Here is a 54,196-nt window from a genome sequence, read left to right as displayed (position 1 = left end):
TTCGCGCGCGGCGGCGAAGCCGGGCAGGAAGGTCAGGCCCATGCCGGAAAGGACGAAGCGGCGCAGCGTCTCGACCGAGCCGGTCTCCAGCCGCGGCGCCAGGCGGAAGCCGCCATCGGCCTCGACGCGAGCGAGCAGATGGCGGATGCCATGGCCGGGGAAGAGCAGCGCGCAGGGCTGTTCCGCCAGGGCCGAAAGCGGCACGGGCGCCGCCGGCGCCGCCATGCCGGCCGGCAGCAGCGCCAGCAGCGGCTGGCGGGCGCGCGCGGCGCTGACGAGGGCCGGATGCGCCGGCGGGTTGTAGGCCAGGCCCAGCTCCGCCTCGCCCTCGGCCACCGCCTCCAGCACCCGGTCGGTGCCGCCATGCAGCAGCACGAAGCGCAGCCCGGGATGGGCGGCGGCGAAACCGGCCAGCCCCTCCTCCAGCAGGCCGGGCAGGAAGCCGTCGCCGCAGCAGAGCCGCACCGTGCCCTCGGCGCCGCCGCGCAGCCGGTGCAGCCGCTCACGCAGCGCCGCCGTCGCCTCCTCCTGCGCGCGGGCATGCTCGGCGACCGCACGGCCGGCCTCGGTCGGCTGCACGCCGCGCGGCAGGCGCTCCAGCAGCGGCTGGCCGAGCAGCGCCTCCAGCTCCGCCACCTGGCGGCTGATCGCCGAGGCGGCGACGCCCAGCGCCGCCGCCGCGCCGCGGATCGAGCCGCTGCGCGTCACCGCCAGGAAATAGCGCAGCGCGCGCTCATCGGGGGGCGGCGCCGCCAAGGGCTCAGCCCGGCGCCGCCTCGGCCGCCAGCAGCGAGCCGATGGCCGAGGCCAGCGCCTCCGGCACCGCCGGCTTCCGCAGCACGGCGAAGGGCCCGCCGGCCGAGATCGGCGCCAGGGCGGCGGCGCTGGCCTCGTCCAGATTGCCGGTCAGCAGGATGCAGGGCAGGCCGGGATGGCGCCGCCGCGCCTCGCGCAGCAGGTCCAGCCCGCTGAGGCCGGGCATGGCGAGGTCGGTCAGCAGCAGGTCGAAGGCCGGGCCCTCCTGCAGCCGGCGCAGCGCCGCGGCGCCATCCTCCAGCAGCTCGACCTGGTGGCCGAGGCCGCGGAAGACAGTGTCCAGCACGCTGCGCACCAGCGGGTCGTCATCGACCACCAACAGCCGCGCCGGCGGCAGCTCGCGCCCGGCGGCGGCGGCGGGCGCGGGCGCCGGGGCCGGCGTGGCGCGCTCGGCCGGGCCGAGGGGGAGGGTCAGCGTCACCCGCGTGCCCTGCCCCGGCGCGCTGTCGATCGCCAGGCTGCCGCCCGACTGGTCGGCGAAGCTCTGCGCCAAAGCGAGGCCGAGCCCGGTGCCCTTGCCGCGCGGCTTGGTGGTGAAGAAGGGCTCGCGGGCGCGGGCCAGCACCGCCGGCTCCATGCCGCTGCCATGGTCGGCGACGCGCAGCGCGACGGCCTCGCCGCCCTCGGGCGCCGTCACGCGGCGGGCGGAGAGCGTCACCTCGCCGCCCTGCGGCATGGCGTCGCGGGCATTGACGACGAGGTTCAGCAGCACCGTCTCCAGCTGCTGGCGGTCGACAAAGACGCTGACCTCGCCGGGCTCCGGCGTGGCGTCGACCCGCACCTGGATGCGGCTGCCCAGCGTGTAGCTGAGCATCTCGCGCAGATCCTCGATCACGGCCGCGATGTCGGCGCGGCTGGCGCGCAGCTCGCCGGGGCGGGCGAAGCTCAGCAGGCGGCGGCCGATCGCCATGCCGCGCTCCCCGGCCTCGGCCATCAGCCCGGCCAGGCGGCGCACCATCTCCGGATCCTCGGCCTGCAGGCCGAGCACGCGGGTGCCGCTGACCACGGTCTGCAGCACGTTGTTCATGTCATGCGCGATGCCGCCGGCGAGCTGGCCGAACACCTCCATCTTCTGCGCCGCGCGCAGCCCGTCCTCGGCGCGCTTGCGGGCGCTGATATCGACCAGCGCGGCGATCGAGCGCATGAAGCGCCCGGCCTGGTCGAGCTCCGGCCGGGCGATGACCAGCAGGTCCATCACCCGGCCCGAGCGGTGCAGCATGCCGACCTCGCACTGGATGTCCTCGCCCTGGCGCACCTTGGGCCAAAGGGCGCGGAACTGCTCGATGCCGTCGGCGGCGAGGAATTCGGTGATCGGCCGGCCGATCACCTCGCGCCGCGTCTCATAGCCGAAGATCTCCAGCCAGCGGTCGCTGACGGTCAGCAGCCGGCCGGCCGGGTCCAGCCCGTGCAGCGGCAGCGGGATGCGGCGATACAGCCCATCGGCCACCGCCTCGGCGCGGCGGCGCTCGGCGATCTCGGCGGCCAGCAGCTGCGGCAGGGTGCCGAGCCGGGCGCGGCGCAGCGCCAGCAGGGTGGCGCGCAGCTCGGCGGGCGGGGTGTCGGGCGGCAGGGCGGCATCCGCGCCGCCCTCCAGCGCCGCCAGCCGCTCCGCCGCGCCGCCCACCGCCAGCAGCACCAGGCCCGGCTGGCTCTGGCGCAGGGCGGCGCAGAGCGCGCCGGCGCGCTCGGCGCCCGGCCCGGCCTCCAGCAGCAGCGCCGCCGCCTCCAGCCGCGAGACGAGGGAGGGCAGATCCTCCTCCGGCGCGGCCTCGGCCTGGCGCAGGCCGCTCTCCTGGAACAGGCGGACCCATTCGGCGCGCCGTGCCGGGTCCGGGCTGACGGCGAGCAGCAGCGGCGCGGGCATGCTCAGACCCGCTTGGCGCGGCGGGCGGCGGAGCGGTCTCGGCGGGCGGGGAGCAGGGGCATGCGGGCAAGTCCGTGGCGAAGGTCGGTTGGCGCGGGCTTTGTCAGCCAGTGGTAATGGAAGCGGCCGCCGCCGTCGATCACCCAGCGGCGCGGAGCAGCCGCGCAGGGTGCCGCACGGGGCGGCGGCAACCGCGGACGGCCTCGGGCGTTGCCGGGGCATGGAGCAGCATATCACCATCGCCCGGCCCGCCGCCGCCGTGCTGGCCTGGCTGGCCGATCCCGAGCATCTCGAGGCCTGGCTGCCGCAGCTGCGGCGCGAGGAAGGCCCGCTGCCGCGCGAGGGGCTGCAGGCCGACCGCGCGACGGGGCGCATCCGCTGGGCCTTCGACCCGGCCGGCGAGTGGCAGGCGGAGGAGGTCTCGGGCGTCACGCGGCTGACCCTGCGGGTGCAGCGCGACGCCATGCGCCCGGCCGACCCGACCGAGCCCGAGACGCCCGCCGAGGCGGTGCGGCACGGCATGGAGGCGGCGCTGCACAGCGTGAAGTCGCATGTCGAGCAGGCCGGCGGCGGCGACCCCGACCTGCCGATGCCGGGCACGCCGAACCGCGCCTATGGCCATGGGCGCGAGGCGGAGCGGGACCGCAACTGAGGGTCTTGCGCCGGGCGCCATGACGTCCCGGGCGCAGCGCGGCTCACCTCTCCCCGGCCCCGGCGGGCCGGGGCATGATCAATCGGCCAGGCTGTCCGCGCGCAGCCTTTGTGTCAGGCAGCCCCAATACTGGGGGCGCACCCAGCGCCCGCCGCTGTCCCGAAGGAGGCCGCTGGCCGGGGCCGTGGTGAGCTGCACGCGGCGGTTCTGCCGACGCGCCTCCTCATCCTCCGCGGGTACCAGCTTCCTGGTATCGCCAAGGATCTCCAGGGCGATGGAGCTGGCCGGGATGCCGAGCGCGATCAGCCGCTCCCGCACCGCCAGGGCGCGGGCCAGGCTGAGCGCGCATTGGTCGGGCGTCTCCGGATCATGCGCATGTGCCATGAGGATCACGCTGCGGTCGCTGGGCGGCACTCGATTGCCGCAGCCGGCGGGGAAGACCTCGAAAAAGCTCGGTGGCCCGTTGATGTGATCGACGAACGCCCCAAGCACCTGCTCCCCCCGTTCCGAGACAATGCTGGAATCCGGGTTGAAAAAGACGAGGTATGTGGAAGAACACGCCGCCGCCCGACCAGCCGGCAGCAGCGACAGGCTGAGCAGCCCGAAAAACAGCAGCGGGACGGAGCGGAGCCTGAGCCTCATGCGGGTCCTTCGCCATGCCGGCCGGGCGGCACGCGCGGCCCCGGCGCCGCGCCACGGGACCGCCCCGTGACACCGCAACGATCCCGCATCGCGGGCCATCCCGCCAGACCCTTCCCACGCCCGCGCGCCACGGCGCATCGCCGCGGGCCACACCGACCGGCCTGACCACCCTCCCCGCCCCGCTTTTATGCCGCCTTTACGCGGCGGGGCCGGAACTCGCATGGCGCCTTTCGGCGGCACGGCGCGACAAGCCCAGGGATGTTGATTCCTGAGCGGAGCCTCTCCTCGCCATGCTCGACCTGCTGCTGACGGGTCTCGGCCTCGGCCTCTTCCTGGTGCTCGCCGCCTATGCGGCCGCCTGTGAGCGGGTGTGACGCCATGACCGCGCTGATCCTGGGCGGCGTCACCGCCGCCCTGCTTCTCGTTTACCTGCTCTGGGCCCTGCTGCGGCCGGAGAGCCTGTAGCCATGACCGCCAATGGATGGGCGCAGATCGCCCTGGTGCTGGCCGTCACCCTGCTGACGGCGGTGCCGCTGGCCCGCTACATCGCCGCCATCGCGGCCGGGCGGGTCACCTTCCTCGCGCCGCTGGAGCGGCTGTTCTACCGCGCCGGCGGCATCGACCCGGCGCAGGGCCAGGGCTGGCGCGGCTACACCCTGGCCATGCTGGCGGTCAATGCGCTGGGCTTCCTGCTGCTCTACGCGCTGCTGCGGCTGCAGGGCGCGCTGCCGCTGAACCCGCAGGGCCTGCCCGGGCTCTCGCCCTGGCTCGCCTTCAACACCGCCGTCAGCTTCGTCACCAACACCAACTGGCAGGCCTATAGCGGCGAGGTGGCGATGAGCCATCTGAGCCAGATGGCCGGCCTCGCCGTGCAGAATTTCCTCTCGGCGAGCACCGGCATCGCCCTGGCGCTGGCGATCAGCCGCGCCTTCGCCGCCGGCAACCTGCGCGAGCTCGGGAATTTCTGGGCCGATTTCACCCGCATCACCCTCTATCTGCTGCTGCCGCTGAGCCTGGCGCTTGGCCTCGGCTTCGTGGCGCTGGGCCTGCCGCAGACCTTCTCCGCCCTGGCCCAGGCGACGACGCTGGAGGGCGCGCAGCAGGGCATCCCGCTCGGCCCCGTGGCGCTGCAGATCGCCATCAAGCATCTCGGCACCAATGGCGGCGGCTTCTACGGCGTCAATTCGGCGCATCCGCTGGAAGGCCCCTCGGCGCTGGTCACCGCGCTGCAGATCTGGGGGCAGCAGGTGATCCCCTTCGCGCTCGCCCTCGCCTTCGGCCGCATCGTGGGCGATGCCCGGCAGGGCCGCGCCCTGCTGGCGGTGATGCTGATCTATATCGTCGGCGCCACGGCGGCGATCTACGCGGCCGAGGCCGCGGGCAACCCGCTGCACCTGGCCGCCGGCCTCGACCCCGCGCTCGGCAACATGGAAGGCAAGGAGGTGCGCTTCGGCCTGGCGCTGACCGCGCTCTTCACCGCCACCACCACCGGCGCCTCCTGCGGCGCGGTGAACGCCATGCTGGACAGCTTCACCCCGCTCGGCGGGCTGATGCCGCTGTTCCTGATCCAGCTCGGCGAGGTGCTGCCCGGCGGCGTCGGCTCCGGCCTCTACGGCATGCTGGTCTTCGCCCTGCTCTCGGTCTTCGTCGCCGGGCTGATGGTCGGCCGCACGCCGGAATATCTCGGCAAGAAGGTGCAGGCGCGCGAGGTCAAGCTCGCCATGCTGGCGGTGCTGGTGCTGCCCGCCACCATCCTGGGCTTCGCCGCCATCTCCATGGTGCTGCCGGCGGCCATCAGCTCGATCCAGGATGCCGGGCCGCATGGCCTGTCCGAGATGCTCTACGCCTACAGCTCGGCCGCCGGCAACAATGGCTCGGCCTTTGGCGGGCTGACCGCCGACACGCCCTGGCTGAACACCACGCTGGGCCTGGCCATGCTGCTCGGCCGCTTCGCCTATGTGGTGCCGGTGATGGCGCTGGCCGGCGCCATCGCCGCCAAGCCGCGCGCGCCGGAGGGCGCGGGCAGCCTGCCCACGCATGGGCCGCTCTTCGCCGGGCTGCTGGCGGGGGTGATCCTGATCCTGGGCGGGCTGCAATTCATGCCCGCCCTCGCCCTCGGCCCCCTGGCCGAACACTTTCTTCTGCTTGCCGGCACGACCTTCTGAGGGTTCGGAACATGGCTGACCTCTCCCCTGCCCTGCCCCCGGCGCGCACGCAGCGCCGCGCGGGCGGCGCCGCCGCGCTGCTGGCCGACCCGGCGCTGCTCGGCCGCGCCGCGCTCGACGCGCTGCGCAAGCTCAACCCGGCGCAGCTGGTCCGCAACCCGGTGATCTTCACCACCGAGGCGGTCTCCATCCTGGTCACCCTGCTCTCGGCGCTGGCCGCCTGGCGCGGCGAGCCCTGGGGCTTCTCCGCCGGCATCGCCGCCTGGCTGTGGCTGACGGTGATCTTCGCCACCTTCGCCGAGGCCGTGGCCGAGGGGCGCGGCCGCGCCCAGGCCGAGAGCCTGCGCCGCAGCCGCGGCGAGACCACGGCGAAGCTGCTGCTGCGCGCCGATGACCGGACGCTGTGGCAGCCCCGCCCCGCCGCCGATCTGCGCGTCGGCGACCTGGTGCTGGTCGAGGCCGGCGACCTCATCCCCGCCGATGGCGAGGCGGTGCAGGGCATCGCCGCCGTCAACGAGGCGGCGGTGACCGGCGAGAGCGCGCCGGTGATCCGCGAATCCGGCGGCGACCGCTCGGCCGTCACCGGCGGCACGATGCTGGTCTCGGACTGGCTGGTGGTGCGCGTCACCGCCGCCCCGGGCTCCAGCTTCCTCGACCGCATGATCGCCCTTGTCGAAGGGGCGGCGCGGCAGAAGACGCCGAACGAGATCGCCCTCGACATCCTGCTGGCCGGCATGACGATCATCTTCCTGATCGCGGTGGCCAGCCTGGTGGGGCTCGCCGCCTGGAACGGCCAGCCGCCCTCGGTCGCGGTGCTGGCGGCGCTGCTGGTGACGCTGATCCCGACCACCATTGGCGGGCTGCTCTCGGCGATCGGCATCGCCGGGATGGACCGGCTGCTGCGCTTCAACGTGCTGGCCACCTCGGGCCGCGCGGTGGAGGCGGCGGGCGATGTCGATGTGCTGCTGCTCGACAAGACCGGCACCATCACCCATGGCAACCGCCAGGCGGCCGCGCTCGTCCCCGCCCCCGGCATCGAGGAACGCGCTTTGGCCGAGGCCGCCATCCTCGCCTCGCTGGGCGACGAGACGCCGGAGGGCCGCTCGATCCTCTCCTATGCGCAGGCCCGGCACGGGCTGGCGGCCCCCGCCCTGCCGGAGGGGGCGCAGATCGTGCCCTTCACCGCGCAGACCCGGCTCTCCGGCCTCGACCTGCCGGATGGCACGCGCTACCGCAAGGGCGCGGTGGACAGCCTGGCGAAGAGTCTCGGCCTGCCGGTGCCGCCGGCGCTGGCCGAGACGGTGGAGCGCATCGCCCGCCAGGGTGCCACGCCGCTGGCCGTGGCGCGCGACGGCGTGCTGCTCGGCGCCATCGAGCTGAAGGACATCGTCAAGCCCGGCATCCGCGAGCGCTTCGCGGCGCTGCGGCGGATGGGCATCCGCACCGTCATGGTCACCGGCGACAACCGGCTGACGGCCGCCGCCATCGCCGCCGAGGCGGGGGTGGACGACGTGCTGGCCGAGGCGACGCCGGAGGACAAGCTCGGCTATATCCGCCGCATGCAGGCCGAAGGGCGGCTGGTCGCCATGGCCGGCGACGGCACCAATGACGCGCCGGCTTTGGCCCAGGCCGATGTCGGGCTGGCCATGCAGACCGGCACCCAGGCGGCGCGCGAGGCCGGCAACATGGTCGATCTGGACAGCGATCCGACCAAGCTGATCGAGGTGGTGGAGATCGGCAAGCAGCTGCTGATCACCCGCGGCGCGCTGACCACCTTCTCCATCGCCAATGACGTGGCGAAGTACTTCGCCATCCTGCCGGCGATCTTCGTCGCCTCCTATCCGCAGCTCGGCGCGCTGAACGTCATGCAGCTCGCCTCGCCGCAGAGCGCCATCCTCTCGGCGGTGATCTTCAATGCGCTGATCATCGTGGCGCTGGTGCCGCTGGCGCTGCGCGGCGTCGCCTATCGCCCGGTGGGCGCCGCCTCGCTGCTGCGGCGCAACCTGCTGGTCTATGGGCTGGGCGGCATCGTGGCCCCCTTCCTCGGCATCAAGCTGATCGACCTGTTCCTCACCCTGATCGGGATCGCCTGAGCATGTCCGACCTCCTCCGCCCGGCCTTCGCCATGGTCGGGCTGTTCACCCTGCTGCTCGGCCTGGCCGTGCCGGCGGGCTTCACCGGGCTGGCGCAGCTGGCCTTCCCCTGGCAGGCCAATGGCAGCCTGGTCGAACGCGAGGGCCGCGTGGTCGGCTCCGCCCTGCTCGGCCAGGATTTTTCCAGCGGCCGCTATTTCCATCCGCGCCCCTCGGCCACCACCGAGGCCGATCCGGAGCAGCCGGGCCAGACCCGCGCCGCGCCCTACAATGCCGGCGCCTCGGCCGCCTCGCAGCTCGGCCCGACCAGCGCGGCGCTGCTCGAGGCGGTGCGGGAGCGCGTCGCCACGCTGGGCCCGGCCCCGGTGCCGGCGGATGCGGCGACCGCCTCCGGCTCCGGCCTCGACCCGCATATCAGCCCGGAGAATGCGGCGCGGCAGCTGGCGCGGGTGGCCGCCGCGCGCGGCCTGCCGGAAGAGCGCCTGCGCGCCCTGCTGGCGGCCGAGACCGAGAGCCTGGAGCTCGGCCTGCTCGGCGCGCCGCGGGTCAATGTGCTGCGGCTGAACCTGGCGCTGGATTCGCTGCAGGCCGCCCCGCCGCGCTAGTCTGGCGGCGATGAGCGACCCCGCCCCGCGCCCCGATCCCGACGCCCTTCTCGCCCTCGCCCGGCGGGAGGGGCGCGGCCGGCTGAAGGTCTTCCTGGGCGCCGCCCCCGGCGTCGGCAAGACCTGGGAGATGCTGGCCGAGGCAAGGCGCCGCCAGGCCGGCGGCGCCGAGCTGCTGGTCGGGCTGGTGGAGACGCATGGAAGGGCGGAGACGGCGGCGCAGCTTTCCGGCCTGCCGCTGCTGCCCCGCGCGCGCCTGGCCCATCGCGGCCAGGTGCTGGAGGAATTCGACCTCGACGCGGCGCTGGCCGCCCGGCCGCAGATCCTGCTGCTGGACGAGCTGGCGCACAGCAACGCGCCCGGCAGCCGCCACCCCAAGCGCTGGCAGGATGTCGAGGAGCTGCGCGAGGCCGGCATCGAGGTCTGGACGACGATGAATGTCCAGCACCTGGAAAGCCTCTCCGACGCGGTCGCCCGCATCACCGGGGTGCGGGTGGCCGAGACGGTGCCGGATGCGGTGCTGGCCGGCGCGGACGCCGTCGAGCTGATCGACATCCCCCCCGGCGAGCTGCTGGAGCGGCTGCGCCAGGGAAAAATCTACCGCGCCGAGCAGGTGCCGCGGGCGCTGCGCGGCTTCTTCCGCGAGGGCAATCTGGCGGCGTTGCGCGAGCTGGCGCTGCGCCGCACCGCCGAGCGCGTCGATGCCGACGTCACCTCCTATATGCGCGCCAATGCCATCGCGGGACCCTGGCCCTCGGGCGAGCGGGTGCTGGCGCTGGTCGGCGCCGACCCGGCCGCCGAGAGCGTGGTGCGCCATGCCAGCCGCATCGCCGAGGCGCTGCGCGCGCCCCTGCTGGCGCTGCATGTCGAGCGCCCGACCGCCCCCGGCGATCCCGGCCGCGTCGCCGCCGCCCTGCGCCTGGCCGAGAGCCTGGGGGCGGAGGTGGAGACCATCGTCGCCACCAACCTGCCCGCCGCCATCCTGGCCGCGGCGCGGGCCCGCAATGCCGGGCATCTGGTGATCGGCCGCGGCCGGCCGCCGGCCTGGCGGCGGCTCTCCGGCCGCACCCTCTCGGCCGCGCTGCTGCGGCGCGGCGGCGATTTCGCCCTGCATCTGGTGCCCGACCCGGCCCTGCCGCGCCCGGCGCCCCCCGCCCCCTCCCCTGCCCTGCCGCGCTGGCTGGGCTGGGCGGCGGCGCCGCTGCTGGTGGCCGGCGCCTCGCTGGTGGCCAGCCTGCTGGATGGCGATGTGCCGGAGGGTGTGCTCGGCATGATCTACCTGCCGGCGCTGATCGGCACGGCGGTGATCGGCGGCGCGCTGCCCGGGCTGCTGGCGGCGGCGCTGTCCTTCCTGTCCTGGAACTATTTGTTCCTGCCGCCGCGCTACACCCTGGCCATCGCCGGGCCGCAGGATGTGGTGGGCGCCGTGGTCTTCGCGCTGGTGGCGCTGCTGCTGGCCGGCACCACCGGCGGGCTCGGCCGCTCGGTGCGCGCCGCCCAGGCGCGGCTGCTGGGGCTGCGGCGGCTGGTGGAGTTCAGCCGCCGCCTCGGCGCCACCAGCGAGCGCGGCGATCTGCTGGAGGCCGTGGCGCGCGAGGCGGAGCGGCTGACGCATGGCCCGGTCTGCGTGCTGATGCCCCTCCCCCCCGCCCCGGGCGAGACCATGCCGGAACCCGTCCCCCGCGCCGCCGTGCCGCTGCAGGCGGTGCCGGACGAGGCCGGCATGGCGGCGGCGCGCTGGGCGCTGGCGCATGGCCGGCCGACCGGGCGCGGCACCGACACCCTGCCGGCCGGCACCGATTGGCAGTTCCGCCCGATGCGCACGGCGCGCGCGACCGCCGGCCTGCTCGGCCTGAAGCCCGAGCACGGCCTGCCCGATGCCGAGACCGACCGCGCGCTCGACGCGCTGCTCGACCAGGCCGCCGTGGCGCTGGAGCGGCTGGAGCTGATGGAGGAGCGCGCCCGCGCCGCCGCCCGCGCCGAGAGCGAGAGCCTGCGCAGCGCGCTGCTGACCTCGCTCGGCCACGATCTGAAGACGCCGCTGACCTCGGTGCGGGGGGCGATCGGCACGCTGCGGGTCGCCGGCGCCGCGCTCAGCCCGGAGCAGCGCGACGATCTGCTGGCCACCGCCGAGGAGGAGGCGGAGCGGCTGTCGCGCTGGATCGCCAACATCCTCGACATCGTGCGCATCGAGAATGGCGAGGTGCGGGTGCGCGCCGAGCCGGTCGACCTGGCCGAGGCGGCGGAGGCCGCGGCGCGCCGCATCACCCGCGCCAGCGGCCGCGCCATCGCGGTCGAGGCGGGCGAGCGGCTGCGCCTGGCGCGGCTGGACCCGCTGCTGCTCGACCAGGTGCTGGGCAATCTGCTGGACAATGCGGTGAAATTCTCCGGGCCCGGGGGCCGCGTCGTGCTGCGCCTGTGGCGCGACGGGGCCGAGATGGCGATCGCCGTCGAGGATGACGGGCCGGGCATCCCGCCCGCCGATCTCAACCGCATCTTCGACCCCTTCTTCCGCGCCAGCCGCACCGACCGGGTGGCCGCCGGCAGCGGGCTGGGCCTTGCCATCAGCCGCGGCCTGGTCCAGGCCATGGGCGGGCGCATCGCCGCGGAAAGCCCGCTGGCGGCGGGGCGCGGCACCCGCATCACCGCAAGGTTCCCGGCATGACCGACCCCCCTGGCCCCGCCGTGCTGGTGGTGGATGACGAGACGCAGATCCACCGCTTCCTGGGGCCGGCTCTGACCGCCGCCGGCTATGCCCCGCTGCGCGCCGAGACGGGGGCGGAGGCGCTGCGCCTGGCGGCCACCGCCGCGCCCGCCGCCGTGCTGCTCGATCTCGGCCTGCCGGATCTCGACGGCAAGACGGTGCTGGAGCGGCTGCGCGGCTTCAGCGACGCGCCGGTGCTGGTGGTCTCGGCGCGCGAGCGGGAGGCGGAGAAGGTCGCGGCCCTCGATGCCGGCGCCGATGACTATGTCGAAAAGCCCTTCGCCCTGGCGGAGCTGCTGGCGCGGCTGCGCGCCGCCCTGCGCCGCGCCGGCCAGGCCCGCGCCGCCGAGACGCTTCTTTCCGTTGGCCCGCTGCGCATCGACCTGGCGCAGCGCGTGGCGCGGCTGGAGGATGGCGAGCGGCTGAAGCTGACGCCACGCGAATGGTCGCTGCTGGTGGCGCTGGCGCGCGGCGGCGCCGGGCGCGTCACCACCCACCGGCAATTGCTGGAGGCGGTCTGGGGCCCGGCCCATGCCGAGGATGCGCAATATCTGCGGGTCTATATCGGCCATCTGCGCCAGAAGCTCGGCCCGGCCGGGGCGCTGATCCGCACCGAGCCCGGCATCGGCTACCGGCTGGGCGAGCCGGACTGAGCGCCGCAGGGTATCAGTGCCGCCGCCCTGGACCGGGGCGGCGGGCCGGGCTTCGCCCGCCACAGGGTATTTTTTCCTAGAACCCTGCCTTTCCCCGCCACGGTCGCCTGGCCCCCTTCCCGCCTTCGCCCGGCTTAGCGCCTCATTATCATTTTTCGCATAGGCTGCCTTCACTCCGCATCAGCAGAAGGCTGAGCCGCGCATGACCCTTTCCCCGCCCGCCTGCGCCGGGCCCGCGCCCCTGGCGCACCCCACGGGCCCTGGCTGAGCCATGGCCGCGCATCGTCTTTTCACCGACAGCGCCCTGCCCGGCCTCGCCCGGCGCCTGGGCCAGACCCTGCCGCCGCCCGACCCCGCCGCGCTGCGCGGCGCGCTGCAGGCGGCGCTGCACCGCCAGGGCGGCAGCGCCCTCGCCCCGCGCCGGCCGCGCCATGCCTGGCTGGCCACGACAGAAGGCTGGCAGCTGCGGGTCGAACTGCCGGGCGTCGCCCCCGCCGCGGTGCAGCTGGCCTGCGCCGGGGGGCGGCTGCTGCTGCTGACGTCCGGCCCCTGCCCCTTCGCCGCCGAGATCCCGCTGCCCGCCGCCGCCGCGCCGGACAGCCTGCGCTGGCATTGCGCGCATGGCCTGCTGGAGGCGGCGCTGGCCCGGCGCGGCGCCGAGGAACTGCCATGACGCGCCCGGAGGATGCGCCGTGCCGGGGCTGGTGAGGCTGCTCGGCCTGGCGCCGGCCGAGGCGGCGGCCCCGGTGCAGCTGGCGATGACGCGCCATGCCGGCCCGCCTCTGTCGCAGCAGCGCGCCGGCGACATGGTCGCCTTCGCCCAGCCGGTGCCGGGCGGGCCCCGCCCCGCCGTGCCCGAGGCCGAGCGGCAGCGCGCCCTGCTGCTGGTGCAGCGCCGGCTGGAGGCCGCCTGCCTGGCCGGCCCCTTCCTGCCCGCCGCGCCCGCCGCCGCGCTCTGCCCCGCGGCCGAGCTGCCGGCGCTGCTGGAGATCGCCGCGCCCCGGCTGCGCCTGGCCCTGGCCGAGCATGCCGGCACGCATCAATGGAGCCTGACCCTGCGCTGGCCCGAAGCCGCGTTGCAGGCCGCCCCGGGCGGCGCCGGCGCGGAACTGGCCCGCCGCGCCCGGCGGGTCGAGGCGGCGCTGCGCCCTGCCCTGCTGCGGGTGCGGCGCGAGGCCGAGGCCGCCCCCGCCACGCTGCGCTACCTGCTGCTGGTGCCGCGCGGCCAGGAGGCGGCGATCGAGACGGCGCTGCTCGGCCTGCCGCCGGAGACCGGGCGCGGCGCGGTCGCCGATCTGCACGGGCCGATGCCGCCGCTCGGCTTCCATGCCTGGCAGGTGGCCGAGGCCGAGGCGGGCGCCCTGCGCGCCGCCTGGGCGCTGCTCGGCCCGCCCGAAGGGGTCGAGGTCGCGGCGCTGCGTCCGCGCCACGGCCTGGCCCTGCCCGCGACACCCGCCCAGGGGCGGCTGGCGCCGCTGTTCCGCGAGGCCGGGCCGGTCGAGCTGGCGCGGCTGTTGCCGCTGTCGCGGCGCCGGCTGGTGCCCTGCGACGCGCCCGCCTGAGCGGCGGCCGACATCCGAATTTCACGAGCGCCGGCGGCCCCGCGCCGCCGGCCATCCCGGCAGGAGACCGGCATGAGCGCGAATGCGATGACACAGGACGAGCCCCCGCTGGGGGAGATGGTGGCCCTGCTGGGCTGGCCCTGGAAGCTGGCGCTGGGCCTGCTGCTGGCCACGCCCCTGCTGGCGCTGCTGCCGCAGACCGCGCTGCTGGCGCCGGGCGCCACCTGGCCGATGCCGGCGGCCCTGGCCAGCGCCACGGTCGCGGCGCTGCTGGCGCTGGGCAGCGGGCTGCAGATGCTGCGCGCCCTGCTGGGCAGCCCGCTGGGCGCCGCCCCGGGCGAGGCCGAGCCGGTCGCGGCGCCGGAGCTGGTGGCCGGGCTGCGCAGCCTGCTGGAGGAGCAGCGGCTGCAGATGCATGAGGCGACCGCCGCCGTCGGCCGCGCGGTCGCGACCGGCGCGCAGCTCTCCGGCCTGGCCCGCGCCGCCGAGAAGCAGCTGCGCCAGACGCTGGACCGCGCCGGCGAGGCGGGGGGCGAGGATGCCGGGGCGCTGCTGGCCTCACTGCGGCAGACCGTGTCCTGGGTCGATGCCGAGCTGGGCGCCGCCACGGCGCGGCTGATGACCATGGCCGAGCGGGCCGAGAAGGCGCAGCCCGGCGAGGCGCTGGCCTTCCAGCCTGGCGAGATCCTGCCGCAGCGCCTGGAGCGGGTGCTGCACCAGCTGGAACAGGCGCTGCCGCAGGCGGCGCTGTCGCGCATCGAGCATTGCGCCGAACGGCTGGAGGAGGCGGCCGCGCCGGCCCTGGCGCTGCCGGCGACCGCCACGGCGCTGGCCGAGGGCGTGGCGCGGCTGCAGGCGGCGGCCCAGGCGGTGGAGACGACGGTGGAGGGGGCGGGCAGGGCGCTCGGCCCGGTGCCGCAGAGCGCCGCGCTGCTGGCCGAGGCGGCCGGGACGCTGGGCGGCCAGCTGGAGGCCGCACTGGGGCAGGGGCGGCAGCTGGCGGCGCTGGCCGAGCGCGGCCAGGCGCTGCTGGATGCGGCCGAGCAGCGTCTGGGCAGCGCGCCGGCGACGACGGAGGGCGCGGGCGGCAGCGAGGCGCTGGCCGGCCAGATCCGCAGCCTCTCCGCCTATGTCGACCGGCTGCAGCGCAACGAGGCGACGCTGGGCGACGCCGCGCGCTACCTGACCGAGACCACCGACCGCTTCGCCGCCGGCGCCGGCACCATCGAGACCAGCGCGGTGCGGCTGCAGGCGCTGGTCAGCATCCTCGGCCAGCGCGACGCGCAGGCGGAGCTGCAGCCGGTGCTCGGGGCGCTGGAACGGCAGGTGGAAGCGGCCTCGCGGCTCGGCGATGCGCTGGATGGCACGCAGCGCCAGCTGGGCGAGATGCTGGCCGCCGCGGCCGAGGTGATGACGGCGCGGCCGGACAAGGCGCCGGACGGGGCAGGGGGCTGAGCCGCTCTGGCGGGTGCGGAGATTCTGACGTCAGAATCTCCACCCCCGTCAGGCTTCGAGCAGCGCCTCGATCTGCGCCCTGAGCGCCAGCAGGCGCCGCCGCTCGGCGGCGCTGAGCGGGGTCTCCTCGGCATGGCGCTGCTCCAGCGCCGCCTCCATCCGGTCGAACAGGGCGGCGCCGAGGCGGGCGGTCGACGGGCGCCCGGAAGCAGGCTCGGACGACAGCGCGGGCAGGGCAGGGGCGCTGCGCGCGGCGCGCAGGCCGCGCACCGTCAGCGTCCCGGCCTCCGCCTGGCGTAGCAGCTTCTCCCGCAGCGGTCCGTCCTCCAGCCGCGCCAGCTCCACCAGCAGGTTGCGCGGCAGGGTGACGGCGCGGGACAGGAAGTCCTCCGGCAGGGTCAGCAGGCGCAGCGTCGCGCTGATCTCGGCGGTGCTGCGGCCGAGCAGCGAGGCCGCCGCGACCTGGGTCATGCCGCGTGTCGCGAGCAGGCGCTGCAGGCCCCGCGCCTCCTCCTCCGGCGTCAGATCCTGGCGCTGCAGGTTTTCCAGCAGGGCGGCGAGCGCGGCATCGCCTTCATGCTCGATGGCCAGCAGGCTGGACCAGCCATTGTGCTTCGCCGCGCGGTAGCGGCGCTCGCCGGCGACCAGGATCCATTCGCCGCGCCGCTCGGGATGGCGGCGCAGCAGCACCGGCTGCAGCTGGCCCTCGGCCGCCATGGTGGCGGCCAGCGCCGCGATCTCCGCCGCGTCGAAATGCTTGCGCGGCTGGTCGGGGTCGGGGTGGATGCGCTCCAGCGGCGCCTCGAAACTGTGGCGGAAGCGGCTGTCCTGCGGCACCAGCCCCTCGGCCGCGGCGCCGATCACCGACATGGCGGCACCCAGCACGGGGGAGGCGGGACGGTTGCGGGCGCGGCTCATGCGCTTTCCTCCATGGGCGTCAGGCGGGCCTCGGGCAGGGCGGTGCCGCCCGCCAGCGCCGCGGCCAGCCGGGCATAGACGGCGACCGCCGCGGCGCCGGGCGAGGCTTCGAGCGCGATGCGGCCATTGCGCGCGGCATGGCCGAAAATGGCGGAGGAGGGCACCGGCTCCAGCACCGGGGCGCGGCCCTGCATGATGGCGACCAGCTGCTCCAGCACCTCGCGATCGACCGATTTGCGGGCGCCATACTGCGTCGGCAGGATGCCGGCCAGCCGCAGCGCCGGGTTCAGCCGCCGCTGCACCTTGCCGATGGTCGACAGGATCAGGCCGACGCCCATGCTGTCATAGGGTTCGGTGCGCACCGGGATGATGACGGCATCCGCCGCCGCCAGCCCCATCACCGTCAGCATGCCGAGATTGGGCGGCGCGTCGATCAGGATGGTGTCGTAGCGGCCGCGCACCGCCTCCAGCGCCTCGCGCAGCGCGACATCGAAGCCGGGCTCGCGCCGCCCATCGGTCTCGGCCAGCTCGATATGGCTCGGCGCCAGGTCGAAGGGGGCGCGGCCGGCCAGCAGCGGGTCGTCATGGCCGAGGATGGCCTGCTCCACCGGCTGGTCGCGCAGGATGACATGGGCCATGGTGCGGCCCTGGCGCCAGGCCTCGACATGGCCGGCGGCCAGCAGCGCGACCGAGGCGGTGGCCTGCGGGTCGAGATCGACCAGCAGCACGCGCTCCCCCTGCCGGGCCAGGCCGCAGGCCAGGTTCAGCGCCGACGTCGTTTTGCCGACGCCGCCCTTCTGGTTGGCCAGCACCAGGATGCGGGCATGGCGCGGCCTGGCATCCGCCAGGGCGGCGATGCTGCGCGCCACCTCCTCCGGGATCGGCTCGCGCCCATTCTCCCAGCGCGAGATGCGCGGCTTGTCATAGCTGCGGCCGAGCGCCGTGTTCAGCGCCTCCTTCAGCTCCGACTGGCTCAGCCTCAGCTGCTGGCGCAGCCTGCGCAGCGCGTCCCCGTCCATGCCGCCCCCCAGCGATCCGGGCGGGATTCTGACGTCAGAACCCGCCGGGCCGGAAGCTGCCAAAGCGGCACACCGCCGTCAACGTCAACTTGCAACGTTGACGGTTGATCCTCAATCGGCGCCGTAGCCGGGCTCCGGCGCGACCACGCGCGGGGCGAAGATGCGCGACAGGCAGCCCTGCATCGCCGCCTCCAGCGTGGCGGCCTCCCAGGTGACGGTCTCGCTCAGCGTGGCGGCGGCCGGCGCCAGGCCCGGCATCACCGCGGCATAGGGCAGGGTCTCCAGCTCGCAGCGATAGGCGCTGCCCTGCCGGCCCGGCCATTCGCGGATGAAGGCGGTCAGCAGATGCGTCCAGGGCTGGGTGGCGGAGACCGGACCGGCGGCGCTCAGATGCGCGCTGGTCCAGATGCGCGGCAGGCCGGCTTCGCGCTGCATCTCGACAAAGCCCGGCGCCACGCAGAGCACGGCGGCGCGATGCGCCTGGCCGGGCTGCGGCGGCATATGGGCCGCACCCAGGGCGGCGGCGATCGCATGCATCAGATCGGGCGCCGTGCCCTCGCTGAGCTGCGCGGCCTCGCCCAGGCTCGCCTCGCAGGGCCAGGTCTCGGTGCGCCAGGCGACCGGACCCGCCTCCTGCCAGCGGCCGCTCAGCGAGCGCAGCTCGCAGCGATGCCGGTGCGTCGCGCCCTCGGCATCGCGCGGCCAGCCCGGGGCTGCGGTGGTGAAGGAACAGGCCCGGCGCACCGGGCCTGGGATGTCGGCGCTTCCCTCGATCTCGATGAAATGCGGCGCGATGAAGCGCGGCACCTGCGTCAGGTCCATCCACTCGGGCTCCAGCGGCCGCCCCGCTCCGGTATCCTGCCTGGATGCGGGGCGCGACCGATCACGGACAGGTTACCGCAACGGCGTGCGTCTGCCGCAGGGCCGGTGCCTCATTTTTAAGGCTTGTCGCTTTTTATTGACGGATGGTTAATATGGGCCCGCGCGACAGGCCCGCCCCGGGCCGCCGCCCAGGTGACCGCCATGCCCCTCCGCCTCGCCACCCTGTCGCTGATGCTGTTGCTGCTGGCCGGGCTCGGCCTCGCCTGGCGCCATCAGGAGGCCGCCGCCGCCGCCGGTCCCGCCGGCGCCACGGCCCGGCCGGCCCCGCTGCTGCAGCTCGCCCCCGCCGAGCGGGCGGCGCGGCTGGCGAAGCTGTTCCAGGGCTAGCCCGTCAGGCGGGGTTGCGCTCGCGCTGCTCGCGCCGCAGCTGGTCGAGCATGTCCTGCAGCCGGACCAGGGCGGCCTCGGCCTGCTCGGCCCGCTGCGCCTGCTGCCGGCTCTGCCGCTGTTCGCGCAGCAGGGCGAGCTCCGCCTGCGCCACGCGCGCGGCCATGGCGTCCATGGCGCGTTCGATCGCCCGCTCGCGCCAGAATTGCGGCGGGGCGAGCCGCGAGACGGCCCGGGGCAGGGGGGCTGCCAGGCCCCGCCAGCCCTGGCCGATCTGCCGGGTCAGCGCGCGGCAGGGCGCCAGCCAGGCGGTCCCGGCCGCCCCTGCGTCACGCCGGGGCGCGCTCCGCAGCAGCAGGGCCGGGAGGGCGGGCATCAGCCGGCCTTGCCCGGCACCGGGACGGCGCGCAGCACGAACAGCCGGTGCGAGGCGATGTCGACCATGCGGCGCATGCGCTCGAGCCACACCTTCTCGGCCGCCGCCTCGCTGTGGAAGGGACCGTGCAGCTCTTCCGTGCCCTCTTCCAGATCCTGGAAGCTGGTATCCCGGAAGACCCCGCCCCAGACCACCCAGATCTCGCGGCCGTTCAGGGGATCACTCATCTGTCGTCCTTCCATGCAGGGCTGACGGCGCCACCCCGTTGCGGGGCCTGTCCTGGCGCCGACCTCATTAACGCGCGCAGCGGATGCGGATGCGCAGACGCTTCGCGGGGCCGGCACTGCCGCGCCCGGCTGCCATATGCCGCATTGCGGCATGGGCGTGGAAGGAGGCATCGGCCAATTCGCCGCGCCAGCCCACCAGCGAGGCCGCGAGGCCAAGCGCGATGCTGGCGAAACCGGCCAGCGCGCCCTCCTGCAGGCTGAGCCAGGGCAGGAAGGCCTCAGGGAAGATCAGGAAGCCGCTGCCCAGCAGCAGCAGGAGCGGGCCGATCAGCCGACCGTCGAGCATGGGGGGTTCTCCCGTCAGGGCCGCGGGGGGCGCGGCGGCGGCATTGTCGCGCATCGATTCGCCCGCTTCAAGATTTTTCGCATAGCCGCCCGCCGGGTGCTCGCGCCGCTGGGACTCCTTTGTCATGATCGAACCGAAATATTCGACGCGGCTTTTCTCGGCCGCGGGGCGTGTCGGCGTCACGACGAGCTATCGCGGTTGTCCATGGCCGGCTTTTACTTCCGGATCGATTGCGCCGACCGCAAATCAACCCGAGGTTGATATTTTGCCCTTCATGGCCGGACTGGACTCGTCCTTACGCCGACGCACCCGCGCACCGGCCCCCGGGCAGGGCGGCCAGGCGCGCCGTGCGCGCTGTCCCTCTCTGCCCTTCTAGCGTGTCACAGCAGTTGCAGAGTTATCAGGTCACAAGGTTATGGTGGCCGAAAACCCTTTTACTTTCAGTGATCTGCGGAGAAATTCGTCGGCGTTCCGACGAGGATGCGTCGGTGTCGGGCCGAGTCCGTGACGGCGTGGCGCCGAGTCCGCGTCGGCCAAAGGACGACGCTGTGTCGGCGTGGCGACGAGGAGCGCGCCGCCTGTCGGCGTCACGACGAGGGAAGCCTGTGGACAAGTGCCGCGCGGCCGCCCGACCCGCAGTGTCGGCGTCACGACGAGGGGGCGCGGCAAAAAGACTCGTCGCCACGCCGACAGGGCAGCAGGCAAGGCTGGCATCGCGCCGCGGGCTCGTCCAAAACGGAGGCGCAGGAGGCGTGGACGCGGCATGGACGATCAGCAGGCCTTCAATTTCGGCCCGACCGACAGCCCGCTGGTTGGCAAGGTCAAGGGCGACCGCAACACCATGGTCTACAACTTCTTCTCGCTGCGGCGGGAAAAGGAGACCGAGCTGCCCCGCTACGATGATGGCAAGACCTGGATCGAGGTGGTCGGCACCAAGCACGGCGTCGCCTCGATCTGGGACAAGGAGCTGCTGGTCTATTCGGCTTCGCTCATCGCCGACAAGATCAACCGCGGCGAGGCGCCATCCGCCCGCATCACCTTCACCGCGCATGACTTCTTCATCACCACCGGCAGCACGCCGGGCGGCTCGGCCTATGAGCGGCTCGAGGAATCGCTGGCGCGGCTGAAATCGACCTTCGTGCGCACCAATATCGAGACCGGCGGCGAGGGCGAGGATCGCGGCTTCGGCTGGCTCGACGAATACAAGATCCTCTACCGCCGCGGCCGCGACGGGCAGAAGCAGATGCGCGCGGTGGAGCTGACCCTCTGCGCCTGGCTGTTCCGCGCCATCGTGCAGGACAAGCATTTCCTGACCTACAGCCCGAAATATTTCGAGCTGCCGCCGGTGGCCAAGCGGCTCTATGAGATCGCCCGCAGCGGCCCGCCGGGCGGCTTCCGCATGGGGCTGTCCAAGCTGCGCAACCGCGTCGGCACCACGCAGGATCTGCGCCGCTTCAAGGCGGAGCTCGCCGCCTATGCCACGCACAAGCGCAGCCTGCCGGATTACGGCATCGCGCTGATCGACCCGCGGCTGCGCCGCGCGCTGGACAAGGGCTTCCCGAAGCCCGCCGGGCAGACGCCGCTGAAATCCTGGCTGGTCGCCTTCTACCCCACCACCAACATCACCGCGCTGACGCCGCTCGAGAGCATGCCGCTGCTCGAGGAGGATGATGTCGAGGCGGTGGAGGGTGCGGCCGAAATGGCGGAGGCGGCGCCGAAGCCGGCCGTCGCGGGGCGTCGCCGCGCCGCCTGAGGCGGGCCGAGCGGCAGAAGGGGAAGGGGCGGGCAGGGGATTCTTCCCCCACCCTCCCATCAGCGGCCGGCGCTTCCGCCAGCCAGGACCGCGGGCTTCGGCCCGCGGCTGCCGCGCCGCCTTCTGCGGCGCCAAGCCCTGCGGCGCCGCTCAGTTGTGCAGCGCGCTCTGCACCGTCACCGAGCCGTCGCGGCGGAACACCACGCCGCTCTGCGCCAGGATGTCCTGCACCTTGGCCAGCGTCCGGCTGGTGACATTGCCATCGCCCTCGATGCGGCTCAGCGTGTTGACCGAGACGCCGGCAGCGGCGGCGAGTTCGCGCATGCTCATGCCGAGGGCGGCGCGCGCCATGCGGCATTGGGAGGCCGAGATCAGCATCGCATCTCCTAGCGTCCAGGGGTCAGGTCGATATCGATTTCGCGCAGCTCCAGCGTGGGCGAGCTGCCGATCTTCACCCGCACATGGCCGCCGCGCGCCAGCTTGCGGATCTCCCGCAGGCAGGCATCCTGGATGCGCTGGGTGATGTCGTCGCCGAACACCGCCAGGCGGTCGGCGGTGATCTGCCGGCGCAGCCTGGCGGCGGCGATGCCGGCGCTGCCGCGCCGGCGATGGATCAGGGCGATCAGGGACATGTCCGGTTTCCTTCAGGCGAAGCGGAACAGCCGCCGCAGGAAGCCGCGCGGCTCGGCCAGCTCCGCCACCATGGCGGCCGCCGGCAGGCCGGCGGGCAGGCGGATCGGGCTGCGCTGCTCGCCCAGGAACCGGCCCACCGCCTCGCGATAGGCGCGGCCGGCATCGGTGCTGTCGTCCAGGCTCGCCGGCAGCCCGGCATTGGAGGATTTCAGCACCGCCTTGCTCTCCGGGATGACGCCCAGCAGCTCGGCCGAGAGGATGTCCTGGATGTCGGAGAGCGGCAGCATCTCGCCCTGCTTCACCCGCTCGGGGTCGAAGCGGGTGACCAGCAGATGCTCGCGCACCGGCTCGCGCCCCTCCTCGGCGCGTTTCGAGCGGGCGGCGACGAAGCCCAGGATGCGGTCGGCGTCGCGCACCGAGCTGACCTCGGGGTTGCAGACCACGATGGCGTGGTCGGCGTGGTACAGCGCCATCAGCGCGCCATGCTCGATGCCGGCGGGGCTGTCGCACAGGATGTAGTCGAATTCCTGGCGCAGCTCGGCCATCACCCGCGCCACGCCCTCGGCCGTCAGCGCGTCCTTCTCATGCGTCTGGGAGGTGGCCAGCACGTAGAGATTGTCGATCCGCTTGTCGCGGATCAGCGCCTGGCCGAGCTTGGCCTGGCCGCTCGCCACATGCAGGAAGTCGTAGACCACCCGCTTCTCGATGCCGAGGACGAGGTCGAGATTGCGCAGGCCCACATCGAAATCGGCCACGCAGACGCGGTGGCCGCGCAGCGCGAGCGCCGCGCCGAAGGCGGCGGTGGTGGTGGTCTTGCCCACCCCGCCCTTGCCGGAGGTGATGGTGATGACGGTCGCGGACATCGGGTTCTCCCTGTCTTCGTCTATCGGGCTTCGTCTGTCGGGCTTCGTCTGTCGGGTCGTTCTGGTGGGCGTCAGGGCAGGGGGGCGAAGCGCAGCCCGCCCTCGCGCAGCGCGAGCTGGGCGGGGCGGCCGACCCATGCCTCGGGGATCTCCTCGGCGCCGAGCCACAGCCCGGCGATCGAGACCAGCTCTGGGTCCATGATTTTCGCAAAGATCCGCGCATGCGGATCCTCGGCGATGCCGGCGCTGGCCGAGCCGCGCAGCGCGCCATAGACATGGATGCAGCCATCGGCCAGCAGCTGCGCCCCGCGCGAGACGGAATGCAGCACGATCAGATCGGCCTCCGCCGCGTAGATGCGCTGGCCGGAGCGCACCGGCTCGGTGACGACGACGCTGGGGCGGCGGGTGCAGGGCTCGGCCAGCTCCTGGCGCGGCTCGGCCTCCAGCATGCGGCCGAGGCCGGCGGCCAGCGCCGCCTGCTCCACCGCCGGGCGGGCGCCGCGGAAGGCGGCCGGGACCAGCCCCATGCGCCGCACCGCCTGGATCAGCCCGGCCAGGCGCGGCGCCGCGCTCTCCGGCAGGGCGCCGAGTTCCAGCAGCACGGGGGCGTGGCGGAAGAAGCTGGCGCTGGCGGCGAGCCTCGCGGCCAGCGCCGCCTCCAGCTCCGCCGCGTCGCCGGCGCCGATCTCCAGCGTCAGGAAGGGGCAGCTGCGCCCGCGCAGCCGCAGCGTGTCGTGGAGGGGCGCCGCCCTGGTGCTGTCCTGCATGGTCTCGCCTGCCTTCTGCCGGCGCCTGCGGGGCCCGGAACGCCCCGCCATGAGGCTTCCGGGAAATTTCGCATGAGCGCCTGATCCGGATAGAGGGCTTCGAAGTTTTTCGCAAGAGAAATCGATTTTGCCGCCACGCGTGGCGGCAGGCGAATCAGGCGGCGCTGAGCAGCGGCGCCACCCGGGTGGTGAAGCCGTGCCGCTGCGCGGCGGCCTCGGCCAGCCAGGCGCGGAACTGCGCCGGGCCGCGATAGGCGCCGTCCAGCCGCGCCTGGGCCACCGGCAAGGCGCGGCGGGCCAGCTGCGCCAGCACCACCCGGCGCATCGCCGGCGCCAGCTGCGCGGCTGGCGCCTCCGGCGCCGGCAGGCCGGCCGCCTGGCGGAAGGCCTCAGGGCTGCAATCGCCCTCCTCCGGCTCGGGCAGCTTCCCCAGCAGGCGGAGCCGCGCCCCGTCCCAGGCCAGCAGCCGCAGATCGTGCCGGTGGCTGCCGGGCGGCACGATATAGCCCAGCAGCGCGCCGGGCTCGGCGCGCAGCAGCGGCGAGAGCCAGTCCAGCGCCGCCTCCAGCAGCCCGCGCAGCGGCGGCAGGCTGGCCGAGGCCAGCAGATGCGGCCCGTCCTCCTCCTGCAGGATGCGCGAGCCGCCGGTCAGATGGTCCAGGCTCTCCCCGGTCAGCAGCAGCGCCGCCTCCGGCCAGCGGAACAGCGCGTGGCAGGGGGCGGGGCGGGGCAGCCGGCCGGCCAGCAGCGCCACCAGCGCCTCGGCCGCGTCGCGCGGCAGCGGCTGGCGCAGCGCCGCATCCAGCTCCAGCCGCGCCTGGCGCGGGGCGGCGCTCATGGCGCGCCGCCGGGCAGGGGGGGCCGCGGCAGGGCGGCGATGCGCCGCTCCGCCTGGCCGATCAGCGCGGCCAGCGCGGCCGGGTCGGCCGCCACCTCGCGCTGCAGCAGGCGCAGCGGCGGCTCGTCCTGCGGGTCCTCCTCCAGCACCATCAGGCGCAGCGGCAGCTCCGCCAGCACCGGGCCGAGCAGCCCGCCCTGGTAGCTCAGCGCCACGCGCGGCAGGCCGGGGCCGGCGGCGAGCAGCGCCGCCAGCCGCTCGACCAGCGCATCGAACTCGGCCTCGCTGGCCTCGGCGGCGACGAGGTCGAGCAGTTCGCGCCCCTCCTCGACAAGGCTGGCCTCGCCCGGGCCGCGTCGGTTGATCTGCATCCGGCTTCTCCTGAAGCGATCGACCCTGGCTCTCTGCCATGCCGGCCCTGCCCTCGTCCATGATTTTTCGCAGAACGTCGCCATTCGCGGCGTGGCGGAGTTCGTTGACGGGGCGCGCGGGAAATGTGTAGCTGATTCCTCAACCCATGCGGGAGAAAGGCGCCATGATCCCCCCGGCCGCTCCGCTCGCCACGCCGCCCGCCCCCCTGGCCGACACGCCTTTCGGCCGGACGCCAGGGCTGGATCTCGGCACCGGGGAGGGCATGGCGATGCTGCGCCAGTTCGACGCCAGGCTGCGCCGGCTGGGCGAGGCGGCGCAGCGGGCGGCGGTGCGCGAGCTGGCCTGCCGGGTGCCGCTGGCCGACCGCGCCGAGGGGCTGCTGGTGCTGCCGGGCGGCGCACTGGCGCTGCGCCAGGGGGGGCGGGTGCTGCTGGCCGAGCCGGGCTCGGCCGCGGCGCTGCAGGGGGCGGCGCTGGATGCGCTGCGCCGGCTGCTGCCGCATTGCTCCGGCCTGTCCAGCGTGGTGCATGGCCCGGCCGGGCTCAGCCATCGCCCCGGCCTGCCGCCCGCCGCCGCCGCCCAGGCGATGACGCTGCTGCCCGAGGGCGCGGCGCTGGCGCCGCTGCTGCCGCGCGCGCTGGGCTGGGAGGGGCCGGCGCTGCTGCGCTGGTGCCCCGGCGGGGCCGTCGCCTGGCGCATGGCGCCGGCGCCGCCGGAGCTGGCGCTGGGCGCCAGCGTCGCCGGCGAGGCGCTGCCGCGCGATGGCGCGCCGCTCTCGCCCGAGGCCTGGGACCTGCCGGAGGGGGATGACCGCTTCCCGCTCTTCTCCACCGGGCTGTTCGCGCATCTGGACGAGCTGCTGGGCAATGAGGTGAGCGACCGGCTGCGCTACGCGCTGATCGCCTGCTGGACCGATGGCGAGGATTGCCTGGCCAGCCGGCTGGCCGATGCGGTCGGGCTGCTGCCGGGCGGCTTCGCCTCGCCCTGGGACCGGCCGGCCGGGCTGGCCGCGCTGGAGCAATGGCCGCGCGCCGCGGCGCTGCTGGCCGAAGCCGAGGCGGCGCTGCTGCTCGGCATCGCCGCCGCCGATTGGGGCGAGGCCTGGCGGCCGGCGCGGCGCCACGCCTTCCTGCGCGCCGCGCGCCCGGCCCTCTCCGCCGACCCGGCGGCGCTGCTGCTGCCCGAGGACCCGCGCAGCGGCCCCTATGCGCTGCGGCTGCTCGGCGCCGATCGCGAGATGCGCGCCGGCGGCAGCGATGCGGCGCTGCTGGCCGGCCTGGCCGAGGTGGCGCCGGGCGGCCCGGCGGCGGCGCTGCGCCTGGCGCGCGGCCTGGCCCAGGCCTGCGGCGCGCCGGTGCGGCTGCTGGTGCCCTGCTGGGGGCTGTCGCAGCTCTGCCTGCCGGCGGAGGCGGGTGGTGCCGGCGCGCCGGAGCGCGTGGGGTCCGAGCGCCTGGGCAATGCCGCCTGGTTCGGCGGCTGAGAGCGCGGCCGGCGGAGGCCGGTGCGAGGCGCAGCGCGTGCGCAAAACTTCTTGCGAAAAATCGGAGGCGGCGCGAAAGATGCGGCCGGAACGCAGAAGGGGGACCGGCGCGTGAGAATCCTGGTTGTCGACGACTACCCGACCATGCGGCGCATCGTGCGAAACCTGCTCGACCAGATCGGCTACAAGGATGTCGAGGAGGCGGGGAACGGCGCTGAGGCGCTCGAGAAGATCAAAGTCTCGCGCTACGACCTGGTCATCTCCGACTGGAACATGGAGCCGATGACCGGGCTGGAGCTGCTGAAGGAGGTTCGCGGCGATGCGAATCTCGCCAAGATGCCCTTCATCATGGTGACGGCCGAGAGCAAGACGGAAAACGTCGTGGCCGCCAAGCAGGCCGGCGCCTCGCAGTACATCGTGAAGCCGTTCACGGCGGAAACGCTGAGGGCGAAGATCGCATCCGTCGTGGGTTGAGGGGGCAGCGTGAGCCAGACGTCATCGCCCGCTGCCGGGCTGGCCCGCATCTCCGGGCATGCCGCGGCCATCGCCGGCGAGGTCGACAAGCTGCTGGGCCTGGGCTCGGCGGGGGATGCGGCCTCGATCGACAAGCTGGCCCAGGCACTGGATGAAATGCGCGGCATGTCGAAGCTGCTGGCGGAGACGCGGGCCGAGGTGATCGGCCTCTCGCCGCCGCCGGTCGGGCTCGGCGACACGCTGGACGCCGTGGTGGTCGACACCGAGGGCGCCGCCTTCGAGATCCTGCGCCAGGCCGAGCGTGCCCAGGCGGCGGCGGGGCGGCTCTATGCCGGCACCTCGACCGACACCCGCGCCGACCTGGCCGAGGTGAACGACGCCGCCACCAGCATCGTCCTCGCCTGCGCCTTCCAGGACATCACCGGCCAGCGGCTGCGCAAGATCCTCTCCACCATGCGCGCCGTCGAGGCGCGGGTGACCACGCTGGTCGGGCTGATGGGCATCCAGCCCGAGGAAGCCAGCAGCGAGGTCTGGGAGGCGCCGAAGGATGGCCGCAATGACAGCCATCTGCTGAACGGGCCGAGCTCCTCCGCCCAGGGCGGGCTGGGCCAGAGCGCCGTCGACGACCTGTTCGGCTGACCGCCCGGCGGCGCTGCCGCCGATCCGCCGCATGCCTCCCCTGGCGCCGTCGCGCCAGGCTTCCGCCGCCCCTGGCGCCATCGCGCCAGATCTCCGCCGCCCTGGCGGCGCGACAGGGAAGAACTCCATGGCTCCAGCGATCGGTTCCGAGATGGCCGGCCTCGGCCGCCCGCCCATCCAGGGCGACGTCCCGCGCGCACCCGGCCAGCCCGCCCCGGCGGGGGCGGGCCTGCCCGGCTTCGCCCAGCTGCTGGCCGGGGTGATGGCCGGGCCGGAGGGCGCGCCGCCGGGCCTCGCCGCCGGCGCGGCGGCGCCGCCCGCCGCGCTCGCCGCACCTTCCGCCGGCCCGTCCGCCGGCCCGTCCGCTGCCCCCCCCGAGCCAGCGGCGCCGCCCGACCTGGCCCAGTCCGGCCTGCCCTGGGATCTGCTGGCGGCCGCGGCGGAGGAGGCGGGGCAGCTCGCCGCGCTGCGGCAATGGCCGGGCCCCTCCGGCTGGCCGCCCGCGCCGCCCCCGGCCGAGCCGGAGGCCCTGGCCGACCTGCCCGCGCCGCCGCCGGTCCCGGCCCTGCAGGCCGCGGCGCCGGATGCGTCGCTGCTGCCCGGCCTGGCGGCGCTGCCGCCCGCCCTCTCCGGCGCCGCCCCTGCGGCCGAGGCGCCGGCTGGCGATGCCGCCGCGCCGGCCATCCTTGCCGCCATGCCGGTCGCGCGCCCCGCCGTGCCGCCGGCCGCACCCGCCGCTGCCTCATCCCCTGGCACCGCGCCGGTCCGTGGGCTCCCCGACCCGGCGCCACTGCCCGCCGCGCCGGCCGCCCTGGCCGAGGCGCCGCCCGGCCTGCCCCTGCCGGCGGCGCCCCCGGCCGCCGGGCAGCCCGGCCCGGCCGCGACAAACGGCCGCGCGCCGGAGCCGGCCCTGCCCGGCCTGCCGGCGGCGCCGCCCGCCCCGGCGGCGGAGGCGCAGCAGGCCGCGGCCACCCTGGCCGCCGCCGTCCTGCCCACCGGCCTGCCGCCCGCCGCGGCGGCGGAGGCCTCGCCGCCGCCGGCCATGGCCGCTCCGCTGGCCGCCCCTCTGGCCGCCCTCCCGGCAACCGCCCTGGCCACCCCCATGCCGCCGGGGGGCACCGCGCGGCCGGCCGCCGCGCCGCGCCCCGATCCGGCCGGCAGCGCAACGCCCGCCCCGCCGGAGAACCCGCTGCCGCCGGCCGTCCCGGCGGCGCCGGGCGCGGCCGCCGCCGCGCGGGCCGAGGCCGCGGCGCCCGAACCCCTGCCGCCGCTGCGCGAGGAGGCCGTGCCCGCGCTGGCCGCCCGCCCGGCCGAGCCGCCGCCCTGGCCCGTCGCTCCGCCGCCGGCCGGGGCCGCACCGGCCGCCGCGGCGGCGGCCCCCGCCTTCACGGTGCCCACCGCGCCGCCGCATCTGCAGCGCATCGCCGCCGAGGCCGGGCCGCAGCTGGTGCTGCGCCTGAGCCGGGCGGCCGAGCAGGGGGAGGAGACGGTCTCCGTCGCGCTGAACCCGCCGGAGCTCGGCAAGGTCGAGCTGCGGCTGACCTTCCGCGAGGGCCAGGTGCATCAGGTGGTGATGGCCGCCGAGCGCGCCGACACCTTCGAGGCGCTGCGCCAGGACCGGCCGGGCCTGCTGCAGCAGATGGAGCAGGCCGGGCTGCAGCTCGGCCAGTCGGGCCTCGACCTGCAGCATGGCGCGCTGCCGCGGCAGGAGGCTGAGGCGGAGCTCGCCGCGCGGCTCGGCCAGGCCGGCGGCGAGGCCGCCGCCGAGGCCGGGGCGGAAGCGGGCGGGGCGCCGCGCCGCCCGCCTTCCGACAGCCTGATCGACCTCATCGCCTGAGCCGCGCATCGCCGGGAGACCCAGCCATGGCCACCACCAGCCCTGTCGGTGCCACCAGCGCCGCCGCCAACACCAGCACCACCACACCGGCGCTGACCAGCAATACGCCGCCCACCACCCAGCTGCCCAGCGCCAGCAGCGCCGATTTCGACCGCTTCCTGAAGCTGCTGACGGCGCAGATGCAGTTCCAGGATCCGATGAACCCCACGGATGCGACGCAATTCGTGGCGCAGCTGGCGCAATTCTCCCAGGTGGAGCAGCAGACCAAGACCAACACGCTGCTGCAGGGCATCGCCGCCACCCTCTCCGGCCAGGCCAATCTGGCGGAGAATGCTGCGCTGCTCGGCAAGGCGGTGAAGACGCAGTCGGAGACGGTGAGCGTGCCCGAGGGCGGCGGCAGCGTGCCGCTGACCATCGATGTCGCCAGCGGCACGCTGCGCAATCTGCGGCTTGAGGTGCTGGATGCGCGCGGCGACGTGCTGCGCCGGGTGAACCTGACCGCCGGCACCAACCAGCTGAATTTCGACGGCAAGGACGGCAATGGCAATGCGCTGACGCCGGGCCGCTACACCGCCCGCGTGGTCGGCGATGACGAGACCGGCAAGCGCCAGACCGCCGGCAGCCTGACGATGAGCGGCAAGGTGACGGAGCTGCGCCGCGACAGCAATGGCACGCTGCAGCTGGTGCTGGACAATGGCGCGGTGATCGGCGCCGGCGAGGTCACGCGCCTCGGCGGCTGAGCCTGGCCGTCAGGCGGCGTCCTCCGCCGCCGCCAGCCGGCGCCGCCATTCGGCGCGGCTGGCCTCCAGGATGCGGTCGGACAGCGCCGGATCATCCACCGCGCGCGCCAGCATCATGGCGCCGACCAGGCCGGCCATCAGCGCCAGGGCCTGATCCTCCCGGGCCTGATCCTCGCTGGCCTGGTCCTTTCGGGCCTGGTCCTCTCGGGCCCGGCCCTTGCCGCCCGGCAGCAGCGCGGCCAGCGGCGCGATCTTGCGGCGCAGCCCCTCGGTGAAGGCGTGGCGCACCGGAGGGGGCTGGCGCGACACCTCGCAGCCCAGCGCCGCCATGGCGCAGCCCTGGCCCGGCGCGTCGCGATGCGTGGGCGAGAGATAGCGCGCCAGCACCGCCTCCAGCGTCGGCTCCGGCCCGCCCTCGCTGCCGATGCGGTGGAGCAGGCCGCGCTCCAGCGCCGCCTCCAGCGCCGCCGCCGCCAGCCGCTCCTTCGAGCCGAAGCGGCTGTACAGCCCGCCATGGGTCAGCCCCGCCGCCTCCGACAGCGCATCGACGCCGACCCCCGACAGGCCGCGCTCGCGGAACAGCCGCGAGGCCTGTTCCAGGATGCGCGCCCGGTTCTCCGCCGCCTGTTCGCGGGACACCCGCATGGCCTGCCTCCTGCTGCGATGCGGCGTGAAACCGCTTGACAGGATTTAGTGGCGCTCGCCATCAATGTCAAAGATTACGATCGCCATCAAAACCCGTCGCGGAGTCCTCCCATGTCCTCCCCCTCCAATATTGCCCTGGTCACCGGCGCCTCCTCCGGCATCGGCGCCGTCTATGCCGAGCGCCTGGCGCGGCGCGGCCATGACCTGCTGCTGGTCGCCCGCGGCGCCGCGCGGCTGGAGGCGCTGGCCGGGCGGCTGCGCCGCGAGACCGGCCGCCAGGTCGAGACCCTGGCCGCCGATCTGCAGGACCCGGCGGCGGTGGAGGCGCTGGCCGCCAGGCTGCGCGACGATGCCGCCATCACCCTGCTGGTGAACAATGCCGGCATGGCCCAGGCGGGCGGCGTGCTGCAGACCGATCCGGCGCGGCTCGGCGCCATGCTGCAGCTCAATGTGCTGGCGGCGGCGCGGCTGGCGCAGGCGGCGGCGTCGGCCTTCCAGGCGCGGGGCGGCGGCACGCTGGTCAATATCGCCTCGGTGCTGGCCGTGGCGCCGGAGCTGTTCAACGGCGCCTATGCCGCCAGCAAGGCCTTCCTGCTGGTGCTGAGCCAGGGGCTGGCGGCGGAGCTGCAGGGCAGCGCCGTGCGGGTGCAGGCGGTGCTGCCCGGCGCCACCCGCACCCCGATCTGGGACAGCGCGGGCGTCGACCTCGCCAGCTTCCCCGCCGGGATGGTGATGGCGCCGGAGGCGATGGTCGATGCCGCGCTGGCCGGGCTGGATGCCGGGGAGCTGGTCACCATCCCCTCCCTGCCCGAGCTCGCCGATTGGCAGGCGGTGGAGGCGGCGCGGCTGGCCCTGGCGCCCAACCTGTCGCGCGACACCCCGGCGCCGCGCTACCTGCCGGCCGCGGCGTGAGCGCGGTGCTGCCGGCCGCCGCCGGCCTGGTGGAGGCAGGGGCGGCGCCGCCCCCGCCGGCCCGCGCCCTCGACCCGCGCACCCGGCGCATGCTGCAGGACCCGATCCTGCCCATGCTGCTGCGCATGGCCTGGCCCAACCTGCTGATCATGCTGGCCCAGGCCTCGACGGGCCTGATCGAGACCTGGTGGATCGCCCGCCTGGGCACCGATGCGCTGGCCGGCATGGCGCTGGTCTTCCCGCCGGTGATGCTGATGCAGATGATCTCGGCCGGCGCGCTGGGCGGCGGCATTTCCTCCGCCATCGCCCGGGCGCTGGGCGCCGGGCGGCGGGATGCCGCCGATGCGCTGGTGCTGCACGCGCTGCTGGCCAGCACGGCGATCGGCCTTTTCTTTTCCCTGGCCATGCTGCTCTGGGGCGAGGCGCTGTACCGCGCCATGGGGGCGGAGGGCGGGGCGCTGCAGGCGGCGCTGGCCTATTCCGACATCGTCTTCCTGGGCAATCCGCTGCTCTGGCTGATGAACGGGCTGGCCAGCGTGATCCGCGGCACCGGCAACATGCTGGTGCCGGCGCTGGTGATCTGCGCCGGCGTCGCGCTGCTGGTGCCGCTCTCGCCGCTGCTGATCTACGGGCTCGGCCCGCTGCCGGGCTTCGGCATCGCCGGCGGCGGGCTGGCGCTGGTCGCCTTCTACGTCATGGGGGTTGTCGTGCTCGGCTGGTATGTGCTGTCCGGACGCAACCTGGCGCGGCTGCGCTCGGTGCGGCCGCGCTGGGCGCCGCTGGCCGACATCCTGCGCATCGGCGCGGTCGGCGCCGTCTCCTCGCTGCAGACCAACGTCACCATCGCGCTGCTGACCGGCATGGTCGCCGCCCAGGCGGGGCGCGACGCGGTGGCCGGCTTCGGCACCGGCGCGCGGCTGGAATATCTGCTGGTGCCGCTGGCCTTCGGGCTGGGCGCGCCGCTGGTGGCGCTGGTCGGCACCAATATCGGCGCCGGCCAGCCGCAGCGCGCCTTGCGCATCGCCTTCACCGGCGGCGCCGTTGCCTTCCTCATCACCGGCACGATCGGGCTGCTCGCCGCGCTCTGGCCGGTCGCCTGGCTGTCGCTGTTCAGCGCCGAGCCGGCGATGCTGCAGACCGGCAGCCTGTATCTGCGGCTGGTCGGGCCGGCCTATGGCTTCTTCGGGCTGGGGCTGGCGCTCTACTTCGCCTCGCAGGGCGCCGGGCGGCTGGGCTGGCCGCTGGCCAGCGGCTTCCTGCGCATGGTGGTGGCGCTTGGCGGCGGCTGGCTGGCGCTGCACCTCACCGGCTCGCTGGCGGCGCTGTTCCTCGCCGCCGCCCTTGGCCTGGTGCTGTATGGCAGCACGCTGGCGCTTGCGCTGTGGCGCGGCGCCTGGACGCGGCCGCGCTGATCTCCCCCCCGCTTGCGCACGCCGCCCCGCCGCGTGAGGCTGGCGGCCAAGCAAGCATGGGAGGAACACATGTCTCAGGCAAGGCCGCATCCGGCGGAGGCGCTGCGCGCCGCGCTGGCCCAGGGGCTGGTGATGGCGCCGGGCGCGCCGGATGCGCTGACCGCGCGCATGATCGCGCAGGCCGGTTTCCCGGCGCTCTACATGACCGGGCTCGGTGCCAATGCGGCGCGGCTCGGCCTGCCCGATCTCGGCTTGATGAGCGGCAGCGAGATGGTGGCGCAGGCGCGCGACCTGACGCGCGCCGTCACCATCCCCGTCATCGCCGATGCCGACACCGGCTATGGCGGCGTGCTGAACATCCGCCGCACGGTGCAGGACTACGCCCAGGCCGGGGTGGCCGCCCTGCATCTGGAGGACCAGCAGAGCCCGAAGCGCTGCGGCCAGCTGGCCGGCATCCGCCTGGTGCCGGCCGAGGAGGCGGCGCTGCGCCTGCGCGCCGCGCTCGCCGCCCGCGGGGCGGAGAAGCTGCTGGTGATCGGCCGCACCGATGCGCTGCCGGCCATGGGCATGGCGGAGGCGCTGGACCGCGCCCGGCGCTACCAGGATGCGGGGGTGGATCTGGTCTTCGTCGATGGCGTGAAGCGCCTCGCCGAGCTGGAGGAGATCGCCCGCGCTCTGCCGGGCCCCAAGGTGGTCAGCATCGTCGACGGCACCGAGACCGTCGCGCTGCGCGCCGAGGAACTGCAGCAGATGGGGTTCAGCCTGGCGCTCTACGCCGTCTCCACCTTGTTCACCGCGATCCGCGCCATCGGCGAGACGCTGGCCGCGCTGCGGTGCGAGGGCAGCACGGCCTCCCGCGCGCCCGCCATGGCGAGCTATGCCGAGTTCGCGGCCGTGGTCGGGCTCGCCGAGCAGCAAGGCTGGGCGGAGGAATTCGGCGGCTGAGCCGGGCGGCGGGGCGATCCGCCGCCCGGTGCCGGTCAGGCGGCCTCGGCCAGCGGGGCGAGCTGCGCGGCGCGCGCCGCCAGCCGGGCGCGCAGCGCGGCGGGCAGCTGGCGCTGCGACTTCACGCGCGGCAGCGCCATCTCGCCGGTCGGCTCCGGTCTCGCGCCATAGAGGGCCAGGAACTCGGCGTGATTGTCGAAGCGGGCGCGGGTGACGTTGTCGACGAAGCTTTCCGCCGGCGTGCCCTCGGCCAGCAGCAGCCCGTGCGCGGCCAGCTCGACATGGTAGTAGGTGAAGCGCTCGGCCGGCCAGGGCTCCTGGCGGATGCTGTGGCCATTGACCAGCGCATGCGCCTGCACCAGCAGCCCGTCGAGCAGCAGCGCGTGGTCGGGCGAGACCAGCAGGTCGCGCTGCGGCAGCCCCTCGGCCAGGGCCCCGGCGCGGATGCGGATGGGCGCGGCGCGGGCAGGGTCGGCGAAGCGGCTGACGATGCTCTGCCGGCCGATCCAGCGCACCGCCTGCAGCGAACCATCGGCACAGCGCACCCGGTCGCCGATGGCGAGCTCCTCCACCGCGCGCTCGCCGCCCTCACAGGCGATGGCGGTGCCGGCCAGGAAGCAGATGGCGTAGTCCGCGGCGGTCGGGGTGACGGTGTCGGACAGGCTGCGCGGCGTTTCGGAAAGCAGGAAATGGGTTTCGCCATCGTCCAGCAGCACGACGACACCATCGCCGGAATAGCCCAGATAGGTGACGATGCCGAACATGTTGTGCGACAGCTGCTCGCCCGGCGCGAGGGTGGCATTGCCTGCGCCAAACTCTGTCAGGGTGGAGGGCTGGGTGACGCTGTAATTGATGCCGTAGCTGCCATCCCCGTTCGGGGTGAGCAGGTTGAAATAGGCGGTGCTGTAGCTGGCCATGGCGAGTCCCTAGCGGCAGGCGATGCGCCTGTCTGCGGGTCGTTCCTTGACGAGACATGAACCCGCTTTGGCGCATGCCAGGGAAGCGGCCGGGTGCGCCGTGGCGCCCCGACCGCGATCCCGCTAGGCCTCCAGCCGCATCAGGCTGGCATTGCCGCCGGCGGCGGCGGTGTTGATGGAGATGGAGCGCTCGGCCAGCAGCAGCTCCAGCGGGTAGTCGGCGCCGGCAGCCAGCGCGGCGGGGCTGAGGGCCAGCAGCGGGCGCACCGCGCCCTCCGCCGCCGCCAGCGCGCCCGCCAGGGCGAGCAGCGCCGCGCCCTCGGCCTCCGCCAGCACGGCATCGCAATCGGCCGGCACGCCGGGGCCGGCGATCGCAATTCGGGTGCGCAGCCCCTCCGGCAGCGCCTCCACCCGCGCCAGCAGAAAAGAATCGGCCTGCAGCGCCACGCGGTTGCCGGTGGCCAAAGCGGCGCCGAGCTGGCGCCACAGCCCGGCCTCGCTCACCGGGCGGCAGAGCAGCGTGCCGCGCGGCTGCAGCAGATAGCGGTTGCGCTCGCCGACCGGCCCGGGAAGGTCCAGCGCCAGGCCGAGCCGGCTGCGCGCCGCCTGGGCGGCGCAATGCGCGGCGGCCTCCGTCTGGCCATTCGCCGCCAGCCAGTCGCGGAAGCCGAGCGCCGCGGGTGCCGGGGCGGGCGCGGCGGGCAGCGGCGGCTCGGCGGGCGCCTCCACCATCAGGCGGCGCAGATAGAGCGGCCCGCCCGCCTTCGGCCCGGTGCCAGAGAGGGCATGGCCACCGAAGGGCTGCACGCCGACCACGGCGCCGATGATGTTGCGGTTGACATAGACATTGCCGGCCGGCGCCGCCTCGGTGAGTGCGGCCACCGTCTCGTCGAGCCGCGTGTGCAGGCCGAAGGTCAGCGCATAGCCGGTGGAGGCGATGTCGCGCAGCAGATCGGGCAGCGCCTCGCGCCGCCAGCGCAGCACATGCAGCACGGGGCCGAACACCTCGCGCGTGAGGGAGGAAAGACTGTCCAGCTCGATCAGCGTCGGCGCCACGAAATGCCCGCGCGCGGCGCCCTCCGGCAGCGGCAGGGCGTGCACCGGGCGGCCGGCCGCGCGCATCGCGGCGATGTGGCCCTCGATGCCCGCGCGCGCGCCCTCGCTGATCACCGGGCCGATATCGGTGGACAGCGCGTCGGTGCGGCCGAGCGAGAGTTCCGCCATGGCGCCGCGCAGCATGGTCAGGATGCGCTCCGCCGCCTCCTCCTGCAAACAGAGCACGCGCAGCGCCGAGCAGCGCTGCCCGGCGCTATCGAAGGCCGAGGCCAGCACATCCGCCACCACCTGCTCCGGCAGGGCCGAGCTGTCGACGATCATGGCGTTCTGCCCGCCGGTCTCGGCGATCAGCGGCACGGGGCGGCCATCGCGGCCGAGCCGCTGCGCCAGGCTGCGATGGATCGCCTGCGCCACCTCGGTGGAGCCGGTGAACATCACCCCCTGCACCCGCGCATCGCCGACCAGCGCGGCGCCCACCTCGCCCTCGCCGGGCAGCAGCTGCACGGCGCCCTCGGGTAGCCCGGCCTCGTGCAGCAGGGCGATGGCCTGGGCGGCGACCAGCGGCGTCTCCTCGGCCGGCTTGGCCAGCACCACATTGCCGGCGGCCAGCGCCGCCGCGACCTGGCCGGTGAAGATCGCCAGCGGGAAGTTCCAGGGCGAGATGCACAGCACCGGGCCGAGCGGGCGGGCCGCCTCACCCTGCAGCGCGCGCGCCTGGGTGGCGTAGTAGCGCAGGAAATCCACCGCCTCGCGCAGCTCGGACACCGCATTGGGCAGCGACTTGCCGGCCTCGCGGATCAGCGTGGCGAAGAGTTTGGGCGCGCGCGCCTCCATGAGGTCGGCGGCGCGTTCCAGCAGGGCGGCGCGGTCCGCCGCGGGCGTTGCCGCCCAGGCCGGGGCGGCGGCCTCGGCACGCTCCAGCGCGGCGTGCAGCGCGGCCGGGCCGGCCTCCTCGACATGGCCGACGAGATCGGCGGCATCGGCCGGGTTGCGGATCTCGCGCGGGGGCAGCGTGCCGCCGGGCGCGGGCGGCATCGGCGCGGCGCGCAGCGGCGTCGCGGCGGCATCGCGCATGGCGCTGGCCAGCATGGCCAGCCCGTCCTCATCGGCCAGGTCGAAGCCGCGCGCATTGCGGCGATCCGCGAACAGGGCAGGGGGGGCGGCGATGCGGTCATGCGGCCGGCCGACCGGGCTCAGCGCGGCGGCGGCCTCCACCGGATCCTCGAGCAGCGCGGCGACCGGCACCGCCTTGTCATGGATGCGGTTGACGAAGGAAGTGTTGGCGCCGTTCTCCAGCAGCCGGCGCACCAGATAGGCCAGCAGCGTCTCATGCGTGCCGACGGGGGCGTAGATGCGGCAGGGGCGGTTCAGCTTCTCCGCCCCCACCACCTCCTCATAGAGCGGCTCGCCCATGCCGTGCAGGCACTGGAATTCGTATTGCGCCGGCGTCCAGCGCGCCGGGTCGGCCATGCTGTGGATGGCGGCGAGCGTCAGCGCGTTGTGGGTCGCGAATTGCGGGAAGATGGCGTCCGGCGCCGCCAGCAGCTTGCGCGCGCAGGCGAGGTAGGAAACATCCGTGTGGATCTTGCGCGTATAGACAGGGAAATCGGCGAGGCCGTCGAGCTGCGCGCGCTTGATCTCGCTGTCCCAATAGGCGCCCTTGACCAGCCGCACCATCATGCGCCGCCCGCTGCGCCGCGCCATGTCGATGACGCAGTCGAGCACATAGGGCGCGCGCTTCTGATAGGCCTGCACGACGAAGCCGATGCCGTTCCAGCCCGCCAGCGCCGGGTCCTGGCAAAGGCCCTCCAGCAGCTCCAGCGACAGCTCCAGCCGGTCGGCCTCCTCGGCATCGATGTTGAGGCCGATATCGTAGCGGCGCGCGAGCTGCGCCAGGCCCTGCAGCCGCGGCAGCAGCTCGGCCAGCACGCGGGCGCGCTGGGCGCGGGCATAGCGCGGATGCAGCGCCGAGAGCTTGATCGAGATGCCCGGCCCCTCGATCAGCCCGCGCCCGGCCGAGGCGGTGCCGATCGCATGGATCGCCTTCTCATAATCGCCGAGATAGCGCGCCGCATCGGCGGCGTTCATCGCCGCCTCGCCCAGCATGTCGTAGGAATAGCGGAAGCCCTTCGCCTCCAGCTTGCGGGCGCGCGAGAGGGCGGCGTCGATGGTCTGGCCGGTGACGAATTGCTCGCCCATCAGCCGCATGGCGATGTCGACGCCGCGGCGGATCACCGGCGCGCCGGCGCGGGCCAGCAGTTTTGTGAGTGCCTCGCCCAGCCCCTGGCTGCTGTCGCCCTGGCCCGTGAGCTTGCCGGTGACCACCAGCCCCCAGGTCGCCGCATTGACGAAGAGCGAAGGCGACTGGCCGAGATGCGCGCGCCAATCGCCATGGCCGAGCTTGTCGCGGATCAGCGCGTCGCGCGTCGCCGCGTCGGGGATGCGCAGCAGGGCCTCGGCCAGGCACATCAGCGCGATGCCCTCCTGGCTGGACAGGGAGAATTCCTGCACCAGCGCCTCGACCCCGCCGCGCTGCGGCTTGGCGCGCAGCGCCTCCACCAGCCGGCGCGCCAGGGCGCCGCTGGCCTGCCGCTCGGCGGGGGAGAGGCGGGCGGCCTCAATCAGCTTCGGCAGGCAGTCCGGCTCCGGAAGGCGGGTCGCGGCGGTGATGGCGCGGCGCAGCGCGTCGCGCGGCGCGGCATCGGCCAGGAAGGCGGCGAAGGGGGCGGGGGAAGGGGCGTCGGCGGGGCGCATCCAGGCTCTCCAGGCTCCGGCGCGGCCGCCGGGATCGGAAGAAAAGGCTACGCCGTGCCGCGCCGGATCCCTACGTGACGTTTTGGCCGTTCTGCCATAGGATATCAGGGCAAACCCTGAATTTTCCGAAAGAAATGGGAAAAATGGACCGGATCGACCTCAGGATCCTGGGCATCATCCAGCGCGATGGCCGCATCACCAATCTGGAGCTGGCCGAGCAGATCGGGCTCTCCCCGGCCACCACCAGCGAGCGCTTCCGGCGGCTGGTGAAGGAGGGTTACGTCACCGGCTTCAGCGCCCGGCTGGACCCGCACCGGCTGGGCTTCGGCCTGCTCGCCTTTGTCGAGGTGCTGCTGGACAAGACCACGCCCGACGCCTTCTCCCGCTTCGCCGAGGCGGTGAACCGCGCGCCGGAGGTGCTGGAATGCCACATGGTGGCCGGCGGCTTCGACTATCTGGTGAAGGTGCGTCTGAAGGATATGAGCGCCTATCGCCATTTCCTGGGCGAGGTGCTGCTGAGCCTGCCCGGCGTGAAGGAGACCCGCACCTATGCGGTGATGGAGGAGGTGAAGGAACACGCCCCCCTGCCGCTTGCCCAATTGCCGCTCGCCCTGCAGCGCGCCGGCTGAGGCGCCGGGCTTGGAGGCGCTCGCCGCCTGTGCCGGGCTGTTCCTGGCCGCCTTCGCCGCCGCCACCCTGCTGCCGGCGCAGTCCGAGGCGCTGCTGGCCGGGCTGCTGCTCTCCGGCCGCTATGAGGCCGCGCTGCTGATCCTGAGCGCCGCTTCGGGCAATGTGCTGGGCTCGGTGGTGAACTGGCTGCTCGGCCGCTCGCTGGAGCGGTTCTCCGGGCGGCGCTGGTTCCCGGTCGGGCCGGCGTCGCTGGAGAAGGCCAAGGCCTGGTACCGCCGCTGGGGCCGCTGGAGTCTGCTTCTCAGCTGGCTGCCGGTGGTGGGCGATCCGCTGACCCTGGTGGCCGGGGTGCTGCGCGAGCCCTTCCCCGTCTTCCTGGCGCTGGTGACGATCGCCAAGCTCGGCCGCTATCTGGTGCTGGCGGCGCTGGTGCTGGGCTGGTCCGGCTGAAGGCAAGGAGGGGCGCCCCCGTGGGGCAGGGGCGCCCTCTCCCATGGGGTCCGCCCGGCAGAGCGGACCCCGGGGCACCGGCGGCGGGGAAGGGTGAAGGGTCCCGCCGCCGGCGCGACCGGTCAGAAGCGGTAGGTCGCGGTGGCCAGCACACGCTGGCCGATGCCGCGCTGCGCGCCCTCGGCGCCGCGCGAGAGCAGCGAGCGCTCAGCGTAATTGTATTCGGCGCCGACATCGAGATCGGGGATCGGCGACCAGACCAGATTGGCGATCACCTGGCCCAGCGTGCGGTTCTGCAGATTCTGCGTGCCGGCCGAGAACTCCCTGGCGTAGCTCGGATAGCTGAGCCGGGCGAGGCCGCCGGCCACCGTGCTGCGCAGCGTCGGCGCCCAGAAATGCTGGTAGCCGAGCGTGCCCACCGAGACCTTCACCAGGTCGAGCGAGGCGTTGCGCGCATCGATGCCGGGCAGGCCCACATCGCTGGTGGCGCCGGAGCCCAGGATGTCGAGATAGCGGCCGACCCCCTCGCCATAGGAGACACGGCCGAAGGCGCGGCTCTTGCCCAGGGTGTTGACCGAGGCGTTCAGCGACACGCCGAAGCCCCAGGCCTCGTCGGAGAAGCGCTCCTCGACGGTGGTGCTGCCCTTGTTGGTGTAGTCGATGCGGCGCAGCAGCCCCTGCAGCGCGAAATGGCCCCAGGACCCCGTCGTCATCAGCCGCGCCGTCAGGTCCGGCAGGCGGTTGACGGTGACCGAGGGCACGGTGCCGTCGGTGTCGGGCAGGCGGGCGCCGGCATTGTAGGTGAAGTCGCTCAGCGGGTTCTCGAGGCCGATGGCGAAGCTCGCCCTGCCGCCGAGCGGCGCGGTGTAGCGGAGCTGCGCCTGGCGCGGGCCGCCGAGGCCCAGGAAGCTGAAGCTGTCGAGGAACTCGCCATTCACCGTGTCGCCGAACAGCGTGGTGGTCTGGCCCAGTGTGAAGCCCGCGAACTCGACATAGGCGTGGCGCAGGCGCGGGATCCAGTTGTTCTGGCTGGCGGTGCTGGCGCTGGACTGGGCGCCGGCGAAATCCATCTCCAGCACGCTGCGGGCGACGCCATGCGCGGTGTTGGTGCGGGTCTCGACGCCGAGGCGCGAGCGGCGGGCGCCGAACTGGAAATCGCCGCCCTGGCGCGCCGCCGGACCGCGGGAGAGCGGCACGGTGTTGGCGGATTGCACGTCGGAGCGGTTGCGGCCCTCGACATCGCGCGAGCCGGTCAGCCGCACGAAGCCGTAGAGCCGCACCGAGGTCTCGGTGCCGGGGATGCGCACCGAGCGCGGGAAGCTGCCGGTCAGGTCGCTCTGCTGCGACAGGCGCTCCGCGATCTGCTGCTGGGCGGCGCGCGCCTCGGCGGCGGCGGCGGCGTCACGCTGCTGCTGCGCCTCGATCGTGGCGAGCCGGCGCTGCAGCGCGTCGATCTCCTGGCGCAGGCCGGCGGTGCCCTGCGCGGCGGCGGCTTGGGCGAAGGCGAGGGCAGCGGCCAGCGCCGCGCCGCCGAGCAGGCCATGGCGAAGGGTCGCGCCACGGCGCGAAGCAGGCGTTTGGGACACGCAGTCTCTCCGGAAACGGGCCCGTGGCGCAGGGCTGCGCGGGGCGGCAGGCGGAAGGGCGCTGCCGCAGGGCGTTGCGACAGGCCGCCGGCCAGGCTGCGAAGGGGGCAGGGGGAGGCTCCCGGGGGGCGGGAGGCGCGGCGGGATGGCGGGGCGCATGCGCGGACGCCCCGCCCGCCCTGGTCCTGCCTTGGCCCTTGCGAGCCTTGCCGTGGCGGCAGGACGGTTCTCATCCGCCAAGCTTGCATGAAGCTGACAGCCGGAACAGTTTTCCGCATTGCGTGAGAGATAGGCGTCAACTAAACGCGCCAGGACAGGACAGGTTTCAGATGCGCATTCTGCTGACCGAGGACGATGCCAGGCTGTCTGATCTGCTGAGCCGCGGGCTTCGTCAGCTGGGCTGGTCGGTCGATACTGTCGCGAGCGCCGAGGAGACTGATCTGGCGCTGAAATCCTTCCGCTATCATGCGCTGGTGCTGGATCTCGGCCTGCCGGATGGCGATGGCATGGCGCTGCTGCAGGCGATCCGCCAGCGCGATCGCGGCCTGCCGATCCTGATCCTGACCGCGCGCGGCCGCCTCTCCGACCGGGTGAAGGGGCTGAATGCCGGCGCCGATGATTATCTGGTCAAGCCCTTCGCGCTGGAGGAGATGGTGGCGCGCATCGCCGCCGCCTGCCGCCGCGCCGACCGCCCGGCCGAGACCGAGCTGCGCATGGGCCGTATCGCCCTGGCGCCGGCCGAGCGCAGCTTCAGCGTCGATGGCGTGGTGCAACCGCTACCGCGGCGCGAGATGATGGTGCTGGAGCTGCTGCTGCGCGCCCGGCACCGGCTGGTCAGCAAACCCTATCTGGAGGAGAGCCTGGGCGGGCTCGGCCGCGAGATCGGCGGCAATGCGGTGGAGGTGCATGTCTCCCGCCTGCGCCGCCGCCTGGCCGAGCTCGGCACCGGCCTCGGCATCCGCGCCGAGCGCGGCCTCGGCTACCGGCTCGTCGAGGTCAGCCAGGACCAGGCGGCGTGAGGGGCCGCCCCGGCTCGCTGGCGGCCGGCGCCACCCTGGCCTTCCTGGCGGCGCTGCTGGCCGCGGCGCTGCTGCTGGTCGGGCTGCTGGCGCTGCGCAACGACCAGGCGATGCGCCAGCTGGAGAGCCGCGCCCTGACCCAGCGGGCGCAGAGCATCGCCCGCCACCTGACCTACGCGCCCGAGCGCGGCTGGCGGCTCAGCCTGCCGCCCGACATCGCCGCCGCCTTCTCCAGCCTCTATGGCCGCGCCGCCTATGCGGTGGTCGACCAGCATGGCGACTACCTGCTCGGCAGCAACACCGACACGCCGCTGCTGATCCCCTCCGCCGCGCCGCCCGGCCGCCGCGGCGTGCCGCTTCCCTTCACCCTGGAGCGCGACGGGCGCGAATGGCGCGGCCTGGCGCTGCCGGTGCGGCTCGATGGCTGGTCGCTGTCGATCCAGGTGGCCGAGGATCTGCGCCACCCCGACGTGCTGCTCGACGATGCCGCCTCCGGCTTCCTGCGCGACGTCGCCTGGGTGGTGCTGCCGGTCTTCCTGGCGCTGGGCTGCGCCACGCTGTGGATGCTGCGCCGGGTCAAGCAGCCGCTGACGCTGCTGGCCGCCGAGGCCAGCCGCATCTCCGCCGACGCGCCCGGCGAGCGGCTGAGCGAGGCGGCGGTGCCGAGCGAGCTGGTGCCGCTGGTGCGCGGCATGAACCGGGCGCTGGAGCGCATCGAGGCCGGCCAGGCCGAGCAGCGCGAATTCGTGGCCGATGCGGCGCATGAGCTGCGCACGCCGCTGGCCGTGCTGCAGGCGCATATCGACCTGATGGCCGATCGCGGCGCCGCCGCGGCGCTGGAGAAGGACCTCGCCGTGCTGGAGCGGCTGGTCGGCCAGCTGCTGGCCATCGCCGCGCTGGACGCGCCCGGGCTGCGGCCGGACACGCGGCTGGACCTGCGGGCGCTGACCGACGACCTGGCGACGCTGCTGCGGCCGATGGCGGCGCTGCGCGGCGTGGCGCTGCGCACCCGCCAGCCCGCCGCCGCGGTGCCCGTGCTGGCCGAGGAGGAGGCGCTGTCCCAGGCCATCGCCAACCTGCTGGAGAATGCCATCGGCCATGCGCCGCCGGGCAGCGCGGTGGAGGTGACGGTGGGCGAGGATGGCAGCGTGCTGGTCGAGGATGCCGGCCCCGGCGTGCCGGAGCATGAGCGGCAGCTGGTGTTCCGCCGCTTCTGGCGCAGCCGGCGGCGGGCCGACCGGCGGCGCGGCGGCGCCGGGCTTGGGCTGGCCATCGTGCAGCGCGCGGCGGTGCTGCATGGCGGCGGCGTCTCGGTCGGCGCCTCGCGGCTGGGCGGCGCCGCCTTCCGCCTGGTCATCCCCGTGCTGCGGCCGGGCGCCGCCGGCTGAGGCCGCCCGGCCTCACCCCGGATTGTCCGGCCGGGCCCGCCCCCCGCCGGGGCGCTGGTTGCGGCGGCGTTCCGTCCGCCCCTATCCTGCCCGGCATGCCCCGGCCCGCATGCCCTGGGCGAAGCGGGAGGACAGCATGGCGCAGAACCAGGACAAGGCCGGCCTGCAGCGGCTCGACGAGGCGGCGCTGGACAGGGTCAGCGGCGGCGCCGGGGCGGGGGTCACGCAGGGCTTCGGCAGCCTGCCGGAGGGCGGCTATGAGGCGCTGATCGGCCAGCAGGCCCCCGGCCTCGACAGCGCCCTCCAGCAGCAATTGCAGGAGATGCGGGACCGCAACGACCTGCTGCGGGACTTCAACACGGTGCTGGGCGTGCTGCGCGGCGACGCGCCGGGGGCCGAGGGCTTCGGCCAGTTCACCGACCATGCCGGGCAGCAGCAGGATGTCGCCGCCTGGCTGCAGCAGCACGACATCACCCTGGACGGCGATGGCAATGGCAGCCTGAGCCAGAGCGAGGTGTCGCAGACGGTGCAGGCGATCAAGGACACGATGGACGGCATGCAGCAGATGTCGCAGCACGACATGCTGAAGCTGCAGCAGCAGATGAACAGTTTCGGCCAGGCGACGGAGCTGATGAACCAGACCATGCAGACCATCCAGCAATCCCTCCAGAGCGTCATCCAGAAGGTGAGCTGAGGCCGGCCGGGACGGGGCGAGGGGGGGGCGCCCGGCGGCCGGGCGCGTCGCCGGGGGCGGCGCTGCCGCGCGCCGGCTGAACCGCGTCAGGCCGCCGCGGCCAGATGCGCCAGCGCCAGATCCAGCGCGCGGTCCAGGCAGCCCTTGAGGAAATGGTCGGCGCCGGGGAACACCACCACCGGATGCTGCGTCGCCCGGCCCCAGCCCAGCAGCGAGGGCAGCGGCGCCATCGCATCCTCCTCGCCATGCAGCAGCAGGGTGCGGGGCGGGATCGGCAGCGCCGGATAGTCGCGCCCGCCCGGCACCACACCGACCGGCAGCCCCATCAGCACGATGCCGCGGGCCGGCGCGCCCTCCGCCTCCAGCCGGCAGGCCAGCCGGGCATAGACATGCGCGCCGAAGGAGAAGCCGAGCAGGCCGAGCGGCAGCCCGGGATGCTCGGCGCGCAGCAGCGCGGCGATGGCGGCGGCATCCTCCGCCTCGCCGATGCCCTCGGCATACTCGCCCTCGGAGCCGTCGACGCCGCGGAAGCTCGGCCGCACCGCGATCCAGCCGGCCTCGGCCAGGCGGCGCGCCGCGCTGTGCGGCACGATGTGGCGCGGCGAGCCGCCGAGCAGCGGCTGCGGATGGCTGACCAGCACCAGGCCGCGCGGCGCCACCCCTTCCGCCGGGTGGTTCAGGGTCAGCTGCAGGCGGCCGGCGGGGCCGTCGATCAGGCGGGTCTCGGGGCGGGGCAGGGGCATGGTCTCTGGCAGGCTCGGGCGGACTCTGGGGCGGTTGGCCGGCGATCATGGCGCCCCGCGCGGGGTGGCGCCAGGGCCGCGCCGGCGCCGGGTCTGCAGCGGCCAATCCGCGGATGCCGCCGGCGCGGCGATCGCCTAGCATGGCGGGCCGGTGTGTGACCGGTTCGTGGTAAGAAGCTGTTCATCCCCGCCGCCCATAAGGCGCGGTCGGCCGCGCAGCGCGAAGGGACCAGCTGATGGACGAGGTTGCGGGCGAGCCGGGCATCCGCCCGCCGGAGACGGACCGCTACGCCGCGCTGTCGGCGCCGCTGCCGCCGGATGAGGAGGCGCGGCTGCACTCCCTCTACTGCTCCGGCCTGCTCGACACCGAGGCGGATGCGCGGTTCGACACCTTCACCCGGCTGGCGGCGCGGCTGCTCGACGTGCCGATCGCGCTGTTCACCCTGGTCGACCGCTACCGGCAATGGTTCAAATCCGCCCAGGGCTTCCGCCAGGGCGACGGCACGCCGCGCAGCATCGCCTTCTGCGCCCATGCGCTGCTGCAGCCCGGCCAGCCGCTGATCGTCGAGGACGCGACGCGCGACCCGCGCTTCGCCGCCAACCCGCTGGTCACCGGCAGCGAGGCGATCCGCTTCTATGCCGGCATTCCCGTGCTCGACTATGAAGGCCGGCCGATGGGCACGCTCTGCGTGCTCGACCGCCAGCCGCGCCGCCTGTCGCAGGCCCAGCTCGACACGCTGCGCGACCTGGCCTTCGGCCTCGGCGCCGTGTTCCGCATGGAGCAGGCGGCGGCGAGCTGGCAGGAGACGCAGGAGAACCAGCGCTGGGCCACGACGCTGGCGCCGCAGGCGCCCTGGACCGCCGATCCCGAGGGCAGCATCCTCGAGGTCGGGCCCGGGCTGCTGGCCTGGCTCGGCCAGCCGGCCGAGGCGCTGCGCGGCCGCGGCTGGCTGCGCTGGGTGCCGCCCGCCGAGCGCGAGGCGGCGGAGGCCGCCTTCGGCCGGGCGATGGCCAGTGGCGAGCCGCTCGACAGCGAATTCCCGCTGCAGGGCGCCGATGGCGCGCTGCGCTGGATGCGCAGCCGCGCCGCGCCGCGGCGCGACGCGGCCGGGCGCATCCTGCGCTGGTACGGCACCATCGAGGATGTGCATGAGCGCCGCCTGGCCGAGGCTTCGGCGGCCGAGATGCGCGACCGGCTGGACACCGTGCTGGAGAGCACGACCGACCGGGTCGCCTTTCTCGATCTCGACTGGCGCGTGACCTATCTGAACGGCCCGCTGCTGCGCGTGCCGGCCTATCGCGCAGCACTCGGCCGGGTGGTGTGGGAGGCGCTGCCGGAGCTGCAGAACAGCGAGCTGCAGCGCCAGCTGCTGCGCGGCCGCGCGCTCGGCCAAGCCGCGCGCTTCGACTGGTACAGCCCGCGCCAGGGCCGCTGGTTCGAGGTGCATGCCTTCCCGACGCCGCAGGGCACGTCGCTGTTCCTGCGCGACATCAGCGAGCAGCGCCGGCTGGAGCAGGAGCGCGCCGAGGCGCAGCAGCGCCTGCTGCACCAGGCGCTGCATGACGGGCTGACCGGCCTGCCCAACCGCGCCTTCCTGCGCCAGCGCTGCCGCGCGCCGGATGCCGAGGGGGGTGGCCATGGCGCCTGGCTGTATCTCGGCCTGGAGGAGTTCCGCATCGCCGCCGGCACGCTGGGGCCTGCCACCGGCGAGGCGCTGCTGCGCCAGGTGGCGCAGCGCCTGCGCGAGGGCGGCGCGCCGGGCGAGGTGGTGGCCTATCTGGGCGGCGAGGATTTCGCCCTGCTGCTGCCCGGCCCGGTGGAGGGCGAGGCGGCGGAGCAGCGCGCCGAGGCGGTGCTGCGCGCCATCGCCCAGCCCTTCTTCGTCGAGGGCAGCGTGGCGGTGCTGGGCCTGAGCATCGGCATCGCCCTGGCGCCGCGGCATGGCGGGGGCGCGGATGCGCTGCTGCAGGCCGCCAGCATCGCCATGCACCGGGCGCGCGAGGAAGGGCGCGGCGGCATCCGCCGCTTCACCTCCGTCATGCTGCAGCGCATGGAGCAGCGCCAGCGGCTGCGCCAGGATCTGCGCGAGGCGATGCTGCGCTCCGAATTCTCGCTGGTCTACCAGCCGCTGATCGACCTGCCCTCGCGCCGCGTTGCCGGCTTCGAGGCGCTGATGCGCTGGCAGCATCCGCGCTGCGGCGCCGTCTCCCCGGCCGAGTTCATCCCGGTGGCCGAGGAGAGCGGGCTGATCGTCGCCATGGGCGCCTGGGCGCTGCGCAGCGCCTGCGCCACGGCGGCGAGCTGGCCGGAGGCGATGCGCGTCGCCGTCAACCTCTCCCCGGCGCAGTTCCGCAGCCCGGGGCTGGTGGAGACGGTGCAGAAGGCGCTGTGGCAGAGCGGGCTGGCGCCGGGGCGGCTGAAGCTCGAGATCACCGAATCCGTGCTGCTGCAGGACAGCGAGGCGAATCTCGCCGTGCTGCACGCGCTGCGCGACCTCGGCGTGATGGTGGTGCTGGATGATTTCGGCACCGGCTATGCCTCGCTGAGCTATCTGCAGCGCTTTCCCTTCCACAAGCTGAAGATCGACCAGGTCTTCGTGCGCCGGCTGATCGAGCGCGACGACAGCCAGAAGATCGTCACCTCGATCCTGGGCCTGGCGCGCGCGCTCGGCATCGGCACCACGGCGGAGGGGGTGGAGAGTCAGGAGCAGCTGGACTGGCTGACCCGCCAGGGCTGCGGCCAGGTGCAGGGCTTCCTGCTGGGCCGGCCGATGCCGCCCGGGGCGATCGAGGCCTATCTGCAGCGCTATGCGGCGGAGCGGGCCGAGGCGCTGGCGCGGCTGGAGGGGGCGGCGGATGCGGCGCCACCGGTGGCCGCGGACTGAGCGTCCCGGGGCTTATTTTACATAAGATAGATTATGCGGAAGGCAGCATGCCGACAGTGCCAGCCGCTCCCCCGGTGCCCCTGCCGGGCGCCCGCTGCCGGCAGGCCTGATCGCCTGGACAGCCGCCTTCCCCGCCAGCCGGCTCGAGGCTGGGCGGGGATGCGCGGCCGGCGGCAAGGCCCGCCGCGCGACGCCGGCAGGGTGGGGCCGCCCCGCGGGGGAGCGGCCGCGCCTGCCGAAAGGCCTCAGCGGGCCGGGCGCGCGCCCGGGGCCGCGCCACCCGGCGCGGCCGGGGCCTGGCCCGGCGCCGGCATGGCGGTGTAGCCGGTGGGCAGGGTCAGCTTGGCCGGGTCGACGGTGCCATAGGTCACCTGCGTCGCCTCCATCGTCACCGAGGCGCCGTTCGGCCCGGTGCCGACCGAGCGCAGCAGCACGCCGTCATCGGTGAAGCAGGAGGTGCCGCGCACCTGGCCCGCCACCATCTCCCACTCGGTGCAGGACTGGCCGGCGACCGTCGCCGTCGCCTTGCGGGTGAAGGTCGCGCCCGGAGGGGCTTCCTGCGTCATGGCGGCAACCGTCGCCGGCGGCATCGCCATGGTGGCGCGCTGCGCCTCCATCACCATGGTCGCCGTGTTGGCCTGGCGGTCGAGCAGCATCCAGCCGGCATTGCCCGGCATGTCGACGCGCTGCTTGCCCGTGCTGGGGGAGAAGGCCATCTGCATCTCCTGCGGCGGCGCGCCGGCCATGCTCATGCGGTAGGCGACGGTGACGTCGCGGGTCGGCCGCAGATTGGTGGGCTGCGCCTCGGCGGCGGTGACGAAGAGCGGCGCCGCGCCGAGCGCCAGGACGGTCGCGGTGGCCAGGAGACGGGTCATGATTCCTCCGAAATAGAAGTGACGGCGCTTCACTGCGCCGCCGGCGTCGCCGCATCCAGAGCCGGGCTGCGCACGATCGGGAGAGAGACGCTCACATCCCGCTCAGCGTTGTCGTCGCCATGCCGCTCTCACGCGAATGTTCCGCGCGCCCCGCTTGCCGCGATGCGGCGCCGGCGGGATGGCTTGCGCAGGATGACGATGGAGACAGGCATGTCGGGCAATGCGCGCAGCGGGGAGTCGCGCGGCGCGGCGCAGCGGGGCGCGATGCTGCGCGCGCTGGGCATGGCCGCAGGGCTGGCGCTGCTCGCCACGGCGACACCGGCCGCGGCGCAGGCGATGCGCTGGGAGCAGCGCCAGGGCGAGGGCCGCCTCTATCTGGCCTATGAGGTTCCCGAGAGCAGCGAGCAGAGCCTGCTGCTGGTCTGCGACACCGCGCGGCGCCGCCTGTCGCTGCGCTATGTCGATGATCGCGACCGGGTGCGCGCCGGCACGACCGCGGGGCTGGAACTGGCTTCCGAGGGTGGGCGCCTCGGCCTGCGCCTGCCGGCGCAGCAGGAGGAGCTGGACGACCAGATCGTGCTGGCCGGCGACCTGCCGCTGGATGCGGCGCTGCTGCGCATCCTGCGCGGCCAGACCCTGCGCGTGACGCTGGAGGGCCAGACCGAGAGCATCCCGCTCTCCGGCGCGCAGCCGGGTGTCGCGGCGCTGGAAGCGGGCTGCGGTCCGCGCTGAAGGGCGCGCCCCGAAGTGCGGGCGGGGCGGGCGCCCAGGCCCCCGCCCCGCCTCCGGCGCCTGGAGGCGCGTGGTCAGTGCGCCGCGGCGGTCGGGCGCACGACGATCTCGTTGACGTCGACATCGCCCGGCTGCTCGATGGCGTAGCGCACGGCGCGGGCGATGGCGTCCGGCTTCAGCGCGATGGCGCGGTAGTCGCGCATCAGCGACGCCGCCGCGGCGTCGGTGATGGTGTCGGCCAGCTCGCTCTCCACCACGCCGGGATGGATGCAGGTGACGCGCAGCGCCTGGCTCTCCTGCCGCAGCCCGTCGGAAATGGCGCGCACCGCGTATTTCGTCGCGCAATACACCGCCGCGGTGGGCGAGACGCTGAGCGCGCCGATCGAGGCGATGTTGACGACATGCCCCTGCCCCTGGCGCTGCATCACGGGCAGCACGGCGGCGATGCCCCAGAGCACGCCCTTGATGTTGACATCCACCATGCGCTCCCACTCGTCGAGCTTCAGGGAGGCCATGGGCGAGAGCGGCATGATTCCGGCATTGTTCACCATCACGTCGATGCGGCCCCATGCGCCGAGCGCCGTGTCGGCGAAGGCCGCCATATCGGCGCGGTCGGTGACGTCGAGGCGCCGGACCCGCACCGTGCCGCCGGCGGCATTCAGCTCCTCGGCCAGCGCCTCCAGCCGGTCGGTGCGGCGCGCGCCCAGCAGCAGCTTCGCGCCGGCGGTGGCCAGTTCGCGGGCGATGGCGGCGCCGATGCCGCTGGAAGCGCCGGTGATCAGAACGACCTTGTCCATGGGAAAGCTCCTCTCCTGGCTGGCCGGCGGAGGCCGGCGCTGGTCAGGAGGTAGCCAGGCCGTGCCGTCCAGAGAACTTGCCCATTGCTGACCGAAGCGGTTAGCCTCGCTTGACAATGAGCCTTGACCTCAACGCCCTCACCGTCTTCGCGGCGGTGGCCGAGACCCGCAGCTTCCGCGCCGCCGCCGACCGGCTCGGCGTCACCCGCTCGGCGGTCAGCCAGACCATGCGCAAGCTGGAGGCGCAGCTCGGCATCGCCCTGCTGCTGCGCACCACCCGCAGCGTCAGCCTGACCGAGGCGGGTGCGCGCTTCCATGCCGGCGTCGCCGCCGGGCTGGCGGAGATCGGCCAGGCGGCGGAGGCCGCGGGCGCGCTGCGCGGCCGCCCCTCCGGCCTGCTGCGGCTGGCCGTATCCTCGATCGCCGAGAGTTTTCTCTCGGGCCCGCTGCTCGGCGCCTTCCTGGAGGCGCATCCGGAGATCCGCCTCGACGTCACCGTCACCGACGAGGAATTCGACATCGTGGCCGAGGGCTATGATGCCGGGGTGCGGCTGGGCGAGGTGATCGCGCAGGACATGATCGCCGTGCCGGTGGCCACGCCGCAGCGCCAGCTGGCGGTCGCCGCCCCCGCCTATCTGGCGCGCCAGGGCAAACCCGCGCATCCGCGCGAGCTGCCGGCGCATCGCTGCATCGGCTGGCGCCCGGCGCCCGATCTGCCGCCCTATCGCTGGGAATTCGGCGAGGATGGCGAGGAATTCGATGTCGAGGTGGCGCCCTATGTCACCACCAACGACATGCAGCTGATGATCCGCCTGGCCTGCGCCGGCCAGGGCATCACCTTCGGCATGGAGGACAGTTTCCGGCCCTGGATCGAGCGCGGCGAGCTGGTGCCGCTGCTGGCCGAATACTGCCCGAGCTTCCCCGGCTTCTTCCTGTACTTCCCGAGCCGCCGCAACCTCGCCCCCAAGCTGCGCGCGCTGATCGACCATCTGCGGCAGCAGGGGCGCGGCGGGCACGGCACCGGCCCTTGAATTCCGATATATCGAGATGCATCTGAACGCGGCGGAGGCCCGGCCCGGCCGGCCCCCCTCCCCTTCGAGACAGGATGCGCCATGCCCCTCCACAGCCACGCCACGCTGCCCACCGCCCAGGCCGGCCGCTATCTGCAGCAGCTCTGCAAGCACTGGGCCCACAGCCTGGCCGTCGACTTCACCCCCGAGCAGGGCCGTGTCGTCTTCCCGCGCGACGCGCGCGGCGCCGACTGGCCGGGCGAGGCGGTGCTGCAGCTGCGCGCCGCGCCGGACGGGCTGCATTGCGCGCTGGAGGCCAGCGCGGAGGGACAGCTCGCCGCGCTGCAGGGCGCGGTGGAGCGGCATCTGGAGCGCTTCGCCTTCCGCGAGGCGCCGCTGCGCTTCGACTGGCAGGATGGCGCCGCCGGCTGAGCCCGGCGGCAGGAGGCACCCCGATGCGGCACCGCCACCACCACCCCGAGGCACCGCCCTGCGGCGGCGACGGCGCGCCCGGCCGCGAGCATCGTCATGGGCATCGCCATGGCCATGTCGATCGCCGGCATGGCCGCCGGCTGTTCGATTATGGCGAGCTGCGCCTGCTGCTGCTGGCGATGATCGGCGAGCAGCCGCGCCATGGCTATGAGCTGATCAAGGCGGTCGAGGAGCGCTTCGCCGGCGCCTATTCGCCGAGCCCGGGGGTGATCTACCCGACCCTCGCCTGGCTGGACGACATGGGCTATGCGCGCCCCGAACCGGCCGAGGCCGGCCGCAAGCGCTACCGCCTGACCGCCGAGGGCGAGGCCTTCCTGCAGGCCAATGCCGCGGCCGCCACGGCGCTGCTGGCGCGCGGCGGCGGCGGCCCGCCGGCGGGCATCCCCGACCCGGTGCTGCGCGCCATGGAGAATCTGAAGCTGGCGCTGCGCCTGCGGCTGCGCGGCCGGGCCGTGGCGCCGGAGGCCGCCCAGGCCATCGCCGCGGCCATCGATGCCGCCGCCCTGGCGGTGGAGCGCAGCTGAGGCCGGCCGCCGGCGCTCAGGCCGCCGGATGGTGCCGGGCGGGCTCGGCCGGGCCGGCCGCCGCCGCGCCGCAGGGCAGCGGCGGATGCGCGCTGCCATCGGCGTAGTGCAGCCGCAGGCGCGCCGCCAGCGCCTCGCTGCGCGCCACCACGCCGGGGCTGGCCTCCGGCGGCTGCGCCAGGCCGATCCAGCCGCTGCGCTGCGAGGTCCAGCGCAGCGGCGCGATGCGGCCATCCCCGGCCAGGAAGATCTCCGCCGCGACCACCCCCTGCTCCTGCCGCAGCCCCTCGGGGATCTCCGCCCGCAGCGCCTGGCCGGGCGGGAAGAGCAGGAAGCGGAAACAGGCCTCCGCCGCGATCGGCGCGGCCGGCGGCGGCAGGGTCTCGGGCAGGGAGCAGGCGCGGCGCGCCTCGGCCAGGAAGGGGTCCACGCCCCCGACGCGGCCGGCCAGGTCCGGCGTCAGCCCGCCGCCGCAGCGCATCGCCAGCTCGATCGGCCGCAGCCCCGCGGGCGTGGCGGCGAATTCGGTGTGGGTGGCGCCATCGCGGAAGCCGAGCGCGGCGCAGAGCGCGCCCACCATGCGCGCGGCCTCCGCCCGCCACTGATCGGCGTCGCGATCATAGACCACGGCCAGATCGACCCGCGCCGGCGGCGGCGACTTCACCTTGCGTCCGACCGCGACGCAATGGGCGACGCCGTCGCGCAGCAGCGTCTCGCAGCTGAATTGCGGCCCCGGCAGCGCCGCCTCGGCCAGCACGGCGCTGCCCGGCAGACCGCTGGTGGCGGCGAAGGCATAGGCCTCGGCCAGCCCCGCCTCCCCCTCCACCAGGCTGACGCCGCGCGAGCCGCCGGTGCTGCGCTGCGGCTTCAGCACCAGCGGGAAGCCGCCCAGCGCGGCGGCCAGGCCCGGCAGCTCCTCCGGCCCGCGCAGCAGGCGGTGCGGCACGTGGTATTCCGGCGCCCGGCGCTGCCAGGCCTGGCGCTGCGCCAGCTTGTCCAGCCCCTGCGCCACGATCTCCGGCTCGGCCGCGCCGCGCAGGCCGAGCGCCCGGCCGAGCTGCGCCGCCGCCAGCGCCGTCGCCTCATTGGTGCCGAGCACCGCATCCACCCCGCCCAGGGCCGCGACCCCCTTGCGCAGCGCCGCGACATCATCGGGCCTGACCTGCAGCGCCGCATCGGCCACCACGAAACCATGCGGCACCGGCAGGTCGTCGGCGACGATGCAGAAGAAGCCGGCGGCGCGGGCGGCGCGGATGCGCGGCACCAGGCCGAGCCCGGCGCCCAGGACCAGCAGGCGCGGCATCGACGGGCGCGGCGCCATCCGTTCAGCCGCCCGCGCGGCCGAGATCGGCGGCATCGGCGATGCCCGCCGCATCCTGCAGCTTGTTCACCGCGAAGACGCCCGACCAGCGGCCGCGAAAGGCCAGCCAGTCGCAGGGGCGCTGCGGATCGATCGTCTCGATGCCATGCGCCTGCTGCGGGTGGAACCAGACCACATCGCCCGGGGCGAGCGCCGCATCGACGCCGCGCAGCGCGCCGCCCTTCTCCTGCAGCACCAGCCCGCCCTCGCTGTAATCCTGCCCGAAGCGCGACAGCATCATCAGCGGCACGGCGCATTGATGCGGCCCGACCGGGTCCTGGTGCAGGTTCATGCAGCCCTCGCCCGCCGGGTAGAAATGGAACAGCAGCCGGGCGATGGCGCCCTCCTCCGGCGCGCGGCCCAGATATTTCTGCGGCGGCAGCCCGGCCAGCAGGTTGCGCAGCCGGAAGACCGGCGCGGTCAGGCGGAACAGGTCGAACGGATCCTGGTTCCAGGGCAGGAAGGAGAACTGGTGGTAGTTCGCCTTGACGAAGGAGCGCTCATCCCAGCGATTGACGCGGTGCGCATTCGGCGCGCCCGGCCGCAGCGGCACGTAGTTCGGCAGCGAGCAGCGGCCGATGCGCGACAGCCATTCGGTGAGGCGCGCGACCAGCAGCGGCGGCAGCACGGCGCGGCTGATGCCGACCTCATGCGCGGCGATGCGCTGC

Annotated in this window: 54 protein-coding genes (1 of these 54 cut by a window edge); 30 read left to right on the top strand and 24 right to left on the bottom strand. The window is 74.5% G+C overall.

Features of this window, described 5'->3' with window-relative positions; translation table 11 throughout:
* Both QE401_RS00270 and QE401_RS00265 read right to left on the bottom strand, forming a co-directional pair.
* Window positions 1-756 carry the 5' portion of a LysR family transcriptional regulator gene (locus tag QE401_RS00270; RefSeq protein WP_307136248.1) on the bottom strand. It extends 168 nt beyond the left edge of the window, so only the first 756 of its 924 coding nucleotides appear in the window; its start codon is at window positions 754-756; the stop codon falls past the left edge of the window.
* 4 nt (window positions 757-760) lie between these two features.
* On the bottom strand, window positions 761-2,680 hold the full coding sequence (locus QE401_RS00265; RefSeq protein WP_307136247.1) for an ATP-binding protein: 1,920 nt from the start codon (window positions 2,678-2,680) through the stop codon (window positions 761-763).
* Window positions 2,681-2,900: 220 nt separating this feature from the next.
* Here QE401_RS00265 and QE401_RS00260 point away from each other — a divergent pair, with 220 nt between their 5' ends.
* Window positions 2,901-3,332 (top strand): SRPBCC family protein, encoded by a 432-nt coding sequence (locus QE401_RS00260; protein ID WP_307136246.1) that lies wholly within the window; start codon window positions 2,901-2,903, stop codon window positions 3,330-3,332.
* Between the two features lie 78 nt (window positions 3,333-3,410).
* Here the strand turns inward: QE401_RS00260 and QE401_RS00255 are convergent, their stop codons facing one another.
* Window positions 3,411-3,974 (bottom strand): OmpA family protein, encoded by a 564-nt coding sequence (locus tag QE401_RS00255; RefSeq protein WP_307136245.1) that lies wholly within the window; start codon window positions 3,972-3,974, stop codon window positions 3,411-3,413.
* Window positions 3,975-4,334: 360 nt separating this feature from the next.
* On the opposite strand from QE401_RS00255, the gene kdpF reads away from it, so the two are divergent.
* The 9 genes from kdpF (at window position 4,335) to QE401_RS00210 (ending at window position 15,211) form a co-directional block, all read left to right on the top strand.
* A complete protein-coding gene (gene kdpF, locus QE401_RS00250; RefSeq protein ID WP_307136244.1) occupies window positions 4,335-4,439 on the top strand; it encodes a K(+)-transporting ATPase subunit F in 105 nt (34 codons plus the stop codon).
* 2 nt (window positions 4,440-4,441) lie between these two features.
* Window positions 4,442-6,139 (top strand): potassium-transporting ATPase subunit KdpA, encoded by a 1,698-nt coding sequence (gene kdpA / locus QE401_RS00245; protein WP_307136243.1) that lies wholly within the window; start codon window positions 4,442-4,444, stop codon window positions 6,137-6,139.
* Between the two features lie 11 nt (window positions 6,140-6,150).
* Window positions 6,151-8,232, top strand: coding sequence for a potassium-transporting ATPase subunit KdpB (kdpB, locus tag QE401_RS00240; RefSeq protein WP_307136242.1), 2,082 nt, complete (start codon window positions 6,151-6,153; stop codon window positions 8,230-8,232).
* Window positions 8,233-8,234: 2 nt separating this feature from the next.
* Window positions 8,235-8,837: a potassium-transporting ATPase subunit KdpC gene (gene kdpC, locus QE401_RS00235; protein ID WP_307136241.1), complete on the top strand. Its 603-nt coding sequence runs from the start codon at window positions 8,235-8,237 to the stop codon at window positions 8,835-8,837.
* Window positions 8,838-8,847: 10 nt separating this feature from the next.
* Window positions 8,848-11,502: a sensor histidine kinase gene (locus tag QE401_RS00230; protein WP_307136240.1), complete on the top strand. Its 2,655-nt coding sequence runs from the start codon at window positions 8,848-8,850 to the stop codon at window positions 11,500-11,502.
* On the top strand, window positions 11,499-12,194 hold the full coding sequence (locus QE401_RS00225; RefSeq protein ID WP_307136239.1) for a response regulator: 696 nt from the start codon (window positions 11,499-11,501) through the stop codon (window positions 12,192-12,194). The genes QE401_RS00230 and QE401_RS00225 overlap by 4 nt, the downstream gene beginning before the upstream one ends.
* 271 nt (window positions 12,195-12,465) lie before the next feature.
* Entirely contained in the window at window positions 12,466-12,867 is a 402-nt protein-coding gene (locus tag QE401_RS00220) for an Hsp20/alpha crystallin family protein (RefSeq protein WP_307136238.1), read from the top strand.
* A 19-nt stretch (window positions 12,868-12,886) separates the two neighbouring features.
* A complete protein-coding gene (locus tag QE401_RS00215; protein WP_307136237.1) occupies window positions 12,887-13,756 on the top strand; it encodes a hypothetical protein in 870 nt (289 codons plus the stop codon).
* Between the two features lie 72 nt (window positions 13,757-13,828).
* A complete protein-coding gene (locus tag QE401_RS00210; RefSeq protein WP_307136236.1) occupies window positions 13,829-15,211 on the top strand; it encodes a hypothetical protein in 1,383 nt (460 codons plus the stop codon).
* A 48-nt stretch (window positions 15,212-15,259) separates the two neighbouring features.
* Here the strand turns inward: QE401_RS00210 and QE401_RS00205 are convergent, their stop codons facing one another.
* From QE401_RS00205 to QE401_RS00195, 3 genes are all read right to left on the bottom strand, one after another.
* The gene (locus QE401_RS00205) at window positions 15,260-16,129 is read right to left on the bottom strand and encodes a ParB/RepB/Spo0J family partition protein (RefSeq protein ID WP_307136235.1); all 870 of its coding nucleotides are present in this window, start codon (window positions 16,127-16,129) and stop codon (window positions 15,260-15,262) included.
* Window positions 16,126-17,148, bottom strand: a complete 1,023-nt coding sequence (locus tag QE401_RS00200) for a ParA family protein (protein ID WP_307136234.1) — start codon at window positions 17,146-17,148, stop codon at window positions 16,126-16,128. The genes QE401_RS00205 and QE401_RS00200 overlap by 4 nt, the downstream gene beginning before the upstream one ends.
* Before the next feature lie 111 nt (window positions 17,149-17,259).
* Entirely contained in the window at window positions 17,260-17,970 is a 711-nt protein-coding gene (locus tag QE401_RS00195; protein WP_307136233.1) for a hypothetical protein, read from the bottom strand.
* A gap of 201 nt (window positions 17,971-18,171) precedes the next feature.
* Between QE401_RS00195 and QE401_RS00190 the strand changes: the two genes are divergently transcribed.
* A complete protein-coding gene (locus tag QE401_RS00190; protein WP_307136232.1) occupies window positions 18,172-18,357 on the top strand; it encodes a hypothetical protein in 186 nt (61 codons plus the stop codon).
* Between the two features lie 4 nt (window positions 18,358-18,361).
* Here the strand turns inward: QE401_RS00190 and QE401_RS00185 are convergent, their stop codons facing one another.
* From QE401_RS00185 to QE401_RS00175, 3 genes are all read right to left on the bottom strand, one after another.
* Window positions 18,362-18,733: a hypothetical protein gene (locus QE401_RS00185; protein ID WP_307136231.1), complete on the bottom strand. Its 372-nt coding sequence runs from the start codon at window positions 18,731-18,733 to the stop codon at window positions 18,362-18,364.
* Window positions 18,733-18,960 carry a DUF4170 domain-containing protein gene (locus QE401_RS00180; protein ID WP_307136230.1) on the bottom strand — a complete coding sequence of 76 codons (228 nt, stop codon included), beginning with the start codon at window positions 18,958-18,960 and terminating at the stop codon, window positions 18,733-18,735. Before QE401_RS00180 ends, QE401_RS00185 begins: the two co-directional genes overlap by 1 nt.
* A gap of 67 nt (window positions 18,961-19,027) precedes the next feature.
* Complete coding sequence (locus QE401_RS00175) at window positions 19,028-19,489, bottom strand: hypothetical protein (RefSeq protein ID WP_307136229.1); 462 nt, start codon at window positions 19,487-19,489, stop codon at window positions 19,028-19,030.
* Window positions 19,490-20,069: 580 nt separating this feature from the next.
* On the opposite strand from QE401_RS00175, the gene QE401_RS00170 reads away from it, so the two are divergent.
* Window positions 20,070-21,059, top strand: a complete 990-nt coding sequence (locus QE401_RS00170) for a replication initiator protein A (RefSeq protein WP_307136228.1) — start codon at window positions 20,070-20,072, stop codon at window positions 21,057-21,059.
* 150 nt (window positions 21,060-21,209) lie between these two features.
* On the opposite strand, the gene QE401_RS00165 is transcribed toward QE401_RS00170, so the two are convergent.
* The 6 genes from QE401_RS00165 to QE401_RS00140 all read right to left on the bottom strand — a co-directional run bounded on the left by QE401_RS00165 (window position 21,210) and on the right by QE401_RS00140 (window position 24,531).
* Window positions 21,210-21,437, bottom strand: coding sequence for a helix-turn-helix domain-containing protein (locus tag QE401_RS00165; RefSeq protein ID WP_307136227.1), 228 nt, complete (start codon window positions 21,435-21,437; stop codon window positions 21,210-21,212).
* An 8-nt stretch (window positions 21,438-21,445) separates the two neighbouring features.
* On the bottom strand, window positions 21,446-21,691 hold the full coding sequence (locus QE401_RS00160) for a hypothetical protein (RefSeq protein ID WP_307136226.1): 246 nt from the start codon (window positions 21,689-21,691) through the stop codon (window positions 21,446-21,448).
* Window positions 21,692-21,703: 12 nt separating this feature from the next.
* Complete coding sequence (gene minD / locus QE401_RS00155; protein ID WP_307136225.1) at window positions 21,704-22,555, bottom strand: septum site-determining protein MinD; 852 nt, start codon at window positions 22,553-22,555, stop codon at window positions 21,704-21,706.
* Between the two features lie 71 nt (window positions 22,556-22,626).
* Window positions 22,627-23,322 (bottom strand): septum site-determining protein MinC, encoded by a 696-nt coding sequence (minC, locus tag QE401_RS00150; RefSeq protein WP_307136224.1) that lies wholly within the window; start codon window positions 23,320-23,322, stop codon window positions 22,627-22,629.
* 154 nt (window positions 23,323-23,476) lie between these two features.
* Complete coding sequence (locus QE401_RS00145) at window positions 23,477-24,160, bottom strand: hypothetical protein (protein ID WP_307136223.1); 684 nt, start codon at window positions 24,158-24,160, stop codon at window positions 23,477-23,479.
* On the bottom strand, window positions 24,157-24,531 hold the full coding sequence (locus QE401_RS00140) for a hypothetical protein (protein WP_307136222.1): 375 nt from the start codon (window positions 24,529-24,531) through the stop codon (window positions 24,157-24,159). The genes QE401_RS00145 and QE401_RS00140 overlap by 4 nt, the downstream gene beginning before the upstream one ends.
* Before the next feature lie 164 nt (window positions 24,532-24,695).
* On the opposite strand from QE401_RS00140, the gene QE401_RS00135 reads away from it, so the two are divergent.
* From QE401_RS00135 to QE401_RS00115, 5 genes are all read left to right on the top strand, one after another.
* Window positions 24,696-26,012 (top strand): hypothetical protein, encoded by a 1,317-nt coding sequence (locus tag QE401_RS00135; protein ID WP_307136221.1) that lies wholly within the window; start codon window positions 24,696-24,698, stop codon window positions 26,010-26,012.
* 111 nt (window positions 26,013-26,123) lie between these two features.
* Window positions 26,124-26,486, top strand: coding sequence for a response regulator (locus QE401_RS00130; RefSeq protein ID WP_307136220.1), 363 nt, complete (start codon window positions 26,124-26,126; stop codon window positions 26,484-26,486).
* 9 nt (window positions 26,487-26,495) lie between these two features.
* The gene (locus tag QE401_RS00125; protein WP_307136219.1) at window positions 26,496-27,125 is read left to right on the top strand and encodes a protein phosphatase CheZ; all 630 of its coding nucleotides are present in this window, start codon (window positions 26,496-26,498) and stop codon (window positions 27,123-27,125) included.
* A gap of 127 nt (window positions 27,126-27,252) precedes the next feature.
* Window positions 27,253-28,962 (top strand): flagellar hook-length control protein FliK, encoded by a 1,710-nt coding sequence (locus QE401_RS00120; RefSeq protein ID WP_307136218.1) that lies wholly within the window; start codon window positions 27,253-27,255, stop codon window positions 28,960-28,962.
* A 26-nt stretch (window positions 28,963-28,988) separates the two neighbouring features.
* Window positions 28,989-29,702, top strand: coding sequence for a flagellar hook assembly protein FlgD (locus QE401_RS00115; RefSeq protein WP_307136217.1), 714 nt, complete (start codon window positions 28,989-28,991; stop codon window positions 29,700-29,702).
* A gap of 9 nt (window positions 29,703-29,711) precedes the next feature.
* Here the strand turns inward: QE401_RS00115 and QE401_RS00110 are convergent, their stop codons facing one another.
* Window positions 29,712-30,347, bottom strand: a complete 636-nt coding sequence (locus QE401_RS00110; RefSeq protein WP_307136216.1) for a TetR/AcrR family transcriptional regulator — start codon at window positions 30,345-30,347, stop codon at window positions 29,712-29,714.
* 111 nt (window positions 30,348-30,458) lie between these two features.
* Between QE401_RS00110 and QE401_RS00105 the strand changes: the two genes are divergently transcribed.
* From QE401_RS00105 to QE401_RS00095, 3 genes are all read left to right on the top strand, one after another.
* Entirely contained in the window at window positions 30,459-31,259 is an 801-nt protein-coding gene (locus QE401_RS00105) for an SDR family NAD(P)-dependent oxidoreductase (RefSeq protein ID WP_307136215.1), read from the top strand.
* On the top strand, window positions 31,256-32,671 hold the full coding sequence (locus QE401_RS00100; RefSeq protein ID WP_307136214.1) for an MATE family efflux transporter: 1,416 nt from the start codon (window positions 31,256-31,258) through the stop codon (window positions 32,669-32,671). Before QE401_RS00105 ends, QE401_RS00100 begins: the two co-directional genes overlap by 4 nt.
* A gap of 69 nt (window positions 32,672-32,740) precedes the next feature.
* Window positions 32,741-33,616, top strand: a complete 876-nt coding sequence (locus QE401_RS00095) for an isocitrate lyase/PEP mutase family protein (protein ID WP_307136213.1) — start codon at window positions 32,741-32,743, stop codon at window positions 33,614-33,616.
* 35 nt (window positions 33,617-33,651) lie between these two features.
* Here the strand turns inward: QE401_RS00095 and QE401_RS00090 are convergent, their stop codons facing one another.
* Window positions 33,652-34,533, bottom strand: a complete 882-nt coding sequence (locus QE401_RS00090) for a Hint domain-containing protein (protein ID WP_307136212.1) — start codon at window positions 34,531-34,533, stop codon at window positions 33,652-33,654.
* Window positions 34,534-34,656: 123 nt separating this feature from the next.
* The gene (gene putA / locus QE401_RS00085) at window positions 34,657-38,343 is read right to left on the bottom strand and encodes a trifunctional transcriptional regulator/proline dehydrogenase/L-glutamate gamma-semialdehyde dehydrogenase (protein WP_307136211.1); all 3,687 of its coding nucleotides are present in this window, start codon (window positions 38,341-38,343) and stop codon (window positions 34,657-34,659) included.
* Window positions 38,344-38,486: 143 nt separating this feature from the next.
* On the opposite strand from putA, the gene QE401_RS00080 reads away from it, so the two are divergent.
* Window positions 38,487-38,972: an Lrp/AsnC ligand binding domain-containing protein gene (locus QE401_RS00080; RefSeq protein WP_307136210.1), complete on the top strand. Its 486-nt coding sequence runs from the start codon at window positions 38,487-38,489 to the stop codon at window positions 38,970-38,972.
* Between the two features lie 10 nt (window positions 38,973-38,982).
* The gene (locus QE401_RS00075) at window positions 38,983-39,423 is read left to right on the top strand and encodes a YqaA family protein (protein WP_307136209.1); all 441 of its coding nucleotides are present in this window, start codon (window positions 38,983-38,985) and stop codon (window positions 39,421-39,423) included.
* Window positions 39,424-39,545: 122 nt separating this feature from the next.
* Here QE401_RS00075 and QE401_RS00070 read toward each other — a convergent pair whose 3' ends face one another.
* Window positions 39,546-41,009, bottom strand: coding sequence for a DcaP family trimeric outer membrane transporter (locus tag QE401_RS00070; RefSeq protein ID WP_307136208.1), 1,464 nt, complete (start codon window positions 41,007-41,009; stop codon window positions 39,546-39,548).
* 329 nt (window positions 41,010-41,338) lie between these two features.
* Between QE401_RS00070 and QE401_RS00065 the strand changes: the two genes are divergently transcribed.
* From QE401_RS00065 to QE401_RS00055, 3 genes are all read left to right on the top strand, one after another.
* On the top strand, window positions 41,339-42,028 hold the full coding sequence (locus tag QE401_RS00065) for a response regulator transcription factor (RefSeq protein WP_307136207.1): 690 nt from the start codon (window positions 41,339-41,341) through the stop codon (window positions 42,026-42,028).
* The gene (locus QE401_RS00060) at window positions 42,025-43,416 is read left to right on the top strand and encodes a sensor histidine kinase (RefSeq protein ID WP_307136206.1); all 1,392 of its coding nucleotides are present in this window, start codon (window positions 42,025-42,027) and stop codon (window positions 43,414-43,416) included. The genes QE401_RS00065 and QE401_RS00060 overlap by 4 nt, the downstream gene beginning before the upstream one ends.
* Window positions 43,417-43,552: 136 nt before the next feature.
* On the top strand, window positions 43,553-44,110 hold the full coding sequence (locus tag QE401_RS00055; protein ID WP_307136205.1) for a hypothetical protein: 558 nt from the start codon (window positions 43,553-43,555) through the stop codon (window positions 44,108-44,110).
* Between the two features lie 86 nt (window positions 44,111-44,196).
* Here QE401_RS00055 and QE401_RS00050 read toward each other — a convergent pair whose 3' ends face one another.
* Window positions 44,197-44,853, bottom strand: a complete 657-nt coding sequence (locus tag QE401_RS00050; RefSeq protein ID WP_307136204.1) for an alpha/beta hydrolase — start codon at window positions 44,851-44,853, stop codon at window positions 44,197-44,199.
* A 236-nt stretch (window positions 44,854-45,089) separates the two neighbouring features.
* On the opposite strand from QE401_RS00050, the gene QE401_RS00045 reads away from it, so the two are divergent.
* Window positions 45,090-47,738 (top strand): sensor domain-containing phosphodiesterase, encoded by a 2,649-nt coding sequence (locus tag QE401_RS00045; RefSeq protein WP_307136203.1) that lies wholly within the window; start codon window positions 45,090-45,092, stop codon window positions 47,736-47,738.
* 245 nt (window positions 47,739-47,983) lie between these two features.
* On the opposite strand, the gene QE401_RS00040 is transcribed toward QE401_RS00045, so the two are convergent.
* Window positions 47,984-48,613 carry a hypothetical protein gene (locus QE401_RS00040; RefSeq protein WP_307136202.1) on the bottom strand — a complete coding sequence of 210 codons (630 nt, stop codon included), beginning with the start codon at window positions 48,611-48,613 and terminating at the stop codon, window positions 47,984-47,986.
* 192 nt (window positions 48,614-48,805) lie between these two features.
* Between QE401_RS00040 and QE401_RS00035 the strand changes: the two genes are divergently transcribed.
* Window positions 48,806-49,345 (top strand): hypothetical protein, encoded by a 540-nt coding sequence (locus tag QE401_RS00035; protein WP_307136201.1) that lies wholly within the window; start codon window positions 48,806-48,808, stop codon window positions 49,343-49,345.
* 74 nt (window positions 49,346-49,419) lie between these two features.
* Here QE401_RS00035 and QE401_RS00030 read toward each other — a convergent pair whose 3' ends face one another.
* Window positions 49,420-50,142 carry an SDR family oxidoreductase gene (locus tag QE401_RS00030; protein ID WP_307136200.1) on the bottom strand — a complete coding sequence of 241 codons (723 nt, stop codon included), beginning with the start codon at window positions 50,140-50,142 and terminating at the stop codon, window positions 49,420-49,422.
* A gap of 116 nt (window positions 50,143-50,258) precedes the next feature.
* Between QE401_RS00030 and QE401_RS00025 the strand changes: the two genes are divergently transcribed.
* From QE401_RS00025 to QE401_RS00015, 3 genes are all read left to right on the top strand, one after another.
* Entirely contained in the window at window positions 50,259-51,173 is a 915-nt protein-coding gene (locus QE401_RS00025; RefSeq protein WP_307136199.1) for a LysR family transcriptional regulator, read from the top strand.
* Between the two features lie 81 nt (window positions 51,174-51,254).
* Window positions 51,255-51,584 carry a DUF2218 domain-containing protein gene (locus QE401_RS00020; RefSeq protein ID WP_307136198.1) on the top strand — a complete coding sequence of 110 codons (330 nt, stop codon included), beginning with the start codon at window positions 51,255-51,257 and terminating at the stop codon, window positions 51,582-51,584.
* Window positions 51,585-51,607: 23 nt separating this feature from the next.
* A complete protein-coding gene (locus tag QE401_RS00015) occupies window positions 51,608-52,168 on the top strand; it encodes a PadR family transcriptional regulator (RefSeq protein WP_307136197.1) in 561 nt (186 codons plus the stop codon).
* A gap of 16 nt (window positions 52,169-52,184) precedes the next feature.
* Here the strand turns inward: QE401_RS00015 and QE401_RS00010 are convergent, their stop codons facing one another.
* Window positions 52,185-53,489, bottom strand: a complete 1,305-nt coding sequence (locus QE401_RS00010; protein WP_307136196.1) for an ATP-grasp domain-containing protein — start codon at window positions 53,487-53,489, stop codon at window positions 52,185-52,187.
* 4 nt (window positions 53,490-53,493) lie between these two features.
* A partial coding sequence (locus QE401_RS00005; RefSeq protein ID WP_307136195.1) for a hypothetical protein occupies window positions 53,494-54,196 on the bottom strand: 703 nt, incomplete at its 5' end.

Source organism: Pseudoroseomonas cervicalis (assembly GCF_030818485.1).
In the GTDB taxonomy this organism is placed as follows: Bacteria; Pseudomonadota; Alphaproteobacteria; order Acetobacterales; family Acetobacteraceae; genus Pseudoroseomonas; species Pseudoroseomonas cervicalis_A.
Note: the sequence above shows the minus strand (reverse complement) of the source record. Positions and strands in the feature narration are given on the sequence as shown.

What these genes read in the sequence shown, in the direction of transcription:
- putA (WP_307136211.1), bottom strand. Translation starts at nt 38,343, where the DNA reads ATGCGCCCCGCCGACGCCCCTTCCCCCGCCCCCTTCGCCGCCTTCCTG.
- QE401_RS00030 (WP_307136200.1), bottom strand. Translation starts at nt 50,142, where the DNA reads ATGGACAAGGTCGTTCTGATCACCGGCGCTTCCAGCGGCATCGGCGCC.
- minC (WP_307136224.1), bottom strand. Translation starts at nt 23,322, where the DNA reads ATGCAGGACAGCACCAGGGCGGCGCCCCTCCACGACACGCTGCGGCTG.
- QE401_RS00170 (WP_307136228.1), top strand. Translation starts at nt 20,070, where the DNA reads ATGGACGATCAGCAGGCCTTCAATTTCGGCCCGACCGACAGCCCGCTG.
- QE401_RS00050 (WP_307136204.1), bottom strand. Translation starts at nt 44,853, where the DNA reads ATGCCCCTGCCCCGCCCCGAGACCCGCCTGATCGACGGCCCCGCCGGC.
- QE401_RS00035 (WP_307136201.1), top strand. Translation starts at nt 48,806, where the DNA reads ATGACGATGGAGACAGGCATGTCGGGCAATGCGCGCAGCGGGGAGTCG.
- QE401_RS00055 (WP_307136205.1), top strand. Translation starts at nt 43,553, where the DNA reads ATGGCGCAGAACCAGGACAAGGCCGGCCTGCAGCGGCTCGACGAGGCG.
- QE401_RS00120 (WP_307136218.1), top strand. Translation starts at nt 27,253, where the DNA reads ATGGCTCCAGCGATCGGTTCCGAGATGGCCGGCCTCGGCCGCCCGCCC.
- QE401_RS00065 (WP_307136207.1), top strand. Translation starts at nt 41,339, where the DNA reads ATGCGCATTCTGCTGACCGAGGACGATGCCAGGCTGTCTGATCTGCTG.
- kdpB (WP_307136242.1), top strand. Translation starts at nt 6,151, where the DNA reads ATGGCTGACCTCTCCCCTGCCCTGCCCCCGGCGCGCACGCAGCGCCGC.
- QE401_RS00265 (WP_307136247.1), bottom strand. Translation starts at nt 2,680, where the DNA reads ATGCCCGCGCCGCTGCTGCTCGCCGTCAGCCCGGACCCGGCACGGCGC.
- QE401_RS00140 (WP_307136222.1), bottom strand. Translation starts at nt 24,531, where the DNA reads ATGCAGATCAACCGACGCGGCCCGGGCGAGGCCAGCCTTGTCGAGGAG.
- QE401_RS00160 (WP_307136226.1), bottom strand. Translation starts at nt 21,691, where the DNA reads ATGTCCCTGATCGCCCTGATCCATCGCCGGCGCGGCAGCGCCGGCATC.
- QE401_RS00135 (WP_307136221.1), top strand. Translation starts at nt 24,696, where the DNA reads ATGATCCCCCCGGCCGCTCCGCTCGCCACGCCGCCCGCCCCCCTGGCC.
- kdpC (WP_307136241.1), top strand. Translation starts at nt 8,235, where the DNA reads ATGTCCGACCTCCTCCGCCCGGCCTTCGCCATGGTCGGGCTGTTCACC.
- QE401_RS00105 (WP_307136215.1), top strand. Translation starts at nt 30,459, where the DNA reads ATGTCCTCCCCCTCCAATATTGCCCTGGTCACCGGCGCCTCCTCCGGC.
- QE401_RS00165 (WP_307136227.1), bottom strand. Translation starts at nt 21,437, where the DNA reads ATGCTGATCTCGGCCTCCCAATGCCGCATGGCGCGCGCCGCCCTCGGC.
- QE401_RS00255 (WP_307136245.1), bottom strand. Translation starts at nt 3,974, where the DNA reads ATGAGGCTCAGGCTCCGCTCCGTCCCGCTGCTGTTTTTCGGGCTGCTC.
- QE401_RS00185 (WP_307136231.1), bottom strand. Translation starts at nt 18,733, where the DNA reads ATGCCCGCCCTCCCGGCCCTGCTGCTGCGGAGCGCGCCCCGGCGTGAC.
- QE401_RS00015 (WP_307136197.1), top strand. Translation starts at nt 51,608, where the DNA reads ATGCGGCACCGCCACCACCACCCCGAGGCACCGCCCTGCGGCGGCGAC.
- QE401_RS00200 (WP_307136234.1), bottom strand. Translation starts at nt 17,148, where the DNA reads ATGGACGGGGACGCGCTGCGCAGGCTGCGCCAGCAGCTGAGGCTGAGC.
- QE401_RS00025 (WP_307136199.1), top strand. Translation starts at nt 50,259, where the DNA reads ATGAGCCTTGACCTCAACGCCCTCACCGTCTTCGCGGCGGTGGCCGAG.
- QE401_RS00230 (WP_307136240.1), top strand. Translation starts at nt 8,848, where the DNA reads ATGAGCGACCCCGCCCCGCGCCCCGATCCCGACGCCCTTCTCGCCCTC.
- QE401_RS00080 (WP_307136210.1), top strand. Translation starts at nt 38,487, where the DNA reads ATGGACCGGATCGACCTCAGGATCCTGGGCATCATCCAGCGCGATGGC.
- minD (WP_307136225.1), bottom strand. Translation starts at nt 22,555, where the DNA reads ATGTCCGCGACCGTCATCACCATCACCTCCGGCAAGGGCGGGGTGGGC.
- kdpA (WP_307136243.1), top strand. Translation starts at nt 4,442, where the DNA reads ATGACCGCCAATGGATGGGCGCAGATCGCCCTGGTGCTGGCCGTCACC.
- QE401_RS00180 (WP_307136230.1), bottom strand. Translation starts at nt 18,960, where the DNA reads ATGAGTGATCCCCTGAACGGCCGCGAGATCTGGGTGGTCTGGGGCGGG.
- QE401_RS00190 (WP_307136232.1), top strand. Translation starts at nt 18,172, where the DNA reads ATGCCCCTCCGCCTCGCCACCCTGTCGCTGATGCTGTTGCTGCTGGCC.
- QE401_RS00145 (WP_307136223.1), bottom strand. Translation starts at nt 24,160, where the DNA reads ATGAGCGCCGCCCCGCGCCAGGCGCGGCTGGAGCTGGATGCGGCGCTG.
- QE401_RS00205 (WP_307136235.1), bottom strand. Translation starts at nt 16,129, where the DNA reads ATGAGCCGCGCCCGCAACCGTCCCGCCTCCCCCGTGCTGGGTGCCGCC.
- QE401_RS00195 (WP_307136233.1), bottom strand. Translation starts at nt 17,970, where the DNA reads ATGGACCTGACGCAGGTGCCGCGCTTCATCGCGCCGCATTTCATCGAG.
- QE401_RS00115 (WP_307136217.1), top strand. Translation starts at nt 28,989, where the DNA reads ATGGCCACCACCAGCCCTGTCGGTGCCACCAGCGCCGCCGCCAACACC.
- QE401_RS00010 (WP_307136196.1), bottom strand. Translation starts at nt 53,489, where the DNA reads ATGGCGCCGCGCCCGTCGATGCCGCGCCTGCTGGTCCTGGGCGCCGGG.
- QE401_RS00090 (WP_307136212.1), bottom strand. Translation starts at nt 34,533, where the DNA reads ATGGCCAGCTACAGCACCGCCTATTTCAACCTGCTCACCCCGAACGGG.
- QE401_RS00210 (WP_307136236.1), top strand. Translation starts at nt 13,829, where the DNA reads ATGAGCGCGAATGCGATGACACAGGACGAGCCCCCGCTGGGGGAGATG.
- QE401_RS00045 (WP_307136203.1), top strand. Translation starts at nt 45,090, where the DNA reads ATGGACGAGGTTGCGGGCGAGCCGGGCATCCGCCCGCCGGAGACGGAC.
- QE401_RS00020 (WP_307136198.1), top strand. Translation starts at nt 51,255, where the DNA reads ATGCCCCTCCACAGCCACGCCACGCTGCCCACCGCCCAGGCCGGCCGC.
- QE401_RS00220 (WP_307136238.1), top strand. Translation starts at nt 12,466, where the DNA reads ATGGCCGCGCATCGTCTTTTCACCGACAGCGCCCTGCCCGGCCTCGCC.
- QE401_RS00040 (WP_307136202.1), bottom strand. Translation starts at nt 48,613, where the DNA reads ATGACCCGTCTCCTGGCCACCGCGACCGTCCTGGCGCTCGGCGCGGCG.
- QE401_RS00260 (WP_307136246.1), top strand. Translation starts at nt 2,901, where the DNA reads ATGGAGCAGCATATCACCATCGCCCGGCCCGCCGCCGCCGTGCTGGCC.
- QE401_RS00110 (WP_307136216.1), bottom strand. Translation starts at nt 30,347, where the DNA reads ATGCGGGTGTCCCGCGAACAGGCGGCGGAGAACCGGGCGCGCATCCTG.
- QE401_RS00095 (WP_307136213.1), top strand. Translation starts at nt 32,741, where the DNA reads ATGTCTCAGGCAAGGCCGCATCCGGCGGAGGCGCTGCGCGCCGCGCTG.
- QE401_RS00225 (WP_307136239.1), top strand. Translation starts at nt 11,499, where the DNA reads ATGACCGACCCCCCTGGCCCCGCCGTGCTGGTGGTGGATGACGAGACG.